Origin of the sequence: uncultured Nevskia sp., assembly GCF_903885465.1 — a bacterium.
Lineage (GTDB): Bacteria > Pseudomonadota > Gammaproteobacteria > Nevskiales > Nevskiaceae > Nevskia.
In genome coordinates, this window is sequence record NZ_CAISIQ010000476.1 from 1 (window position 1) to 42514 (window position 42514).

29 protein-coding genes are annotated in these 42514 nt (G+C 65.1%); 8 read left to right on the forward strand and 21 right to left on the reverse strand.

Translation table 11 applies throughout. The features are described from left to right. From QZY06_RS18455 to QZY06_RS18480, 6 genes are all read right to left on the reverse strand, one after another. Positions 1-2338: response regulator (locus QZY06_RS18455; protein ID WP_295686818.1), on the reverse strand; the 2338-nt coding region annotated here is incomplete at its 3' end. Positions 2339-2429: 91 nt separating this feature from the next. Continuing rightward, the gene (locus QZY06_RS18460; RefSeq protein WP_295686820.1) at positions 2430-3998 is read right to left on the reverse strand and encodes a hypothetical protein; all 1569 of its coding nucleotides are present in this window, start codon (positions 3996-3998) and stop codon (positions 2430-2432) included. 451 nt (positions 3999-4449) lie between these two features. Continuing rightward, entirely contained in the window at positions 4450-4965 is a 516-nt protein-coding gene (locus tag QZY06_RS18465) for a pyridoxamine 5'-phosphate oxidase family protein (RefSeq protein WP_295686823.1), read from the reverse strand. Between the two features lie 43 nt (positions 4966-5008). Beyond that, positions 5009-5947 (reverse strand): YihY/virulence factor BrkB family protein, encoded by a 939-nt coding sequence (locus tag QZY06_RS18470; RefSeq protein WP_295686825.1) that lies wholly within the window; start codon positions 5945-5947, stop codon positions 5009-5011. Further along, positions 5944-7059: a DUF748 domain-containing protein gene (locus QZY06_RS18475; protein ID WP_295686828.1), complete on the reverse strand. Its 1116-nt coding sequence runs from the start codon at positions 7057-7059 to the stop codon at positions 5944-5946. Before QZY06_RS18475 ends, QZY06_RS18470 begins: the two co-directional genes overlap by 4 nt. Continuing rightward, entirely contained in the window at positions 7056-7853 is a 798-nt protein-coding gene (locus QZY06_RS18480) for a Crp/Fnr family transcriptional regulator (RefSeq protein ID WP_295686831.1), read from the reverse strand. The genes QZY06_RS18475 and QZY06_RS18480 overlap by 4 nt, the downstream gene beginning before the upstream one ends. A 263-nt stretch (positions 7854-8116) precedes the next feature. Here QZY06_RS18480 and QZY06_RS18485 point away from each other — a divergent pair, with 263 nt between their 5' ends. Beyond that, positions 8117-10690 carry a CHASE3 domain-containing protein gene (locus tag QZY06_RS18485; RefSeq protein WP_295686836.1) on the forward strand — a complete coding sequence of 858 codons (2574 nt, stop codon included), beginning with the start codon at positions 8117-8119 and terminating at the stop codon, positions 10688-10690. On the opposite strand, the gene QZY06_RS18490 is transcribed toward QZY06_RS18485, so the two are convergent. Together QZY06_RS18490 and QZY06_RS18495 are read right to left on the reverse strand one after the other, a co-directional pair. Continuing rightward, a complete protein-coding gene (locus tag QZY06_RS18490; protein ID WP_295686838.1) occupies positions 10633-10827 on the reverse strand; it encodes a hypothetical protein in 195 nt (64 codons plus the stop codon). The two genes, QZY06_RS18485 and QZY06_RS18490, sit on opposite strands and share 58 nt — an antisense overlap. Positions 10828-10898: 71 nt before the next feature. Then, on the reverse strand, positions 10899-11921 hold the full coding sequence (locus QZY06_RS18495) for a sigma-54-dependent Fis family transcriptional regulator (RefSeq protein ID WP_295686840.1): 1023 nt from the start codon (positions 11919-11921) through the stop codon (positions 10899-10901). A 343-nt stretch (positions 11922-12264) separates the two neighbouring features. Between QZY06_RS18495 and QZY06_RS18500 the strand changes: the two genes are divergently transcribed. The 6 genes from QZY06_RS18500 to QZY06_RS18525 all read left to right on the forward strand — a co-directional run bounded on the left by QZY06_RS18500 (position 12265) and on the right by QZY06_RS18525 (position 19176). Beyond that, complete coding sequence (locus QZY06_RS18500; protein WP_293394851.1) at positions 12265-12579, forward strand: YqjD family protein; 315 nt, start codon at positions 12265-12267, stop codon at positions 12577-12579. A gap of 27 nt (positions 12580-12606) precedes the next feature. Continuing rightward, positions 12607-13038, forward strand: coding sequence for a phage holin family protein (locus QZY06_RS18505; RefSeq protein ID WP_295686844.1), 432 nt, complete (start codon positions 12607-12609; stop codon positions 13036-13038). Then, positions 13035-13535 (forward strand): hypothetical protein, encoded by a 501-nt coding sequence (locus QZY06_RS18510; RefSeq protein WP_295686847.1) that lies wholly within the window; start codon positions 13035-13037, stop codon positions 13533-13535. Before QZY06_RS18505 ends, QZY06_RS18510 begins: the two co-directional genes overlap by 4 nt. Next, positions 13532-13945 (forward strand): hypothetical protein, encoded by a 414-nt coding sequence (locus QZY06_RS18515; protein ID WP_295686849.1) that lies wholly within the window; start codon positions 13532-13534, stop codon positions 13943-13945. Before QZY06_RS18510 ends, QZY06_RS18515 begins: the two co-directional genes overlap by 4 nt. Positions 13946-14056: 111 nt before the next feature. Beyond that, on the forward strand, positions 14057-15460 hold the full coding sequence (locus QZY06_RS18520; RefSeq protein WP_295686851.1) for a sigma-54 dependent transcriptional regulator: 1404 nt from the start codon (positions 14057-14059) through the stop codon (positions 15458-15460). 212 nt (positions 15461-15672) lie between these two features. Then, a complete protein-coding gene (locus QZY06_RS18525; protein WP_295686854.1) occupies positions 15673-19176 on the forward strand; it encodes a PAS domain-containing protein in 3504 nt (1167 codons plus the stop codon). A gap of 133 nt (positions 19177-19309) precedes the next feature. Here the strand turns inward: QZY06_RS18525 and QZY06_RS18530 are convergent, their stop codons facing one another. The 5 genes from QZY06_RS18530 to QZY06_RS18550 all read right to left on the reverse strand — a co-directional run bounded on the left by QZY06_RS18530 (position 19310) and on the right by QZY06_RS18550 (position 24210). Continuing rightward, positions 19310-19927, reverse strand: a complete 618-nt coding sequence (locus QZY06_RS18530) for a DUF4142 domain-containing protein (RefSeq protein WP_295686857.1) — start codon at positions 19925-19927, stop codon at positions 19310-19312. Continuing rightward, on the reverse strand, positions 19924-20436 hold the full coding sequence (locus tag QZY06_RS18535) for a response regulator (protein ID WP_295686858.1): 513 nt from the start codon (positions 20434-20436) through the stop codon (positions 19924-19926). Before QZY06_RS18535 ends, QZY06_RS18530 begins: the two co-directional genes overlap by 4 nt. After that, positions 20433-21920 carry an RNA polymerase factor sigma-54 gene (rpoN, locus tag QZY06_RS18540; protein ID WP_295686861.1) on the reverse strand — a complete coding sequence of 496 codons (1488 nt, stop codon included), beginning with the start codon at positions 21918-21920 and terminating at the stop codon, positions 20433-20435. Before rpoN ends, QZY06_RS18535 begins: the two co-directional genes overlap by 4 nt. A 130-nt stretch (positions 21921-22050) precedes the next feature. Beyond that, positions 22051-22866 (reverse strand): alpha/beta hydrolase fold domain-containing protein, encoded by an 816-nt coding sequence (locus tag QZY06_RS18545; protein ID WP_295686864.1) that lies wholly within the window; start codon positions 22864-22866, stop codon positions 22051-22053. Positions 22867-23022: 156 nt separating this feature from the next. Beyond that, positions 23023-24210, reverse strand: coding sequence for an MFS transporter (locus tag QZY06_RS18550; protein ID WP_295686867.1), 1188 nt, complete (start codon positions 24208-24210; stop codon positions 23023-23025). 109 nt (positions 24211-24319) lie between these two features. Here QZY06_RS18550 and QZY06_RS18555 point away from each other — a divergent pair, with 109 nt between their 5' ends. Further along, on the forward strand, positions 24320-25243 hold the full coding sequence (locus QZY06_RS18555; protein WP_295686869.1) for a LysR substrate-binding domain-containing protein: 924 nt from the start codon (positions 24320-24322) through the stop codon (positions 25241-25243). Between the two features lie 3 nt (positions 25244-25246). Here QZY06_RS18555 and QZY06_RS18560 read toward each other — a convergent pair whose 3' ends face one another. The 8 genes from QZY06_RS18560 to QZY06_RS18595 form a co-directional block, all read right to left on the reverse strand. Next, entirely contained in the window at positions 25247-25990 is a 744-nt protein-coding gene (locus QZY06_RS18560; protein ID WP_295686872.1) for a DUF6714 family protein, read from the reverse strand. A gap of 230 nt (positions 25991-26220) precedes the next feature. Beyond that, on the reverse strand, positions 26221-28860 hold the full coding sequence (gene treY / locus QZY06_RS18565; protein ID WP_295686875.1) for a malto-oligosyltrehalose synthase: 2640 nt from the start codon (positions 28858-28860) through the stop codon (positions 26221-26223). After that, positions 28857-30632, reverse strand: a complete 1776-nt coding sequence (gene treZ / locus QZY06_RS18570) for a malto-oligosyltrehalose trehalohydrolase (RefSeq protein WP_295686877.1) — start codon at positions 30630-30632, stop codon at positions 28857-28859. Before treZ ends, treY begins: the two co-directional genes overlap by 4 nt. A gap of 8 nt (positions 30633-30640) precedes the next feature. Continuing rightward, positions 30641-32782 carry a glycogen debranching protein GlgX gene (glgX, locus tag QZY06_RS18575; RefSeq protein WP_295686879.1) on the reverse strand — a complete coding sequence of 714 codons (2142 nt, stop codon included), beginning with the start codon at positions 32780-32782 and terminating at the stop codon, positions 30641-30643. Next, the gene (gene glgB, locus QZY06_RS18580) at positions 32779-35163 is read right to left on the reverse strand and encodes a 1,4-alpha-glucan branching protein GlgB (protein ID WP_295686882.1); all 2385 of its coding nucleotides are present in this window, start codon (positions 35161-35163) and stop codon (positions 32779-32781) included. Before glgB ends, glgX begins: the two co-directional genes overlap by 4 nt. Next, entirely contained in the window at positions 35150-38503 is a 3354-nt protein-coding gene (gene treS, locus QZY06_RS18585; protein WP_295686884.1) for a maltose alpha-D-glucosyltransferase, read from the reverse strand. Before treS ends, glgB begins: the two co-directional genes overlap by 14 nt. 2 nt (positions 38504-38505) lie before the next feature. Beyond that, positions 38506-41433: an alpha-1,4-glucan--maltose-1-phosphate maltosyltransferase gene (locus QZY06_RS18590; RefSeq protein WP_295686886.1), complete on the reverse strand. Its 2928-nt coding sequence runs from the start codon at positions 41431-41433 to the stop codon at positions 38506-38508. A 160-nt stretch (positions 41434-41593) separates the two neighbouring features. Next, positions 41594-42514: trehalose-6-phosphate synthase (locus tag QZY06_RS18595; RefSeq protein ID WP_295686889.1), on the reverse strand; the 921-nt coding region annotated here is incomplete at its 5' end.

Below are 42514 nucleotides of genomic sequence, written 5' to 3' on the forward strand. Positions count from 1 at the left end.
AGGTGATGGTCCATTGCGGATCGATCGACAGAAAGCCCTCGTTGATCGATTCGAGAATGCTGTCGCGATCGGCCTTGAGCTTGGCTTCCACTCTCAGCGCTTCGCGACGGGTGCTGGCCAGGGTCAGCACGCTGGTCACCCGGGCCACCAGTTCCTGCGCCCGGAACGGCTTGGTCAGGTAGTCGTCGGCGCCGGCGCGCAGGCCTTCAACGCGCGCTTCTTCACCGGCACGCGCCGACAGCAGCAGCAGCGGAATCGAGGCCGTGGCCGGATCGGCCCGCAAGGCTTTCAGCAGCTCGAAGCCATCGAGGCCCGGCATCATCACATCGCTGACTACCAGATCGGGCTTGTCGCGCTGGATCGCCTGCAAGGCGTCGAGGCCGTCGCCGACGGCCAGCACCTCGCAGCTCTCCGAAAGCAGGCGTTTCACGTAGTTGCGCATGTCGGCGTTGTCGTCGGCGAGGACGATGCGCGGCCGGTTGTCCGGGCGCTGAACCTGGGTTGCCGGTTCAGGCTGCTGCTCTTCCAGTTCCAGGCTCCAGCGCTCCGCTTCGGCCGCATAGCTGCGCGCCCGTTTCGAGATCAGATCGGGCTGACGCGGCGCCACCGCGAGATCGGTCTCGGCATTGCGCTGGGCCATCGGGATCGACACCGTGAACTCGGTGCCGGCGCCCAGGGTGCTGGTCACCGCCACGGCACCGCCATGCAGCTTGGCCAGTTCCCAGACTAGCGCCAGGCCGATGCCGGTGCCTTCATGGGTGCGGCCGAGCGAGCCCTTGACTCTGCGAAAGCGCTCGAAGATCTGCGGCAGTTCCAAGGCCGGAATGCCGATGCCGGTATCGCGCACCTTGAGCAGCACGTTCGATCCAGCCGCCACCAGGCTGACCGCGATGGTGCCGCTGAGCGTGAACTTGTAGGCGTTGGACAGCAGATTGAGGATGATCTGCTCCCACATTTCCCGATCGACCCAGACCGGCTCCGGCAGCGCCGGGCAATGCACGGTCAGGCTCAGGCCGGCGCGTTCGGTGGAGGAACGGAACAGGCTGGCGAGTTCGGTGGTGAAGGCTGGCAGATCGGTCGGCTCGAACTGCAGCTCGAGGCGGCCGGCTTCGATGCGCGAAAAATCGAGCAAGGTGTTGACCAGCTTCAGCAAGCGCTGCTGGTTGCGATGGACCAGCGCCAGCTGCTCGCCGGCCAGCGTCTGGCCGGGGCTGTCCAGCGCCGCCTCGGTGGGGCCCAGCATCAAGGTCAGCGGGGTGCGGAATTCGTGGCTGACGTTGGAGAAGAACGCGGTCTTGGCGCTGTCCAGCGCAGCCAGTTCCTCGGCGCGCCGGCGCTCGAAGGCATAGGTGCGGGCCGAAGTCAGCGCGGCCGACAGCTGGCCGATCAGCAGCTTCAGGAAATCGGCATAGGCGCTGCTGAACGGCCGGTCCGGATTCAGGCCGGCGATGAACACGCCGACCGGCCGCGCTTGGCCCGTGTTCTGGCGGTGGCCGGTAATCGGCATCAGCACGGCCTGCGTCGGTGCCCGTTCTCCGGGCGGTACCGGCAGCTTGCCGAATGGCAGCGCTGCAACGATCTGCGGCTCGCCGCTGGTCAGTACGGCGTCCAATGGCCAGTCTTGTTCGGCTTTGCGGGCCAGCCGATCCAGCTGCTCTGGAGGAATGCCGGTGTGGGCGGCGAGCGACATGCTGCCGTCTGTCTCGTCGCGCAGCAGGGTGATCGAGAACGGCAGCGACTTCCGTGCTGCGGCCAGCTGCTGTTCGAGGATCGAGAACAGTTCCGCTTCGGAGTTCACCGCGGTGAACGCCGTTGCCAGATCACGCAGCTGCGCCATGTGCTGCTCGCCGATGATCCGATCGGTGTCTTCGACAACCACGCACATCAGGCCACGGTTGATGCCGTCGTCGCCGGCCAGCGGGCTGTACGAAAACGTGTGATAGGTCTCTTCGCGTTCGCCGCTGCGCTCCAGATACAGGCACAGGGCTTCGTCCCAGGTGGACAGGCCCTGGCCGATCACCGCATCGACTCGCGGTTTCACCTCCGGCCAGATCTCGCTCCAGATTTCCCGGGTGGCGCGGCCCAGCGCCCAGTCATGCTTGACGCCCAGCGTCGGCCGATAGGCATCGTTGTAGAAGAAGGCCAGGTCGTCGCCCCAGCCCACCCACATCGCGAAGCGCGAGCCGAGCATCAGGCGTACCGCGGTCTGCAGGCTCAACGGCCATTTTTCAGGCGTGCCGACGGTCGTCGCGGCCCAGTCATGCCGCGCCATCCGCTCGGCCATCTCGCTGCCCGCGCCGAAGAAAGTCGCGGCCCGCGGCCCTGTGGTTTCAACCATGTGCCTTGTCCTGAAAGCTCTGCCGTACTCAGATCAGCCACGCAAAAGAGGCTGCCGAAGCAGCCTCTTTTTCATCGATGAACGCTGGGCGTCAGTTGTTGTTCATCCGTTCTTCGCGGCGGTCGGCGCGATTCTGCTGACGCTCCGCCGCATTCTTCTGCGCGGTTTCGATCAACTGCTGACCGGCCAGATCCTGGCGCTCGTCGCGACGGTCCTGACGATTCTCCTGACGCTGGGCGGCGTTGTCCTGCGCCTGCTGGCGAAGCTGATCGGCGGAGGCCACTTCCATGCGATCGGCGCGACGCTCCTCGCGATTGTCCTTGCGCTCGGCAGCGTTCTTCTGCGCGGTTTCCTTCAGCTGGTCACCGGCCAGGTTCTGGCGCTCATCACGACGAGCCTGACGGTTTTCCTGGCGCTGCTCGGCATTGGCCTGGGCCTGCTCGCGAAGCTGGTCACTGCTCAGCACCGGCTGGGCGTTGGCGCGGCGTTCTTCACGGTTGGCCTTGCGCTCGGCAGCGTTCTTCTGCGCGGTTTCCGTCAACTGATCGAGGGCCAGACCCTGACGCTCATCCTGACGAGCCTGACGGTTCTGCTGACGCTGCTCGGCATTGGCCTGAGCCTGCTCGCGAAGCTGGTCACTGCTCAGCACCGGCTGGGCATTGGCACGACGCTCTTCACGGTTGGCCTTGCGCTCGGCAGCGTTCTTCTCTGCGGTTTCCTTCAGCTGCTCACCGGCCAGACCCTGACGCTCATCGCGACGAGCCTGACGGTTTTCCTGACGCTGGGCCGCGTTGTCCTTGGCGGTTTCGCTCAACTGCGCGCCATTGGCCGGCGTCTGCGCGGCGCTATCGCTTGAGCGGACCACGGTTTCGCCATTGGCGGGTTTCAGTTCGCTGCGATAGTTGACGTCGAACGCCTTGCCGTCGAACGGCCGGCTGCTGTCGAACTTGCCGGAGTAGTCAGTCTTTCTGGACGTGCTGGTTTCGCGGTCCGACGAAGCCGTGCCGTCGATCTTGGTGCTACGGCTGGCATCGCGGTTGTAATCGACTGCCATCTCGACCTTGCCGAGACGCAGGGCGCGGCCGGGAGCTGCGACCGGTTCGCGCTCGCCGTTCAAGGTGAAGCTGGTTTCGAGCTTGGTATCGCTCTTGGCATCGACCGTTCTGGAGGCGTCGGCATTGTCGAACAGCACCTTGGTGGTCCGGCTCCCATCGGTGTTGCGCTCGAAGGCCGTCGTGTAGGTGCGCGACAGGCTGCCATCGCTATTGGTCGACGTGGCGGAATCGAAGTTGAAGCTGGAGTTGCCGTCGCCCTTGCCGATATCGCTGAGCAGCGACGGACGATCGGCCCGGTTGGCGGCGCGTTCACGGAGCGCTTCGAGGCCCGGCAGGCTGCTGGTATCGGCGCTGGCCAAGGCCATTGCGCCGTCGTTCGAGGACACGGCATCGGCGAAACGATCGGTACGTGCGGCACGAGCATCGGCTCGCGCAGTACGGGCAGCCTGCGCCGAACGCAGCGGCGTCAGCAGCACCGAGCTGCCCAGGTTCGGGAACACGTTCAGTGCGGCAGTCCGGCCCGGGGTCAGCAGCCCCGGGGCGGCGCTGGCCGAACTCGTGGCCACCAGAAAGGCGAGTACGAAAGCTTTCTTCTTCATGTTCATGGTCAGCTCCTGCTTCTTTATTGGAATTAGCGAAATTCAGGGGGAATTCTGAGATTGACTCCGCGGGTTCCTGTCGACTCGACGAGAGACCTGCGAAACGCTTCATGAAGAGCGTCCGTCTGTTTTGTTGCAGATCGGGCCTCTGTTCGACTTGCTCAAAAATCTGAACGAGTCGTGCTCTTCAGTGGCATGCCTGAGGGTGAAGCACCCACCGTTCCCGGACTTGCAAGAAATTCACAAGCAATTGCTGGAAAAGGCTTTTTTCTTTTGGCTCGGGGCGCGAAGGGGAGAAGATCGTCAGCAATCCCGCATCGGTCGGGCGGCGTGCTGCTAAGACGATCGGTAGAAAGTACGCGTCAAACGGGCGTGCTGCCGATGGCTTTCGAGCAGTGCCTATCGGCAGAACGCAAAAGGCCGGGCCGAATTGCTTCGGCCCGGCCCGGTTGCCGCCTCAGCGGCCGCTGTCGGCGTCTGCCAGTTCGCGCAGGCGCAGCTTTTCGTTCTCGCCCGGCTCGTAGGTTTCGCCGAGCATGATCGCCTTGGCGATGCCGAAAGCGTTGACGATGTCGCTGCTCGGCGCGTCCCAGTATTCGGCCTGGATGATGCGGACGTGGATCACGGTCAAGCTCGGATCGTCGATGCCTTCCGGAAACCAGGCCTTGTGCACCGGCTTCCACAGGCGCCGGATCATTTCCAGATCGCGGCTGGCGGTGGCGGTACCGGATACCGACACGAAGCGGTGATGGACCGGGTCGGCGTAGGACAGATTGACGTGCTGATCGTCGGCAATCTCATCGACCTTCGGCGACTTGTTCGAGGTGAAGAACCACAGTTCACCGACGCCTTCCTGGGCATCGATATCCAGCGTCTGCAGCGGCCGGCTGCGGATCAGACCGTCATGGTCGGTGGTCGTGAACATCGCCACCTTCACGTCCTTGATCAGTTCTCTCAGTTTCAGAATGCTCATGTCTGTTGTCTCCGGATGGATGGCCGGTGAAATGGCCGGGCCCTCATGGGGCACGACGATCAACGGCATCTCGTGTGCCCACCACCAGCACGTCGTCGGGAGGTTCATCCCGGAGTGCAGACAAGCGCGTCCACGCGGCCGCGAATTCGGCGCCGAACAGGAACACGGCGGCCGAATAGAACAGCCACATCAGGATCACCGCCAGCGAACCGGCCGCACCGAAGGCATTGGCGGTACCGGCGCGGGCGAGATAAAGCCCGAACAGATGCTTGCCGGCGGTGAACAGCACGGAGGCAACCAGTGCGCCGGCGAACACATCGCGCCAGCGCAGATGCTGCTCCGGCATCAGGCGCAGCAGGATCGCGAAGATGGTGCACAACATCAGCAGCACCGTGGCCTGCTGGGCGACATAGAGCACGCTGTCGACGCCCCACAGCCATTCGATGGCGACGGTCATTCCGGCGTCCAGCACCAGCAGCACCAGCATCAGGAAGCTGATGCCGATGACAATGCCGAACGACATCAAGCGCACCTTCAGCAACTGGCGGGCGCCGACCCACAGCGTTGACGCGGCCGGCGGCGCAATGGCATCGGAGCGACGCCAGATGGTGTTCACGGCGTCGTGCAACTGCGAGAAGGTGGCCGAAGCGCCGATGACGATGGCGATCGTCGAGATCGTCGTCGTCCAGCTGCTGTTGTCGGCTTTCCAGGCGCTGGCGACCATGGTCTGAATGACCTTTGCGCCATCGTCACCGGTAAGTCCTGCAATCTCCTTGAGCAGGCGGCCCTGCACCGCTTCCGGGCCGAAGAAGAAGCCGGCCACGGCGATGACGATCACCAGGGTCGGCGCCAGCGAGAACGAGGCGAAGAAGGCGACGGCGGCGGCCATCGTCACGCAGCTGTCCGATACCCACCGGGCGCCAGCTTCGAGAAAGCTTTGCCAGCAGAGTCTGAGCACGGACAGTTTGAAGATGCCGTTCACGGCTTGTCCGGGTTGGCCTGCCGTTCGAAGCGCGGCTCGAACGCCGAAACGAAGGCGTTCTTGAGCAGATTGATCACCGAGGTGGAGACTTCCACATTCGGCGCATCAAGCCGCCCCGAGAACGGCATCTTGGTGGCCAGCTGATCCTTGGCCTGGTTCTGCAGCACCAGGTTGAGGACGCTGCCGACCGCGTTGACGGCCAGTTCGAAGGGATTGTGCTCGCCCTTCATTTCCTGCTTCCAGTCGACCACCTTGAGATCGGTGAACAGCGGTTTGACATAGCCTTCGACGCCGCCGTCCTTGCCGGTGGCTTCCAGGATCACGTCGAGCTTGCCTTCGGTGGGATCGAACGGCGTGTAGGCCTGCATTGCCGGGCGCATGCGCGCCACCTGCAGGCCGAGCAGCTTCATCTTCAGGGCGAAGTCCGGTTGCAGCGCGAAAGGATCGATCTGCAGATCCAGGGTCAGCTTCGACTGCGCCATCGCCAGCGCTTCGAGTTGCAGATCGGCCACGCGGTCACCCTGTTTCTCGCCGGCATTGGTCAGATTGGTCAATACCGCTTCGACGTCGTCGAGATGGACGTCGACTTTCGGCTTGCTGTAGAGATCGTAGTAGTGAACCTGGCCGGAGATGATTTCCAGCCGATCGATGCGGAACGGCGTCAGCTGATCGAGCAGATCGGCCCAGTTCACGCCCTTGCCGGTCTGCGCCGCCTTGTCGCGGTGGCCGGCGGCGAAGCTGATGGTGGGTTTCAGTGCGCGGATGCGGGCGACGACAGTGCCCTTCATCAAAGCGAACCAGAGCACCTGGATTTCCATCACCGGCGTGGCGAACAGGGGTTCGTCGACGGCGCTGTTGAGCTGCTGGATGTGCACGCCCTGCAGCTCGTAGGACCCGCGCCACAGCGCCACGTGAACATCCTCGACATGGCCCTGATAGTTGCCCAGCGAAGCAAGGCGCTGGTTCAGCCAGCCTTTCATCGCATAGGGCAGCGCCACGCGCGCGGCGATGCCGACGACGATGACGATCGCCAGCCAGTACGACCAGCGCCGTTTCCAGCGCCAATGCCGGACGTGGAACCACCGGCGCTCAGCTGTGCGCGGCGGATTCAAGCGCGCACTTCGAGGCGATCGGCGAGCCGCGTCGCCGCGGTCAGCGGCTGGCCGCTCCAGCGCGCCGGGCTGGCCGGCATTGGCAGCAGACGTTCGCCGGCCTTGCGGATCGCGCCATAGCATTCGCAGCTCAGGCGTTCGAGTGGGCGACGGTCCAGCACCCGGATCTCGCTGCGGCCGCAGTGAATCGCGCCGAGCTTGTGCAGCTTGAGCGTCGCCCGGGTGATGTTCTCGCGGCGCACGCCGAGCCGGGTGGCGATCTGTTCATGGGTGACGGCGAGGATCTGGCCGGGCCGGTGATCGTCGAAGCGCAATAGCCAGCGGCAAAGTTGCTGGTCGATCGAATGGTGGCGATTGCAGACCGCGGTTTGCGCCGTCTGCAGCAGCACGCCGTGCGTGTAGCGCAGCAGCAGCATCAGCAGCGCCGGATGCTGGCCGGCTTCATCGCGCAGCCGCTGGCCGCTCAGCGCGTAGGCGTAGCCAGCGCCCTGGACGATCGCCACGGTAGCGCCGCTGTCGTCGGCCATGAACGCGGCAATGCCGACCAGGCCCTCGCTGCCGATCTGGGAAATTTCCGCCCCTTCTCCGCCTGCGGTCTGGCAGCTCAGAGAGACGATGGCGCCGGCCGGGAAATAGACCTTGGTCGGCGCTTGTCCACCTTCCTGCAGCACCGTGCCCTGCGGCAGATGGACCAGCTTCAGACTAGCGGCCAGCCGCTGCCGGACGTCGGCGGGCAGTGCGGCAAGCAGATGGTTATGCGGGTGGTGGTGGGGGTGCGCCAGGATGTGGGGCATGTCGGTCCTTCCTGCAAATCCCTGAAAGTTTCTGATCGGAAATCTTCGGCCGGCAAGGGTCATCAAAGATAAATCTGCCCGGCAGTAGCGCCGGAATCTGAATCCCTCGGGGTCGATCGCGACCTGTTCAGAGCAAGACAGCAAGTCCCGAGCCCGGGCACCGGGCAGGCGCCGCTGCGGGCCGCCCAGCTAAAATGGCGGAACCGGCGAGATTTCCCCAGCAGCCGCCAACAAGAACCCCCGGTTCGGGCACGCGCAACACGATGAAGGCTTCACTCAAGGCCACACTTTTTCTCGGCGCTGTCGCTGCAGTGATCCTGCTGGTGATCAGCGTCGTGCTGGCGGTTTCCAACGTTCGCCAACTGCATGATCGTTCCTACTGGGTGGCGCATACCCAGGATGTGATCCACGGTTTCGACAATCTGGTGCTGCTCAGCACCACGGCCGAAAGCAGCCAGCGCGGCTATCTGCTGACCGGCGAACCGCGCTATCTGGGGCCGTATATCGCGGCGGTCGGCAGCGTTGGCGAAGTGGCTGACGAGCTGCAGCGTCTGGTTGCCGACAATCCACATCAGCGTGGGCGCTTTGCCGAGCTCCGCCAGCGGATTCAGGCGCGGCTGGACACGCTGGCGGAACTCATCGATGCCCGCAAGGCCGGGCGCTTCGACATCGGCCATGAACTGCAGGTGGTCGATCGCGGCAAGCAGCAGATGGATGCGCTGCGCACCACCGTCGACGAGATGATCGCCGAGGAGCGCGGGCTGCTGACGATGCGCGAGCAGCACTATGAGCACAGCTATCAGAGCGCGCTGATCAGCGGCATTCTTTCGGGTCTGCTGTCGCTGGGCGCGATCGTTTCCTACCTGCTGCTGCTGCGCCGGCACCTGCTGCAGCTCGATGCCGCCAACCAGGTCATCGCCGAGCAGGCGGAACGTCTGCGGACCACGCTGGCCAGCATCGGTGACGCTGTCATCTCCACCGATTGCGATGCCGCGATCACCAACATGAATGCGGTGGCCGAGGAGTTGACCGGCTGGCCGCTGGCCGATGCGCTCGGCCAGCCGCTGGACCAGGTGTTCCGGATCATCAACGAGACCAGCCGCAAGACGGTGGCCAATCCGGCCAGGCGCGCGCTGAGCGAAGGCGTCATCGTCGGCCTGGCCAACCACACCTTGCTGATCGCCCGGGACGGCGTCGAACGGCCGATCGACGACAGCGCCGCGCCGATCCGCTGCAAGGACGGCGAGATCGTCGGCTGCGTGCTGGTATTCCGCGATGTCAGCGAGAAGCGTGACGCCGAGCTGCGGCTGGAGCGCAGCGAACGGCGGCTGCAGTCGGTGATGAACGCCATCCCGCAGAAGATCTTCACCGCCAGGCCGAATGGCGACATCGATTACTTCAACCCGCACTGGTCGGAGTACACCGGCCTGAGCGCGGCCCAGCTGGACGGCTGGTTGTGGACGCAGGCGATTCATCCCGATGATCTGGCCGAGAACGTCAGGGTCTGGCAGCAGGCCATCGACAGCGGCGAGCCGTTCATGTTCGAGCACCGGTTCCGGCGCGCCGACGGCGAATACCGCTGGCATCTCAGCCGCGCCAAGGCGCTCACCGACGACAACGGCGAAGTGCTGCTCTGGGTCGGCGCCAACACCGATATCCACGAGCAGAAGCAGACCGCCAACGAACTGCGCGACATCGCCGCCCAGCTTTCGGAAGCCGATCTGCGCAAGAACAACTTCCTGGCCATGCTGGCCCATGAGCTGCGCAATCCGCTGGCACCGATCGGCAATGCCGTGCGCACCGTGCAGATGTTTTCCGAAGATGCCGCGGTGGTTCAGTCGACCGCATCGCTGATGGAGCGTCAGGTCCGGCAGATCGTCCGCCTGGTCGACGATCTGCTCGATGTCAGCCGGATCAGCCACGGCAAGATCGAGCTGCGCCGCGAGTCCGTGGAACTGGCGCAGATCATCCAGGTGGCGGTGGAGACCTGCCGTCCCGCGCTCGACGCCGCGGGCCATCAACTAAGCGTTGTACTGCCATCAGAATCGGTACTGCTCGATGCCGATCCGGCGCGGCTGGCGCAGTCGTTCGGCAACCTGCTCAACAACGCCTGCAAGTACAGCGAACCGGGTGGCCACATCCAGTTGACGGCGACCTGCGAGGGCAAGGAGGTGGTGGTGTCGGTGAAGGACACCGGCATCGGCATCGCCGCCGACCGGTTGAGCAACATCTTCGAGCTGTTCAACCAGGTCGATCAGTCCCACGAACGTTCCCAGGGCGGCCTCGGCATCGGCCTGACCTTGGTGCAGCAATTGATCGGCCTGCACGGCGGTTCGGTGCGCGCGTTCAGCGAGGGTCCCGGTCAGGGCAGCGAGTTCGTGGTGCGTCTGCCGGTCATCGTCGAGCGCCTTGCGGAAGCACCGGTCGCAGCGGCCAGCGTGGAACCGAAAGCGCCTTTGTCCTGGCGGATCCTGGTCGTCGACGACAATCAGGACTCGGCGGCGTCGCTGACCTTGCTGCTGGAATTGAGCGGCAACGAAACCGCCATGGCGCATGACGGCCTCGAAGCGCTGCGCATCTTCGATACCTTCAAGCCGGAAGTCGTGCTGCTCGATATCGGGCTGCCCAAGCTCAATGGCTACGAAGTGGCTCGCAAAATCCGCTCACTGCCCGGCGGCGACCGGATCACGCTGGTGGCGCTGACCGGCTGGGGCCAGGAAGACGATCGGCGCAAGACCCGCGAAGCCGGCTTCGACAAGCACCTGGTCAAGCCGGCGAACTACGCGGAGTTGACGGCGTACCTGGAAACATTGCGTGCCGAGGCTGCGGATTCCTGAGGCGGAAGCGGCGGCGGCATCGACTTGTCGATGGTCGTCAGGTTCGGCGGGCGTACCGTCAGTACGTCGTCATCACCGACGCCGGCGGTGACGGTGGACTTGATCTGATCCCAGCTGTCGATGCGATTCCATCTCATTGCCGTGCTCCTGTCGGTTTCCTGTATCGGGAGCCAGCAAACCAGCAGCCGGCGTGCCCGAGAGACCCGCTTCAGGAACCGCTTGCGGAATCCGGTCCGGTCGCTTCGATGCGATAAGCCTCGAGCCGGTTGTACAGCGTCTTCAGGCTGACCCCGAGGGTCTGCGCCGTCTGCCGCTTGTCGCCGGCAAAATGTTCCAGCGTCGCCAGAATCATTTCGCGCTCGGCGTCGGCCAGCGGCGTGCCGATGCTGATCTGCAGATGGCCGTCACGCCGGGTCGGCTTGCGCGGCGCTGCACTGGCCGGGATGGTCGGCAGTTCCAGCACTTCGTCGGCCAGGATGAAGGCGCGGCTGACGGTGTTCTTAAGCTCGCGGACATTGCCCGACCACGACTGCATCTGCAGTTGCCGCAGGTACGGACGCGAGAAGGTTTTCTTGCTGCCTTCCTTGGCATTGAGCCCATCGAGAAAATGCTGGGCCAGCACCGGCACGTCGCCGTCGCGTTCGCGCAGGCTCGGCACCCGGATTGGAAACACGGCGAGGCGATACATCAGATCCTCGCGGAAGCGGCCTTCGCGGACTGAGGCCTCCATGTCCCGATTGGTGGCGGCAACCACGCGCACGTCGGCGCTGATCGTCTCCGAACCGCCGACCCGCTGGAAGCGCCGCGATTCGAGCACGCGCAGCAGCTTGACCTGCATCTCCAGCGGCATCTCGGTGACTTCGTCGAGGAAGATGGTGCCGCCGTTGGCACGCTCGAAATAGCCGGCGCGCTGGCGATCGGCGCCGGTGAAGCTGCCCTTCTCGTGGCCAAGCAATTCGGCCTCGATCAGGCTCGCCGCAATGGCGCCGCAATTGACCGCCACGAACGGCCCCTTGGCCCGCACGCTGAGCGTATGCAGGGCCTGGGCGACGGCCTCCTTGCCGGTGCCGCTCTCGCCGATGATCAGTACCGTTGCCTGAGTCGGCGCCACGCGGCGGATCTGATCGCGAAGCCGGACCATCACCGGCGCCTGGCCGATCAGGCCGGCGAGCGCGGGATCACTGGCTGAAGAGACGTCTGATGCGGGCGGGCTGGGAGACGCGTTGTTCAAGGTCGGAGCAGGTGATCAGTGGAAGGCGAGCCGCTGGCCTGAAATTACCGGCGGTTTGTAAAGGTTACTCGAAGCGATCGGCCGCCATGAACCCCTTGCAGCATCGCCCTGAACCTGCCCCAACCGTGCCCCCGAACGGAGAGCGGCGATGTTCAGCGCCACAGGCCTTGGCGATCCCCACAGCACCTTCTGTTGATGCCTCGACGGACCGGGGCAGGCACGCAACCTGCCCCACTTCAGGGCAGCGGCGTCGTGTGACGCCGACAACAAGCTGGTCGTGACGCCGCACAGCGTCAGCAGCGCGCCGGGGTTTCATTCCGGTCATTCCACCAAGGAGAACACCATGGACGATTACAAGCAGCAGAACGGTAACCTGGCTTCGAGCGCACGTGATCTGGCGAGCAACGCCGAAGAACTGATGCGGCAGACCGCAGCGGTTTCCAACGACAGCATCGCCGTCCTCCGCGAAAAGCTGCAGGAAAGCCTGAAGGTCGCTCGTACCCAGATCGCCAACGCTCAGGACTACGCCGTCGAGCGCGGCAAGCAGGCCGTCACCGCCACCGATACCTACGTGCACGAAAAGCCCTGGCAGGCAATCGCCGTCGCCGCGCTGTTCGGCGCGCTGATCGGCTTCATCAGCAGTGGTTCGCGCCGCTGATCCGCGTCGCCAAGGAGAGCCACACTCGTGACCCCGTCGCAAGGTAGCGTTGCCGATAAACCCCTGTCGGATCCCCCGCTGTCCGATACTTTGCGGCGGCTGGTCGCGCAGTCGATGAACGTGCTGCAAGGACGTTTCGAGCTGTTCAAACTGGAAATCCACGAGGAGCGAGTAAGGCTGGGGCAGTTGCTCGGCCGCGGCCTGCTCGCCGCCTTGTCGATCTTCCTGGCCGTGCAGCTGATCGCCATGCTGATCGTGGCCCTCACCTGGGATACGCAGTGGCGGATTCCGGTGGTCGTCGGTCTGGCCGTGACCTGCATCGTCATCGCCTTGCGGGCGGTGGCGTCCTACCGCGCCGTTGCCTCGTCGACGCTGTTCGAGGACAGCGTCAACGCGCTGGCTGAGGACAAGCAGGAAATCCGCGACATCAAGCAGGACATCAAAGAGGCAAAACGATGAGCGATCGCGACGCGGATCATGCCGCTCAGCGTCAGAGGGTTCTGGCGCGCATCGAACATGACCGTCAACAACTGGCGGGCACCATCGACGAACTGCGCCGGCCGCTGCACACGCTTCACCAGTTGCAGAAGAACACCCGTGCAATCGTCCCGGCGCTGTTTGCCGCAGGCGCGGCGTTCCTGATCCTCAGGGCGGTGCGTGGCAGCAACAGGAACCGGCGCATCGACAAGGCGCTAGCCGGGGTGCAACGGAGCCACTATCCGGTGGTTCAGGCCAAGCGCAGTACCAGCTGGTTCGCCTGGGTGCTGAAGTTCGTCAGCGCCTATCGAATCGCCATGGCGGTCAGCGAAACCGTTCGTTCGGTCAGCCATGCCGCGGGCTCGGGGCCGCAAAGGTCCATCGGAGCCATTGGGTCATCGGCTGGAACAACGGGTTACAGATCGGCCGGCTCAGAAGCCAGCCGATCGCATCCCACTCTCGAGAGGAATCCAACATGAATTTCAATACCAGCACGCTGAACGCGGCCGCATCGACGGCCGCTTCGAAAGCCGAGCACTTCGTCGACGCCGCCAAGCCGCGCCTGCGCGATGTCGCCAGCTCGGCCCTGGACACCATCAAGCCGGTGATCGCTTTCGCGCTGCCATTGGCGCGCCGGGTGAACTGGCAACTGGTCGCCTTCGGTCTGGCAGCCGGTGCCGCGGGTTACCTGATCCGTGCCGGCGTCGGCTCGGCGGCCGAGCGCAAGGCGAAGATCGCTGGCGCCAAGCCGCATGAACTGAATCGCTGGGAGAACGAAGGCGGCATGATCGCCACCTCGACGCCGGTCGCGTCGACGGCCTGGTTGCCGGAGCGCTCAGAGAATGCCGATGCGCCCGCCACCAGCGACAAGCCGGCCCTGCAAAGCTGAGCCTGGCCGGGAACAGTTGAGGGCGGCTGACGGCTTCGATTAAGGTGATACGGTGCGCGAAAGCATCGGAGTGGCAGAGTGAATCAAACGTTGCAGCAGGAGAAAAGCTGAATGGCGCATGCTCTGATCGTCGATGACGACGAGAACACGCGCGAGTCGATGGCCGCGCTGGTCGAAGCCGAAGGTTTCACCACGGCCTGCGCGGCGGACTTGCGGGCGGCGCACATCCAGCTGACCCGGCAGCAGCCGGACATCGTGCTGATCGATCTGCACCTGCCCGATGGCGATGGTCTCGATCTGATCGATGCCATCGAGAATCGCTCGGAAACCGAGATCATCCTGATCACCGGCAATGCCAGCGTCGATACCGCGATCGCCGCCTTGCGCGCCGGTGCGGCCGATTACCTGGTCAAGCCGGTCAACATCGCTCGCCTGCGTTCGATCCTGCAGCGGGTGCCGAAGGCGTCGGATCTGAAGTCGCAGATCGGCGCGCTGCGCAGCGAACTGCGGCGGGTCGGCTACTTCGGCCACATGCTCGGCAAGTCGCCGATCATGAGCGTGCTTTACGACCAGATCAGCCGAGTGGCGCCGACCGCGGCCACCGTGTTGCTGATCGGCGAAAGCGGCACCGGCAAGGAGCTGGCGGCCCAGACGCTGCACGAGATGAGCCGGCGACCGAAGCAGCCGTTCATGGCGGTGAATTGCGGCGCGATCTCGCCGAACCTGATCGAAAGCGAAATGTTCGGTCACGAGAAGGGCAGCTTCACCGGTGCCGATCGTCAGCATCGCGGCTACTTCGAACGTGCCGACGGCGGTACCTTGTTCCTCGATGAAATCACCGAGATGCCGATCGAGCTGCAGGTGAAACTGCTGCGCGTGCTGGAAACCGGCAAGTTCATGCGCATCGGCACCGACAAGGAAGTGGAGACCGATGTCCGCGTCATCGCGGCGACCAATCGCGATCCGGAAGCAGCGGTGGCTGCCGGCAAGCTCAGAGCCGATCTCTATCACCGGCTCAACGTGTTCCCGATCCAGATGCCGCCGTTGCGCGAGCGGGTCGGCGATGTCGAGCTGCTGGCGCAGCGCTTTCTCGACGAACTCAATCAGGCGCATGACACGCACAAGACCTTCCCGCCGGAAGGCCTGAACAAACTCGCGGCGCATCGCTGGCCGGGCAATGTCCGCGAGCTGCGCAACTTCGTGCAGCGCGCCTACATCATGGGCGAAGAGGTGATCGACATCGGCAGTGCGCTGTCGCTGGTCGCCGCGCCTACCGAAACGGCTGCCCCGGCACCGGAGACGGTGATCGAGATTCCGGTGGGCATGTCGCTGGCCGCCGCCGAGAAGCAGCTGATTCTCGCCGCGTTCGCTATGTACGGTGGGGTCAAGAAGTACACCGCGGAACAGCTCGGCATCAGCCTGAAGACGCTCTACAACCGGCTCGAGGAATACGGCTTGCAAGGCGCCGGAGTGGAAGCGGGCGAAATCACCGCGCGAGCGGCGTCCTCCGACTAGGCGCAAGCTGGTTGGGCACGCCGCTTGCCCACGGCGTGGTCCTGAACGAACGTCTGATGGCGATGATGCCGGGCCAAGGCGGGTAGGGGCAGCCTGAACATGCACTTTCAACACCGGACAAGGTCGGCTAGGCCGATTCGATCGACGATCGGATCGGGGCAGACCGGCGGGCAATGGAAAATTCTTCTCCCGTGCTGAAAAAAAGTACAAGCGTGGCTGATGCCGCGGCCGCTCGCCGGCAGCGGCTCAGCGCCGCCATGGGCATTGGTTACTGCGAGGGCGATCCGCGCAGCGGCGTTTTCCTGTTCGACGAAACTGCCGCCCGGCTGCTCGATCTTGCTGCGGGTGTGCCGCTGCCGATCAGCGAATGTCTGAGCCGCATCCATCCGCGTGATCTGCTGGCGATCGAAAAGATTGCCGCCGAGCTGATGGCCTCCGGCGACAGCGCCGAAGCCGATTTCCGCTATGGCCGGAGTGGTCAGGCGCGCAGTCTGAACGCCACCGCCTGTGTCGAGCGCGATGCCGCGGGCCAGGTCGTGCACATGACCATCGGCCTGCGTGACATCACGGCGGCTCGCCGCACGCGTTCGGAACTGCGCGACGTCAAGCAGCGCTTCAGCGTGCTGATCGAGAACGTCGACGACGTGTTCTGGATCGTCGACTGGCAGCCGCGGCGGCAGATCTATGTCAGCCCGAGCTACAGCCGCTGCTGGGGTTTCGACGAAGCCGCGCTGCTGGCCGGCAAGTCGCGCTGGGTGGACAAGATCCATCGCGCCGATCGTGCTGCGGCTGCCGCTGCGTTCGAAGCGCTGGGCGAGGCCGAGGAAGGCGACGATCATTTCGCGATCGAGTACCGGATCGTCCTCGACAACGGCGAACAACGCTGGATCCGCGATCGAGCGATTGCCGTGCGAGCCAGCGATGGCTCGATCGAAAGAGTGGTCGGCATCGCAGAAGACATCACCGACCGGCGCACCGTGGTGCGCGAGCTCAACGAGCGTGAACAGAACCTGCACCAGGCGATGGAAGCCGCGCAGCTGCACGTCTGGACCCTGCACTCGCCGACGCGGCGGTTGAAGATTTCCGATGCGCTGTGTGCCATGTTCGGCCTGAACTCCGAAGCCTGTCGCCGGCTCGGCCCCTGGCGGCGGCGACTGCATCCGAAGGACCGGGTGCGGGTCGAAGCAGCACTACGCAAGCTGATGGCCGATGGCGTTCCGCTGCGCGAGGAATTCCGCGTGCAGCGGGTCGACGGCAGCATCACCTGGCTCGATGCCCGCGCCATCCTGATTGCCGATGAAGACGGCCAGGGCGCGGAAGTGCATGGCGTGGCGGCCGACATCACCGAACGCAAGCAGCTGGAGCAGATGCAGGCCGCCAGCGGCAGACGTCTGCAGCTGGCGCTCGACGCGGCGCATCTGTTCGCCTGGACCTACGAGCCGGCCACCGGCAGGGTCGACGGCGACGACGGCATCTATCCCTTGTTCTTCGGCGAGGAAAAAAAAGCGGTCTACACCACCGAGGATTGGCGCGCCGCCATTCATCCGGAAGACTGGTCGCGGGTCGCGGACGCATTCGCGGAGACGCTGGCCGGCGGCGCCGAGTTCGATGCCGAGTACCGGGTCATCCGGCGCGATAAAAGCGTCCGCTGGGTTCGCTCGCAGCTGGTGCTGGTGCGGAACGAAGAGGGCTCCTCGTTCGGCTACGGCGTGCTCGGCGACATCACCGAACGGCGTCGCGTCGAACAGCAGCTGCGGCACAGCGAGCGCGAGCTGCGCACCATCACCGCCGCGGTGCCGATCGGCATTGCCCGCATTGGCAGCGATCTGCGCTACCAGTTCATGAATCAGGCGTTCGCGGCGCTGATGCGTTCGACGACGCCGGACCTGTTCGTCGGCCGCAGCATCGCCGAGGTCGCCGGCGAAGAGGCCCTGGCCGCCATCCGGCCGTACATCGACCAGGTGTTGTCCGGACAGACGGCGGACTACCAGACCCGCGTGCAGCTGCCGATCGGCGAGCGCTACATCCACGCCAACTACACGCCGGAGTGGAACGAAGCCGGCGAGGTCACCGGCTTCATCGCGGTGATCATGGACATCACCGACAGAACGCTGGCCGAGGGCAAGCTCTACGAACGCGAACGCGAGTTCGAGACGCTGGCCGAGAACGCGCCGGACCTGATCGCCCGCGTCGATCGCGACCTCGCCTATCTGTACATCAACCGGGTTGCGGAATCGGCGTTCGGGATCAATCGCGAGGCCTATGTCGGGCTTACGGCGGAGGATCTGAGCTTCCCGGCGCAGTACGTCAGCGCCACCAGCGAGATCATCACCGCCGCTTTCGCCCTGGGCGTGGAGCAATCGACCAGCTTCAGCCTGCCGCATGGCCGCGAGCGCAGCTACTTCAGCGCCCGCGCGGTGCCGGAACTCGATCGCGCCGGCATGCTCGAATCGGTGCTGCTGATCGTCTACGACATCAGCGAACGGATGCGCGGCCAGGCCGAGCGTGAAACCGTGCTGGCGCGTGAACACGAGGCGCGCAAGCAGGCCGAGGCGTCCGCGCGCGGCCGCGACGAATTCCTGGCCATCGTCTCGCACGAGATGCGCTCGCCGCTGAACGGCATCCAGAACTGGGCGCATGTGCTGGAAAGCGTGCCGGGCAACAGCAACAAGCTGATGCTGCGAGCGATCGCCGGCATCAAGATCGGTGTCGAACAGCAGGTGCGCCTGATCGACGATCTGCTCGACGCCACCCGGATCATCACCGGCAAGCTGAGCCTGCTGCTGACGCCGGTGAAGCTGGTGCCGGTGATCGCCGCGTCGATCGCCAGCGTGCGTGACAAGGCGCTGGCCAAGCACATCGAGCTGCACACCGAGATCGAACTCGGTGACGAAGCCATCGAAGGCGATGCCGACCGCCTGCAGCAGATCGTCTGGAACCTGTTGTCCAATGCCATCAAGTTCACGCCTTCAGGCGGCAACGTCTGGCTGTCGGCCAGTCGCGAGAACGATATCGCGGTGATCCGGATCCGCGACGATGGCCGTGGCATCGATGGCGATTTCCTGCCGCAGCTGTTCGAGCGTTTCCGGCGCGACGAAACCGGCAACAGCCGCGGCCAGGGTGGCCTCGGCCTGGGCCTGATGCTGGTCCGCAACCTCTGCGAACTGCATCGCGGCAGTGTCGTTGCCACCAGCCCCGGCCCGGGGCTCGGCGCGGTGTTCACGGTGCGCCTGCCGCTGCGCAAGTCCGGCACCGCGGCAGTGTCGGCGATCGTGCCGTTCCCGCTCGATCAGGCGGGAACGCTGCCGAGCTTGAGCGGCCTGCGGCTGCTGCTGGTCGATGACCATGTCGAATCGCGTGATCCGCTGGCCGTGCTGCTGTCGCAGACCGGTGCCGCGGTCGACGTGCTGTCGTCCGGCGAGGAGGCCGTGCGGCTGATCCGGCAGGGTTTTGCCGACGAGCCGCCGGATCTGCTGATCTGCGACATCGCCATGCCCGGCCAGGACGGCTATGAAACGGTGAGATTGATCCGCGAGTTCGAGCAGAGCCGCGGCCAGCCGACGATGCCGGCGATCGCCCTGACCGCCTTCGCCCAGAACGAAGACCGTGCGCGGGCACTCGAGGCCGGCTTCCAGACCCATATCGCCAAGCCGGTGGTGGTCAAGGAACTGATTGCGACGATCGCCTCGCTGGCGCCGGTGCGCGGCAACTCCTAGTCGCCGTCGGGTAATCAGCGTCAGGTCTTGTCATGAGGAATAATCGGCCAGTCGCGTGGGGGCTTGCTGGCCAGGCAAGCCGGGCGCGGCGGAAAGGGGAGTTCTCGGCCGTGCCCCGCAGAATTCGGACTGCTCAGTAGCTCTTCTTGATCGTTTCGATGCCTGCCAGGTGCGACTCGATCAAGGGCAGTTCCTGACGTGCGAAATCGGCGATCGCGGCGTCGCGGAAGCCGGTCGCCTTCTTGAACGCGCCGACATCGCGCTTGTGGTCGATGTGGATCGAGCTGATGAAGCGTTTGTCGAAATCGTCGTGCTCGGCGTCGATCAGGTCATTGAGACCGTCGCGCTTGTCGTCGCTGATCACGGCCGGCACCGTCACCTGAGCTTCCAGTGCCAGCAATTCAAGGCGGGTCAGCAGTCGGGTCTGGTCGCGCATCATCAGCCGGCCGTAGTCGCGGATCGCCGCCGTGCTGCCGCGCCGGGCGGCCAGCTCGCCTTCCTCGTAGTCCATCAGCCGGGCATCGACCATCTCGACCAGAAACTTCGCCGCCGGCTCGCTGACGGCCGTCGATTTCGCCTCGTTGACCTGCCTGGCTGTGGCGACGCTATCGGGTTCTTCCGGCGGTTTGCTGCTGGCGCAGGCGGATATCGCGGCGGCAACCAGCACGCTCATCAGCACGCGCTGGAAGCGCAGCTTAGGAGGCTGCGATCCAGCGCTCTGCTGCAGCCTCGCCGCGCGCGGCGCTGTCATCTCCTGTCCGCCGAGGTCTTCAACAGATTGCTGACCACGCTCAGCAGTTCGTCGATCCGGTAAGGCTTGCGCAGGAAGGCATCGTAGCCAGTGAAATTCTGCCGGACCATGTCTTCGCTCGTGCCGCTGTTCATCACGATCGGGATGTTCTGGGTGGCTTGGTTGGCCCGCAGCCGGCGCCCCATTTCGGCGCCGTTCATCAGCGGCATCATGAAATCGAGAATCACCAGTTCCGGCATCACCTCATCCATGCGCTCGAGACCGTCCACACCATTGGCGGCGGTGTACACCCGGTAGCCGTTCTCGCTGAGGATGGCTTCGAGCGGCTCGCTGTTGAAGGGGTCGTCATCGACGATCAGCACAGTGCCGACAAATTTGTCGCAGCTCGGCTCGAGCATGTTGTTCTCGCCGGTTTGCGAGCCCGGATACGAGCGCGATTGAGCGCCGGAGTGGGAATACGGCCGCGTGTTCTCGGCCGAGTGTTCGTGATGGGTCTGTTGCTGGCTCATGGCTGGCACCGGAGTTCGACCGGCGGCAGCTTCAGCTGATTCCGGTATTTGGTAACGGTACGGCGGGCGACGCAGATGCCGTTTTCGGTCAGCATCTTCGCCAGGCTGACGTCGGACAACGGCGCCTCGCGATTTTCGCCCTCGATCATTTCCTTGATCGCTGCCCGCACCGCCGTGGCCGAGCAGCTGCCGCCGGTGTCGGTGCTGAGCTTGCGCGAGAAGAAATGCTTGAATTCGAAGGTGCCGCGCGGCGTCGCCATGTACTTCTTGCTGGTGGCGCGCGACAGGGTGGATTCGTGCAGACCCAGTTCGTCGGCGATCTCGCGCAGCAGCAGCGGCTTCAGAGCGATCTCGCCGTACTCGAAGAAGGCGCGCTGGCGCGCGACGATCGCTTCGGCCACCTGCTTGATGGTGACGTAGCGCTGCTCGATGTTGCGCAGCAGCCAGCGCGCTTCCTGCAGCTGCTGCTGCATCGCCGGGTACTTGCCATCGCGCGACATGCGCAGCAGGTCGATGCAGCCGCTGTTCAGGCGGGCTTTCGGCATCACGGCCGGATTGATGACGGCGTTGAGCTTGCCCTTCTGGCGAACGACGATGACATCCGGCACCACGTAGTCGACACGGGCGGCGGCGAAGTTCGAGCCCGGATGTGGTTCCAGGGTGCGGATCAGCGCATGGGCTTCGTGGATCGCCGGCTCGCTGCAATCAAGCCGCCGCTGCAGTTCGCGGTGATCGCGCTTGGCCAGCAGTTCCAGATGGCCGGTCAGCTTCATCGCCAGGCTGCGGCCCGGCGTGCCGACCGCAGTGGCGCGCAGCTGCAGCATCAGACACTCGGGCAGATCGCGGGCGCCGACGCCGGCAGGATCGAACTGCTGGACGATGCGGATGCCTTCGGCGATTTCGTCTTCGCTGAGCGGTTGCTCCAGTTCCAGGGCCAGCGCGGTATCGGCGACGTCGTCGCGCAGATAGCCGTTGTCGTCGAGGGTTTCGATGACCAGCACCGCGGCCAGGCGCTGACGCTCGTCGAGCTGGATGCCGCAGACCTGAGCGTGCAGATGCTCGCGCAAGGTGGTTTCGGCGGACACCCAGTTGCAGGGATCGGCTTCCGGATCGCCGCTGACGCCGCGCGACAGGGTTTCGAAGCCGGGGGCCGGCAGTTCGTTCCAGTCTGCCGCCTGCAGGGACGACACTTCGACGCCATCCACCGTGTAGCGGTCGCTCTCGGCTTCGAACTGGGCGATGTCCGGGCCGGACTCGCCGTCCTGGCGCAGCGCGGCAATCTCGCTCGCCTGTTCGGCGGCCGCGACTTCGGCGCTCTGCTCGACGCTGTCGCCTTCTTCGAGAAACGGATTGCTGGCCAGTTCCTGCTGGAATTCTTCCTGGAATTCGAGTGCCGACATCTGCAGCAGACGCATCGCCTGCTGCAGCTGCGGCGAGGCGGACATCTGCTGTCTGGCGGCAATGGAGACCGAGGATTGGGTCATTGCAACGACTCCGGCGTGAGGGCGGCGTAAGGACTGTTGACGTTCAATGGGCACAGTCCATGCCATTCGTGAAAATCTTTCTAAAACAAATACTTGAGATAATTTTTCGACTTTTTGGCTTACGCCACTTCTACATGGCCCTGTAATTTTTATCCGTGCTTCTTGCCGATCGCCCGGCGGTTGCCGGCCAGGCGATGTCCCAGAGATGCGGGCCTGCCCAGGACGGCACGGTGGTCGCTACCGGCTGCACGGAGACCTTGGCGGTCGGCGCATTGACCAGCACCAGGTAGTAGGGCGCGGGCACATTGGCCTGCTGCGCGCGGGCGGCAACGGCCATCGCCGCCGGGCCGGCCAGGCCTTCGCCCATCACCACGACCCGGCTCGGATCGCCGCCCAGGCTGTCAGCATTGGCCAGCGCCCATTGATAGGCCCCATAGGCCTCGCCATCGTCGCCACGGCGGAAGTCGACGTCGCTCACGCCAGCCGGGCGAGCGCCCGAGTCAGTCCGCAGACTGACCGACACCACGACGGCATCGGCCGATTTCGCCAGCGCCCGTGCAGCACCGGCATTTGCGGTATCGCTGTTCGCGGTGCCGGCTTCGCGGTAGTAGACGACTACCGAGTAAGGCCCTGGCCCGGCCGGCCAGTACAGCTTCACCGTCGACGCCGGCTCGGCATCGGCGCTCGCGGCACTGACCCGGACATCGTTGTCCGCCAGACCGCCGACGGCATCGTCGACGCGTTTCGTGGCGCGTTCCTGGTAGGTCATTTCGGCAAGGCCGTAGCGACGGCCGCCGTCAACGAGCGTGGTATCGGCGGTGGCCTTGTCGCCAATAGCCCGCAGCTGCTGCGCCTGGTCATGGAGGCGCTCGCCAGCGGCCGTCGACAGCCAGATAGCGGCCAGCAAGGTTCCGGCGAGAATGGACGAGGACGTTTTCGCGAACATGACCAGGCTCCTGAAGTAGCGTCGAACGGCGGCGCCGATCGGTTTCGGCGCTGACCTACAGCAGGGCGCGTGCCCGGTGCTGTCGTTCGTTCAGTGCTGCTTCAAGTCGTCCTGGTCAGCGATCTCTGCAAAGGGGTTTTGCAAGTGGCTCCGGGCTCAGGCGGCCGGAGCCGCCGGCAGGCCGGATGCATCCTCAGGCTTGCTGCGCGGCGGCCGCAGCAGCAGCACGAACGCCAGGCCGAACGCCGCCATCACGGCGCCGGCCAGCGCGACTGCCGGGTAACCCAGATCGGCGCTGATCACTGCGCCACCGACCACGGCACCGACGGCATTGCCGAGGTTGAAGGCGCCGATGTTCATCGCCGATGCCAGATTCGGCGCGTCGCCGGCGGCCGCCATTACCCGCATCTGCAGCGGCGGTACCACGGCGAAGCTGGTGATGCCCCAGAGGAAGATCAGCACCGCGGCCGGCAGCGGCCAATGCATGCCGACCGAGAACAGCACCAGCAGCAGCACCATGCTGGCCAGGGTGACGATCAAGGTGCCGTCCACCGAACGATCGGCGTAGCGCCCGCCCAGCCAGTTGCCGGCGGTCAGGCCGAGCCCGTAGATCACCAGCATCCAGGCGACGAAGCTGGTCGAGGCGTGCGCTTCCGTCAGCAGGATCGGGGCGATGTAGGTGAACACGGTGAACATCGCGCTCGAGGCGATCACGGTCAGCGCCAGGGCTTTCAGCACCGGTGCCCGTCCCAGCACGCGCAGTTCGGCACGCATGTCGGCGCCGGCATCGCCGGGAATGTTCGGCAGCGCCAGCCGCAGCGACACCACGGCCAGCATGCCCAGCCCGCCGATGGCCCAGAACACCGTGCGCCAGCCGAACTGTTCCGCCGCCCATGCCGCCAGGGGTACGCCGCCGACGGTCGCGATGGTTAAGCCCATGAACATTGCGGCAACGGCGCTGGCGCGCTTGTCCTGTGGCACCAGGCCTGCCGCGACGACCGCGCCCACGCCGAAGAACGCGCCGTGGCAGAACGAGGTCAGCACCCGCGCGAACATCAGGGTCGTATAGCCCTCGGACAGGGCCGCGAGCAGGTTGCCGGCGGTGAAGAGGCCCATCAGCGCGATCAGCAGCGTGCGCCGCGGCACGCGGCCGGTGGTCAGGGTCATCAGTGGCGCGCAGAGCAGCACGCCGAAGGCATAGGCGCTGACCAGCAGGCCGGCCGTCGGGATCGAGACGCCCAGATCGCTGGCGATCACCGGCAGCATGCCCATCGGCGCGAATTCGGTGACGCCGATGCCGAAAGCACCGATGGCCAGCGCCAGGATCGCGGTGTTGAACTTCATGATCTTTCCCATAATGAACGTGGCGCAAAGATAGACACTTTCATTCCCTTTCAGTAGATAGAAAACGGGACCAGTACCTTTGCTTTGAAATCACAGATGAGCCAGAACGATGATTGATCGGGCCAGCGAGATGGAAGCCTTCGATGCCGTCGTCCGCGCCGGCAGTCTGTCGGGCGCGGGACGCGTACTCGGGCTCACGCCCTCGGCGCTGAGCCGGATCATTTCCCGCATCGAAGTACGGCTGGGCGTGCGCCTGCTGATCCGCACTACCCGGACGCTGACCCTGACACCGGAAGGCAACGCCTACCACCAGGCCGCGCGCCGCATCCTGGCCGACCTCGCTGAATCCGAAGACGCGATCGCCTGGCAGGCCGCACCGCGCGGCCGGCTGCGGGTCAGCGTCGGGCCGGCGTATGGCCGGCTGACCATCGTGCCGCTGCTGGCCGGATTCGTCGCGCGGTATCCGGAGATCCTGGTCGACATCAGCGTCACCGACGCGCTGGCCGATGTGCTGGCCGGGCAAGCCGACGTCGCGATCCGCTTCGGCCCGCTGGCCGACAGCCCGCTGACGGCGCGGCGGATGGGCTCCAATGGCCGCACCATCGTGGCCTCGCCGGCCTATCTGGCGCGTGCCGGAACCCCGGCCGTGCCTGAAGACCTGTTCGGCCACAACTGCCTCAACTTCAATTTCCGGCGCGCCGATCCGGGATGGCCATTCCGCACCGACGGCCGCGATTACGTGCTGAACGTCGGCGGCAACATCGAGGCGAACAACGGCGAGACGATCTCGCAACTGGCCCAGCAAGGCGTCGGGATCACGCGTCTGGGCAGTTTCCATGTCGAAGCCGATATCGCCGCCGGCAAACTGGTCTCGCTGCTCGAGGACCACAATCCTGGCGATACCGAGGAGATTCACGCCTTGTTCGTCGGCGGCACCCGGACGCCAAGGCGGGTCCGGGTGTTCATCGATTTCCTGATCGAGCAGTTGTCGCCATCCGATGGCCCATTTGCGACGGGCCATCGAACGACTTGAGGCCTATGCCCGATCGTTGACCGGCGCGCGCAGCACCGCCATCAGGGCGCCGAGCGTCTTGGTCTTGCCGGCAGTGCGGCTGCGTGCCGGCGTTGCATCGGTCTGCACGCGTCCGGCGGAGGCTGCGCCGACCTTGATCGTCGGCTGCACGCGTTCCTGCAGACGCCAGTAGCGGCGCAGCGCCTTCTCGGCATCGAGGCCGCGCAGCGGTTCCTGATGCGGGTTTTCGCTGACGAATTCGAGGAAGGCGCAAACCGCGGCCGTCTGCGGCGCATCGAGCGACTGGAAGCGATCGAGCAGCTTCCGCGACCAGACGCGGTCGTCGGCGGCATAGGTCAGGTTGAACAGCACCGCACCCGGCAGACCAGTTTCCCAGACGGGCTGGGAAAGTTTTTCAAGCGCGGCAAGCAGAAATGCCGGCAGATGGAAGCGCCAGTTGGCGACGCTTAGCACCGGCAGCAGTCCCGCATGGCCTTCGAGTTCATCGGCAGCGTAGGCGGACCAGTGCCGCGGAGCGCCCGGATCATTGACGCTGGAAGTCACTTCTGCATCGGCGTCCTGCGCACGCTGCAGCGCGTCCAGGCTGGGTTCGCCAGCAGCCGCGACATCGGCAAATGCGGCCTTGATCCGGGCGCGCAGGGCCTCTGCGGCCGGCGTCGGCACGGATCGCGTGGCCGCCAAATGGCTCAGCTCGATCGGATCGCCCAGCGCGTTTTCAAACTGCTCGCCAAACTGTTGGTCGTACATCAGCGTTGCTCCTGCTGGGGGCAAAGCTGCATGGCAACGTCGCGATTCAGGGTCTGGTTCATGGCGCATCCTCCTGGCTTGAAGCCTTGAGCAAGCACATGGCGTGCCCGGTGCTGGCAGGCACGCCGCGTTGGATACGAACCGGCTGAGCAGGAATTACCGGGAAACCTGGGCGCTGCCGGTAAGCGCGGCACCGCCCGTCTTTCCAGCCTCGCCCTTATGGCCCGGCTTCAGACTCGATAGCGCAGCAGCGCCACGGGCAGATGCTGAAGCACATCGGACAGCGTGACCCGCTTGCCATCGGCTGCCACGGCGGCACCGCCCAGGGCATCGTAGAGCGCCGATGGCGCATCGGCCGGCAGCAGCACCGCGCTGTCTTGCCAGTGACCGAAGGCGACTCTCGGCAAGGCCATGGCCTTGTCCGCTCGTGCGCCCAGCCGAGTGACGATGGCGATCACCACGTCGTTGCCGGCACGGCGGGCAAACGCGAAAGCGCTGTTGGCCTGCGGGCCGATGATGGCCAGACGCTCGTAGCTGCCAGTCTCGAAAACCTCGGGCAGTGCCTTGCGCAGCGCCAGTGCGGCCGCGACCAGCGCCTGCTTCAGATGGCCGTCCTGCCAGTGCTCGATCATTGCGGCGGGTGGGGCCGGAGCATCAAGGGCCTGCCGACGCGCCGGGTAATCGACCGGCCGGCGGTTGTCCGGATCGACCAGGCTCAAGTCCCAGAACTCGGTGCCCTGGTAGAGATCGGGCACGCCCGGCACGGTCAGCCGCAGCAGGGTTTGCGACAGGCCGTTCAACGCTGCGTACGGCGCGATCCGGGCTACCAGCTCGGCCAGGATCCCGACGGTCGCGGGATTGCTCAACAGGGCATCGAGAAAGGCACGATTGTTCTGCTCGAAGGCTTCATCCGGATGCGCCCAGCTGGTCAGCAGCTTGGCTTCGCGCAGCGCCTTCAGCTGCCAGCCGGCCACTCGTTCGCCGAAGGCGGCGATGGCTTCGCGGTCGTCCAGATCGAGATCCAGCGGCCAGGAGCCGACCAGGGTCTGATAGAGCATCAACTCATCGGCCGGCGTCGGCGTGTCGCTGTCCTTCCGCAGGCTGCTCGATGCCTCGTGCAAACGCTGCACGGTGGCCGCCCACAGCCGCGGCAGCTCGCTGAGCACGGCCAGGCGCATGCGGGTGTCTTCGCCACGCTTGTGATCATGGGTGGCGGTGGCGACCATCGAACGCGGCACGCGCAGCGCGCGATCGAGATTCAGCGCGTGGAATTCCTTCGGCGTCATCGCGAATTGGCCGGGCCAGCTGCCGACTTCGTTGCGCGACAGCAAGCGCCCGTAGCGATAGAACACTGTGTCTTCGACCGATTTCGCATCGAGCGCCGGTAGCAGTTTCTGCATGCGTTGCAGCGCGCGATGAGCGCGCTGCGTGGCTTCGTCAGCCTCGGCCGGCAGCTGGTCCTGGGCGGTGTCGAGCCAGCGCACCAGCAAGGTCAGCGCACGGCCATCGTCGTGGATGCCCTGCGCTTCGATTGCCTGCAGGGTGACCAGGATCACCTTGCGGTCGTGCATGTCGGCATCGTCTTCGCCGACATAACTGCGATAGGTCGGGAAGTGCGCGAGGAATTCGATCAGCGCCACGCGCATGTTGATCGTATCGATGCGCCACTCGGGCGTGGCGACGGCGGCGTAGTCCATCAACAGCGCGGTCAATGCATCGACATCGCCAGCGAAGCTCGATTCCGCCAGCTCCTTGCGGGCGCGATAGGCGTAGTGCGAAGCATCGTCATGCTCGCCGGTGAAGCTTTCCCAGAGTTCGGTCAGCGGCGCTTCGCCGGCCGGATCGTGGAGCAGCCCGGAGACGGCATCCATGAACTTGTAGCCGGTGGCGCCATCGGTCTGCCAGTCGCCTCTGAGCACTTCGCCGTGACCGAGGATCTTCTCGACCACCAGCCACGGCGTTTCCAGCGCGAACTCCTGCGGCCGCTCGGCGTGCAGCAGATCGAGCCGCTGGCGCAGGCGCGCGAGGTAGGCTGCCGGATCGGCCAGACCATCGATGTGATCGACACGGAAACCGTCGACCAGGCCTTCCTGATACAGCCTCAGCGGCAGCGCATGCGTGGCTTCGAACACTTCGTCGCGGTCGGCACGGATCGCCGCCAGGCTGGTGACATCGAAGAAGCGCCGCCAGTTGATGCGCGCGCCGGCTTCATGCCAGTCGACCAGAACATAGTGCTGGCCGTGCAGCAGCTGACGGAGCCGCTCGATGCCTTCGGCGCTGTTGTTGTAGCGGGCCAGCGCTTCGGCGATCGAGTGCGGTTCGGTGATTCCGGCGTAGTCGAACGGCGAGATCGGAAAGCGATGTGGACCGTAGTCGACATGGAAGCTGCCGCGCGCTTCGTTGAAGCCGAGCTTGAGATCGCCATCGGCCAGCGCGGCATCGAGGGGTTTGCCGAGAAACGGCGCCAGCAGCTTGCCGTGCAGCGCTTCATCCGGCGGCGACCAGTCGATGTCGAAGAACTTCGCGTAGCGGCTGGCCGGCCCGGATTCGAGCACGTCCAGCCACCAGGGATTGTCGGCCTCACCAACCGCCATGTGATTGGGCACGATGTCGACGACCAGGCCCATGCCGTGTTCGCGCAAGCGCGCGACCATCCGGCGCAGCCCGTCTTCGCCGCCGAGTTCGGGATTCACCGCGCCGAAGTCGACCACGTCGTAGCCGTGCGCCGAACCCGCGCGCGCGGTATAGATCGGCGACGCGTAGTAATGGCTGATGCCGAGCTTCGCGTAGTAGTCGACGCAGGCGGTGGCGTCGTCGAAGGTGAAGTCCTTGTTGAACTGCAGGCGGACCGTCGAGCGCAGGACGTTCATGCCGGCACGCTGAACAGCAAGGTGCTGGAGCCGATCAATACGCCCTTCGCGGCATCGCTTTCCGCTTCGTCACTGCTCGCATAAAGCAGTTTCGCGGACGGTGCGATCTCGAACTCCACCGGCGCTTCATCAAGATTCGCGTAAAGCCGCAGCCAGGTTTCGCCGCTCAGCCAGGCAGTGCTGACGGCAGCGCGGCCGAGCACGGCGGACTCGCGCTGAGTGATGCCGGCGAGGCCGGGCATCACATGCTCGCGGCGCAGGGCCAGCAGGCTGCTGTAGAACGCGCGCCACAGCGGAGACTCGGCCGTTGGCTGCGGCACCGAGGCCGCGAAGGTCGTGGGCTCGTTCGGGTCCGGCAAGTTCGGGCTGTCGGCGGTATCGGCAAAAGCCTCGAACTTCGAGAACTCTTCCATTCGGCCGACTCTCACCTGTTCGGCCAGCTCCGGGTGGTGATCGGTGAAGAACAGGAACGGTTCGCGAGCACCGTCTTCCTCGCCCATGAACAGCAGCGGAATCTGCGGCGACAGCAACACCAATGCGGCGGCAGCGCGGAAGGCATCGGCGCGGCACAGGGTCAGCAGACGTTCGCCGAACGCGCGATTGCCGATGTGATCGTGGTTCTGCAGGAACAGCACGAAGGCCGTCGAGCGCAGTGCCTTGCTCGGCTCGCCACGCGCCCGGCCGCAATGCTCGGAATGCTCGCCCTGATAGACGAAGCCTTCAGCCAGGCAGCGCGCCAGCTTGTCAGCCGGCGTCACCGCGTAATCGGCGTAATAGCCTTCGTGCTCGCCGGTCAGCAGCACGTGCAGGCAGTGATGACCGTCGTCGTTCCACTGCGCGTCGAAGCTCGGTGTGTTGCTCTCGAGCAGGCTGGCGCAGTTGTCTTCGTTCTCGACGATCAGATGGATGTGTCTGTCCGGCGCAACGCTGCCGCGCACGGCGCGAGCGAACTCGAACAGGTAATCGGGATCGTCGATCGCGTGCACGGCGTCGAGGCGCAGGCCGTCGAAGCGGTAGTCGTTGAGCCAGTGCTGGGCGTTCTCGATAAAGAAATCACGCACTTGCCGACGACGGAAATCGATCGCCGCGCCCCAGCCGGTGTTGCGGTCGTCGCGGAAGAAATCGCTGGCGAAGAGATGCAGGAAATTGCCGTCTGGACCGAAGTGGTTGTAGACGACATCGAGCAGCACCATCAGGCCGAGGCCGTGGGCGGTGTCGATCAATTCCTTCAGCTCGTCCGGCGTGCCATAGGCGACCGCGGGTGCGAACGGCAGCACGCCGTCGTAGCCCCAGTTGCGGACACCCGGAAACTGCGCGATCGGCATCAACTCGATCGCGGTGACGCCGAGCGCAGCCAGCTCGGGCAGATTCGCGGTGACGCCCTTGAAGCCGCCGCAGACACCGACGTGCAGCTCGTAGATCACCGCTTCCGACCATGGCCGGCCCTGCCAGTCGGGATGACGCCATTGGTAAGCATCGTGGTCGACGACGATGCTCCAGCCGTGGGCATCGTCCTGCTGCTGGCGTGATGCCGGATCCGGAACATCGATGCCATTGGCGGTGCCGTCGGCGAGCCGGAACTTGTAACGCGCACCGGTGGTGCAGGACGTCTGCACTTCGTACCAGCCGGCGCGCACCGGATTCATCGGCAGCGGTTCCTGGCCTTCCAGCAGCAGCGAAACCGCCGCGCAGTTCGGCGCCCAGAGCCGGAAGAAGACCATGCCGGTGGCGGCATTGAGCTGCGCGCCGAACGGGAAGCGAGCTTGCGTCATCGGCCCATTCACGCTGCTTCGGCCTCTGCGGCAGCCTCGCCTGCCGGACCACTCTCCCCATCACCGGTCTGGGCGCTGAGCAAGGACACACTGTGAGCGCGCACCAGCAGCGCGTCTTCGGTGATCGCCCGGACCTCGGTCGTCGCTTCGGCGCTGTCGATCAGCAGATGCCAGCCGAGAGCCGGCGGCGGCAGCTTGAAGCTTTCGTCCTGGTTGCTGGAGTTGCAGAGCAGCAGCACCAGCATGGTGTTGTCCGGGCCGACCTTGGCGCGGCGCAGCGCCAGGGTGCGGCCCTCGGCATCGTCCCATTCGTCCGGCATCAGCGGATCGCCAGCGGTGTTGAACCACTCGATGTCGCGAACGCCGGCGTCGGGAATTTCCTCGCCGGTGGGGAAGTCGAGGCTGTGCAGGATCGGCATGCCCTTGCGCAGTTCGAGCAGGCGCGAGGTGAAGGCGTACAGCGAGCTGCCGGCCGGCGTATCGAGCAGCGACCAGTCCAGCCAGCTCAGCTCGTTGTCCTGGCAGAACGCGTTGTTGTTGCCGTTCTGGGTGCGGCCGAACTCGTCACCGCCGAGCAGCATCGGCGTGCCCTGCGAAAACACCAGGGTGGTCAGCTGCGAGCGCTTGACCCGCTCGCGCGTCTCGTTGATGCCTTCGTCATCGCTCGGGCCTTCGGCACCCCAGTTGTTGCTCCAGTTCGAATCCGAACCATCGCGATTGTTCTCGGCGTTGGCGTCGTTGTGCTTGCCGTTGTAGGTGACGACATCGTGCAAGGTGAAGCCGTCATGTGCGGCGATGAAGTTGACCGAGGCCCAGGGCTTGCGGCGGCGATGGTTGAAGGTCGCCGAGGAGCCGAGCAGGCGATCCGCCAGTTCCGGGCGCTGATGGGAATCGCCGCGCCAGTACTTGCGCACGCTATCGCGGTACTTGTCGTTCCACTCGGCGAAGCCCGGCGGATGCTGACCGAGCTGATAGCCGCCGGGGCCGATGTCCCAGGGCTCGGCGATCAGCTTCACTTCGCTCAAGGTCGGGTCCTGGCGGATCGCATCGAAGAAGCCGCCATTCGGATCGAAGCCGGTCGGCTCGCGGCCGAGCGTGGAGCAGAGATCGAAGCGGAAGCCGTCGATCTGGTAGGCAGTGGCCCACCAGCGCAGCGAATCCATGACCATCTGCAGCACCCGCGGATGCGGCAGGTTCATGGTGTTGCCACAGCCGCTGTCGCTGACGTAATAGCGTTCTTGACCGGGAATCAGCCGGTAGTAGCTGGCGTTGTCGAGGCCGCGGAACGACATCGTGGCGCCGCGCTCGTTGCCTTCGCAGCTGTGGTTGTAGACCACGTCGAGAATCACTTCGAGGCCGGCCGCGTGCAGCGCCTTCACGGCATCGCGCATCTCGTTCGGATCACCGGACGACAGATACGCGGGATGTGGCGCGAAGAAGCCGAGCGTGTTGTAGCCCCAGTAATTGCTCAGGCCCTTTTCTTCGAGGAACGGCTCGTCGAGGAAGAAGTGGATCGGCAGCAGTTCCACGGCGGTGACGCCCAGCTGCTTGAGGTGATCGATGAAGCGCGGATCGGCCAGTGCGGCGAAGGTGCCGCGCTGCTCGTCGGCAATGCCGTCGCGACGCATCGAAATGCCGCGCACATGCGCTTCGTAGATCACCGTTTCCGACCACGGCACGTCCGGCTTCTTCACGCCCTGCCAATCGTAGTGGTCGTTGGTGACCAGGCACTTCGGCATCAGTGCTGCGCTGTCGGCATCGTTGAAGCTGAGATCGGCACGCGCGGCATTGAGGCGATAACCATAAAGCTCCGGGCCATGCTTCACGTCACCGACGAGCTGTTTGGCGTAAGGATCGACCAGCAGCTTGTTGACGTTGAAACGGTGGCCGGCCTTCGGCTCGTAGCGGCCTTCGGCGCGATAGCCGTAGCGCAGGCCCGGCTGGGCATCTGGAAGGTACCCGCACCAGACCTCGTCGATGCAATCGGGCATCGGCAAGCGGGCGGTTTCAGTGCCGGCTTCGTCGAACAGACACAGCAGCATGCGATCGGCATTGGCGGAAAACACCGCGAAGTTGACGCCATGCTGATCTGGCGTGGCACCGAGTGGATACGGCCGGCCACGTTGCAAAGGATTTGCGCTGCTGCTCATACAAGAATCTCGAAGGAGGGTTGCAGGATCAGCACTGCCAGCGGCGGCAAGCTCAGATTCAACGAGGCTGGCTGGCCGTGAGCCGCGATGGCATCGGCGACCACGCCGCCACCATTGCCCTGATTGCTGCCGCCGTAGATCTGGCCATCGCTGTTCAGGCACTCGCGCCAGTGGCCGAGCTGCGGTACGCCGACGCGATAAGCGTGCCGGGTCACCGGCGTGAAGTTGGCGACCACCAGCACTGGCGCATCGCCGACTCGGCCGCGACGCAGGAACGCGAAGACGCTGTTGGCGCGGTCATCGCCGATGATCCATTCGAAGCCGAGGCCTTCGCAGTCGAAGGTATGCAGCGCCGGCAGTTCGCGATAGAGATGATTCAGATCGCGCACCAGGCTTTGCACGCCGTGGTGGCCGGGATCATCGAGCTGTGCCCAGTCCAGAGCCGCGTCGTGATTCCATTCGCGCGGCTGGGCGATCTCGCAGCCCATGAACAGCAGCTTCTTGCCGGGATGCGTCCACATGAACGCGAAGTAGGCGCGCAGGTTGGCCAGCTTCTGCGCGGCATCGCCGGGCATCTTGTCGAGCAGCGAGCCTTTGCCGTGCACCACTTCATCGTGAGAGATCGGCAGCACGAAGCGTTCGGAGAACGCGTAGACCAGACCGAAGGTCAGCCGGTCATGGCTGTAGCTGCGGTAGATCGGATCGGTGCGAATGTAGTCCAGCGTGTCGTGCATCCAGCCCATGTTCCATTTGTGGCTGAAGCCCAGGCCGTTCTCGCTCGCCGGCCGGGTGACGTTCGGCCAGGCAGTGGATTCTTCGGCGATCATCAGTACGTCCGGATGTCGCTCGCTGACCACGGTGTTGAGTGTCTTCAGGAACTCGATGGCTTCGTAGTTCTCGCGGCCGCCGTGAACGTTCGGCACCCATTCGCCCTGCTTTCTGGAGTAGTCGCGATAAAGCATCGAAGCGACGGCATCGACCCGCAGGCCGTCGACATGGAAACGCTCCAGCCATTCCAAGGCGCTGGCGATCAGGAAGCCGCGCACTTCGCGGCGGCCCATGTTGTAGATCAGCGTGTTCCAGTCCTGATGCCAACCTTCGAAGGGATTGGCGTGCTCGTACAGCGCCGTGCCGTCGAAGCGCGCGAGGCCGTGGGCATCGGTCGGGAAATGCGCCGGCACCCAGTCGAGAATCACGCCGATGCCGGCGGCATGGGCGCTGTCGACGAAGCGGCGGAAATCATCTGGCGAACCGTAACGCGCGCTCGGCGCATACAGGCTCAGCGGCTGATAGCCCCAGGAGCCGCCGAAGGGGTACTCCATGATCGGCATCAGCTCGACATGGGTGAAGCCCATCGCCTGCACATACGGGATGAGTTTCTCTGCGAGTGCTGCCCAGTCGAGCGTCTGCTCGGCGTCATCGCGACCGTCGCGGCGCAGCCAGGACCCGGCGTGCACCTCGTAGATCGACAGCGGCGCATCCGGCCCGTGGTAGTGGCCACGCTCGGCCAGCCAGTCCTGATCGCGCCATTCGAAAGTGCTGACCGGCGCTACCCGGGACGCAGTAGCCGGCGGTGCTTCGGTGGCATGGGCAAGCGGATCGGCTTTCCAGGGCAGTGGGCCTTCGCTGCCGACGACGTGGTACTTGTACGCAGCACCTTCAGCAACCCGCGGGACAAACAGCTCCCAGACGCCGGAAGCCCTGCGCAACCGCAGCGGATGGCGTCGCGCATCCCAGCTGTTGAAATCGCCGACCACCGATACCGCCACCGCGTTCGGAGCCCAGACCGCGAAGCGCGCGCCGGGCACGTCATCGATCAGCACCGGCTGGGCGCCGAACTGCTGGCCCAACTCCCAATGCCGGCCTTCGTTGAACAGATAGAGATCGACTTCGCCGAGCAGCAGCGGGTAGGTGTACGGGTCTTCGGTGATCTGCTCGATGCCTTCGCCTTCACCCGGCCAGAGGATCCGCAGGCGATAAGGCTGCGCCGGGCTCAGGATGCCTTCGAACAAGCCGGAGTCGTCGGTACGCGATAGTTCGCCGAGCGCGCTATCGCTGTCGCGGCTGAGCAGATGCACGGCGCGAGCGCCGGGCATGAACACGCGCACTCTTTGGCCGCGCTCGGCAGCATGGGCGCCGAGGATCGAGAACGGATCGCTGTGGCGGGCTTCGGCCAGTGCGCGAATCGCGTCCTGATCGAGGCTGGGCTTGGCCACCAGTTGAACACTGGCCTGCACAACTGTCGTCTCGGCAGAATCAGCCTCAGGCGCCGCTTTCACGGCTTTCGAACGGCTGGCGCGCGCTGCCGACTTCTTGGCTGCTTCCTTGCCCGCGACTGGCTTGTCGACAGTGTCTTCCGATGACGATTCAGACCTCGGCATGGACGGCCTCCTGGGTGGCAGGAATGGCAGGGGAGCGGACCAGTGCCAGCAGGCCTTCGATCGGCAGGCCGATCCAGGCCGGGCGCGATTCGGCTTCGTACTGCACCTCGTAGGCGGCCTTGCCGAGCAGGAACAGATCGATCAGCGGCTGGAAGCTCTGCTCGTCGTACCAGCTGCGCTCGGCACCGGCTGCCACCTCGCGGTAAGCGTTGAGGAAGGCGGCCTGCGCCTGGGTGTGGAACTCGTGGGTCAGCTTCTGGCGCAGCTGCGAGCGTTCGCGCGGCATCGCGGCGCCGGCTTCCGGCTGGGCGGTGGCCGACGACAGTGCCGCGTAATGCAGCGAGCGCAGCAGACCGGCGACATCGCGCAGCGGGCTGGATTTGGCACGCCGTGCGGCCAGCGAGCGGCCGGGTTCGCCTTCGAAGTCGATCAGGCAGACATCGCCGGCCACGACCAGGATCTGGCCCAGATGGAAATCGCCGTGGATGCGCGTGGTCAGCATCGCGCCTGCCAGGTGCTCGAAGCTGTCGAGCCTTGCGTACAGGGCTTCGCGAGCGGCCAGCAGTTCGCCGGCGGCGGCCTGGGTTTCGGCATCCGGCCACTCGCGACGGCTGCCGAGCAGGGCCAGCGCCTGATCCAGTTCCTTGCGCACGTCGGCAACCCAGCCGGCGATGTCGGCCTTGGTGGCCGGCGCGGGCGCGAACGCCGGGTCGTCGCTGTCGGTGGCCAGCGCCACATGCATTTCGGCGAGGCGGCGGCCGATCGCCGCGGCGGTCAGCGCGTAGCCGGCAAAGGCATCGCGGATGTTGTCCTCGGAGACTTCGGTGAGGGTCAGCGGTTCGAAGCTGCGCTGCAGCCAGGACAGGGTCCAGGCCCAAGCATCGCCTTCGTTGTGCACATAGCGTTCGACGATCGCCATGGTCCGCTGCACGCCGTCCGCTTCATGCTTGACGATTTCGCCGAGCAGTTCCGGGATTGCCTTGAAGCCCTGCGTTGTCAGATGACGCGACATCTCGGTCTGCGGGTTCAGACCCGGCCGGATGCGGCGAACGATCTTGATGACCGCGGTCTCTTCGATCAGCACCGAGCTGTTCGACTGCTCGGCGGCGATCCAGCGCACCGCGGGTGGTGATGACAGGGTGATTGCATCCAGCCCCGGCTCGCCGATGAAGCGCACTTCGCCGCCTTCGCGGGACAGCACGGTCTGCGAGCTGCGCAGCGCTTCGAGCAGCGCTACCGGCAGCAGTTCGAGCGAGAAGGCATCGGTCATCAAACCGACCTTGCGGCCGAAGCGGACTCGCGCCAGCGCCAGCTGCTGCGGCAGCGCGCGGGCCACTTCGTTATCCCAGACCAGGGCCAGCGGAAGCAGGTAGCGCGCCTCGGCGGCGGGATCGCCGACCTCGATTTCGGCCAGCACCACGTTGCGATCACCACTGGTCAGCAAGGTGGTGTCGGCCATCCGCACGGTGCCGATCGCCATGTCCTTCGATGCGAACCAGCGCCGGCGCGGCAGGTAGTCCGGCAGGATTTCCTGGGTCAGCACCGTGCGGTGCTGGGGATCGCGCAGTTCCTCGATGCCGCGGCGAACCACCATCGTGGTCAGCTCCGGCATCTGTTCCGGCGCCGGCTTGTACCAGCTCGGCATGTTGGCGGCGACAGACAACTGCAGCCAGTAGAAACCATAAGGCGGCAGGGTCAGCAGATAGGTCAGCTGGCCGATCGGCGGGAACACCGAGTTGCCGCCCATCTCCACCGGCACGCGGCCGGAGAATTCGGACAGATCCAGCTCCACCGCCTGCGGCGCACGTGAAAGATTGGCGACGCAAAGCAGCGTCTCGCCTTCCCACTCGCGCAGATAGGCAAGCACCTTGCGGTTCGAGGGATGCAGGAAGCGGATCGTGCCGCGGCCGAAGGCCTTGTGCTGCTTGCGGGTGGCGAGCATGCGGCGCATCCAGTTCAGCAGGGAATGCGGATCGCGGCTCTGTGATTCGACATTGACCGATTCGAAACCGTACAGCGTGCCCATGATCGACGGCAGCACCAGCTGTTCCGGATCGGCACGCGAGAAACCGCCGTTGCGATCCGGCGACCACTGCATCGGCGTGCGCACACCATCGCGGTCGCCGAGATGGATGTTGTCGCCCATGCCGATCTCGTCGCCGTAATAGATCACCGGTGTGCCGGGCATGGTCAGCAGCAGCGAGTTGAGCAGTTCGATGCGGCGGCGATCACGCTCCAGCAGCGGCGCCAGACGGCGACGGATGCCGAGGTTCAGGCGGGCACGCTTGTCGCTGGCATAGGTCTGCCAGAGATAGTCGCGCTCGGCGTCGGTGACCATTTCCAGGGTCAGCTCGTCATGGTTGCGCAGGAAGATCGCCCACTGGCAGTTGTCGGGAATCGCCGGCGTCTGCCGCATGATGTCGGTGATCGGGAAGCGGTCTTCCTGGGCGATCGCCATGTACATGCGCGGCATCAGCGGGAAGTGGAAGGCCATGTGGCATTCGTCGCCCTGACCGAAGTATTCCTGCACGTCTTCCGGCCACTGATTGGCCTCGGCGAGCAGCAGGCGGTTGCTGTACTTCTCGTCGAGCGCGGCGCGGATCGCCTTCAGCACGGCATGCGTTTCCGGCAGGTTTTCGCAGGAGGTGCCTTCGCGCTCGATCAGATAGGGCACTGCATCGAGGCGCAGGCCGTCGACACCGAGATCGAGCCAGTAGCGCATCACCGCGAAGATTTCCTTCAGCACCGCCGGATTGTTGAAGTTGAGATCCGGCTGATGGGCATAGAAGCGATGCCAGTAGAACGCTTCGGCGACCGGGTCCCAGGTCCAGTTCGAGGGCTCGGTATCGCAGAAGATCACGCGGGTGCCGAGATACTTTTCCTTGGTATCGGACCACACGTACCAGTCGCGGTACTTGGAATCCTTCGGCGCATTGCGGGCGCGCTGGAACCAGGGATGCTGGTCCGAAGTGTGGTTGATGACCAGCTCGGTGATCACCCGCAGGCCGCGGTCGTGGGCGGCCTGGATGAAGCGCTTGGCATCCTTCAGGTTGCCGTAATCGGGATGCACGCCGCGGTAGTCGGCGATGTCGTAGCCATCGTCCAGGCGCGGGCTGGGATAGAAAGGCAGCAGCCAGATGGTGTCCACACCCAACTCGACGATGTAGTCGAGCTTCGCTTCAAGCCCCGCGAAATCGCCGACGCCGTCGTTGTTGGCATCGAAGTAGGACTTGATGTGCAGCTGGTAGATGACCGCGTCCTTGTACCAGAGCGGATCATTGCTGAGCGCCTGGTGGACTTCGGGCTGATGCTGCAGCGGAGGTGCGTTGCCAAGTGCCATGTTCAGGCTCCCTGTTGATGGGTGTGGACCGGCCGCACGCGCCAGATGGCGTACGGTTTGGCCGGATCGAGCCGCAGGGTCTGGCTTTTGCCACGCCAGACGAAGCGAGAACCATCGAGCAGATCGTGAGCTTCAAGCTCCGCGTCATCGGGGAGCTTCCAGCGCCACAGCGGCACTTCGAAACTCGCCGTCTGCGGGTGATGCGGATCGAGATTGATGGCGATCAACAAGACGTTGTCGCGGTCTTCGGTCGCCTTCTCGAAATAGAGAATCTGGTCGTTCAGCGCGGTGTGGAATTCCAGGCCGCGTTGCGAGTGCAGCGCCGGGTTTTCGCGACGAATGCGATTCAGCGCCGTGATTTCCTGAGTGATGTGGCCGGGCCGCAGCCAGTCCCAGGCCTTCAGCTGGTACTTCTCGGAATCGAGGTATTCCTCCTTGCCCGGAATCGCTCGCGCTTCGCAGAGCTCGAAGCCTGAGTACACGCCCCAGAGGCCGGACAAGGTGGCCGCCAGTGCGGCGCGGATCAGATGGCCGGCGCGGCCGGAGTTCTGCAGGAACACCGGGTTGATGTCCGGCGTGTTGACGAAGAAGTGCGGCCGGAAGCAGTCACGCAGCGGCGGCGTGTTCAGCTCGGTCAGATATTCAGTCAGCTCGGCCTTGGTGTTGCGCCAGGTGAAGTAGGTGTAGGACTGCGAAAAACCGACCTTCGCCAGTTCCAGCATCGGCCCCGGCCGGGTGAAGGCTTCAGCGAGGAAGATCACTTCCGGATGCTGGCCACGCACCTCGGCGATCAGCCATTCCCAGAACGGCAGCGGCTTGGTGTGCGGATTGTCGACGCGGAAAATGTTGACGCCTTCGCCGACCCAGAACAGCACCACGTCGCGCAGCGCATGCCAGAGCCCTGGCTTGGCACCCGGCGCGTAGAAGTCGACGTTGACGATGTCCTCGTACTTCTTCGGCGGGTTCTCCGCGTATTTGATGCTGCCGTCGGCACGCCAGGCGAACCATTCCGGATGGTCCTTCAGCCACGGATGATCGGGCGAGCACTGGATCGCGAAATCCAGCGCCAGCTCGAGACCATGCGCGGCCGCTGCATCGCGCATGCGGCGGAAGTCTTCCAAGGTGCCGAGCTGTGGATGGATCGCATCATGGCCACCGTCCGGCGAACCGATCGCGTACGGGCTGCCCGGATCATCCGGCGCTGGTGTCAGCGTGTTGTTGCGGCCCTTGCGATTGGTCGTGCCGATCGGGTGGATCGGCGGCATATAGAGCACGTCGAAACCCATGTCGCGAATGCGCGGCAGTGCGGCGATCACATCATCGAAATTGCCGTGCCGACTGGTGTCGCCGCTCATCGAGCGCGGGAAGATTTCATACCAGGCGCCGAACGCCGCAGCGCTGCGCTCGGCATCGATCTCGGCACCCGGTTCCAGGCGCGTGGCGAACGGCTGATCATCGGCGGCCGCCATCGCGGTCGCGGTATCGAGGTCGAGCAGCAGATCGATGCGATCGCGCTCGTTGGCCGTTGCCAGGCGTTCGATCAGCTTGCGCAGCGGCTCGGCGAGCGGTTTCCTGGTGCGCTCCGCAGCGGCTTCGATCAGATGCCGGCCTTCGTCGATCTCGACGGTGACGCGCTGGCCAGCGCCATGCTTCTTGCGCAGCTCGCTGCGGAAGCTGGACCAGGCATCGCGCCAGGCTTCGACGGTGAATTCGTGACGGCCCAGCGCCGGCAAGGTGAAGCGGCCGCGGAAGCGATCGTTGCCGAGCGGCTGCATCACCGAACGGTTCCATTTCGTGGCGCCCACCGGGCGCCAGAGCAGATTCACGGCGAGCTGGTCATGGCCATCGGTGAAGACATCGGCTTCGACGACGACGCTGTCACCGACCACGCGCTTGGCCGGGTAGCGGCCGCTGTCGATGCTCGGTTCCAGATTGGCGATGATGATGCGTCGAGCTGCCAGCGCCGCGTCGACATTGACCTTGGTCTGCGCACGCTTGGCCAGCAGGCTGGCCTTGGCCGCCTTCTCGATCTTCGGCTCGGCCGGCGTCTGCAGCGCTTCGGTGAGCCGCGAGGTGGGCCGCAGATGACCTTCGGCATCGAGCGCGGCGTGGCCGAAATCCATCGGCAGCATCACGCCATGAGCCGCACCGGCAGCCAGCGCGCGCACCTGACAGCAGGCGCATTCGAGCATCTCCTCGCTGCCCTGCGCGGCCTGGTCGAACGGACCGTCGAGCAGCGCCAGCATGGTGACCGCCGGATCGTTGAATCGCAGCCCGGCGCGCAGCAGCGATGCCGGGCGCCAGTCGATGAACTGCGCGCGCTCGGCCAGATCGCCGATCAGCGCTTGCTGCAGCGACTGCAGGCGAGCCGGTGCGGCCAGCCGGAAGCCGGCGATGCCGGTGTCCAGCCAGGTGCTCAACTGTGCACGCCAGTAACGGGTGACGGCCGGCAACTGCGCCGGGGCGGCACTCAACTCCAGTGACGTGACCGGCGGCGCGGCGCGGCGTGGATCGAGCGCAGCGGCGTCAACGCGCGGCGGCACGCGGAACCAGTCGGCATGCTCGACGGCCACCGGGCTGCCGGCTGCGGCGCGATCGAGCGGCACATCGAGATACAGCGCCAGCCCATGCTGCTGCGCTTCCTGCACCAGCAGCGCCAGCATCTTGGTAGCCGATTCGGCGTTGCCCTGCGCCGGCAGCAGCTGATCGGCGACGAACGGCGAAGACAGCAGCACGGCATCGCAACCGAGTGCGGCGCAGCGGTCGAAGAGCGCCGGCCATTCGCGTGTCGGGCCCGCCTTGAGGACGTCGAGGAAATACACCGAAGCCGGCGCAAGCGACGCGCCGCGAGGCGAGCGCTGGGTCCGCGTCTTTGCGGGCAGCGTCCCGACATCTGCGGCTGCGGTCGATTTCGGCTTGGCTTGGAGCATGTTTTCCCTGGATCGACGTGAAGGTGTGCTCAGGTAACAACAAGTGCCGTGCCCGGCCTGCCGCTAGCTTGCAAAAAGTGTTTCCACGGGCGCTGATAAAAATTACAAGACGAAAGCGCGTGTCGGCGCAGCTCTTGCCGATGAGGGCCAGAAGTGCCCGTCAGCGGGCCGCAGCGGCCTCTGAAAGCGCGGTGACGAAGCGCTGGCGCCAATGCGCGAGGTCTTCGTCGTACAGGCCCTGGAGCAGCGTCTGATGGCGCGCGCGGCGCTCGGCCAACGGCATCTGCAAGGCGCGATTGATGTTTTCGGCGACGCTGACCGGATCGTAGGGATTGACGATCAGCGCGGCCGACATCTGCTGCGCAGCACCGGCGAAGCGCGACAGGATCAGCACGCCGGGATCTTGCGGATCCTGTGCCGCGACGTATTCCTTGGCGACCAGGTTCATGCCGTCGCGCAGCGGTGTGACCAGGCCGATGGCGCTGGCGCGGAACAGGCCGGCCAGGGCGCGTCGCGACACTGTGCGATTCATGTAACGGATCGGCGTCCAGTCGACTTCGGCGTGGCGGCTGTTGATCCGCCCCGCCGCCTGTTCGAGCTGCTCGCGAATATTGACGTACTCCGGCACTTCGCCCCGCGAGGTCGGCGCGATCTGCAGCAGCTCGACCCGGCCGTGCGCTTCCGGGTAGTTGTCGAGGAAATGCTCGAACGCGATGAAGCGGTCCGGCAGGCCCTTGGTGTAGTCGAGCCGATCGACGCCGATGATCTGGGCGCGGCCACGCAAGGCGGCGCGCACGCGTTCGGTCTGACGGCGGCCGTCTTCGGTATTGGTGAAGCTGGCGTACTCGGCGGTATCGATGCCGATCGGGAAATCCATGACCCGGACGTTGCGGCCGAACGCGTGCAGAACATCGCCGACCAGCGAGGAGCCTTCGACTTCGTTGAGCACGTAATCGATGAAACGGCCGCTGTCAGCCTCGGTCTGGAAGCCTACCAGATCGTAGGAGAACAGCGCGCGCACCAGCGAATGGTGGTGCGGCAGCGTCGCCAGCACTTCGCGTGACGGAAAGGGGATGTGCAG

Bases quoted from the DNA above. Each gene is read 5' to 3' on its own strand.
- QZY06_RS18515 (WP_295686849.1), top strand. From the start codon at position 13,532: ATGAATTTCAATACCAGCACGCTGAACGCGGCCGCATCGACGGCCGCT.
- QZY06_RS18510 (WP_295686847.1), top strand. From the start codon at position 13,035: ATGAGCGATCGCGACGCGGATCATGCCGCTCAGCGTCAGAGGGTTCTG.
- treZ (WP_295686877.1), bottom strand. From the start codon at position 30,632: ATGACGCAAGCTCGCTTCCCGTTCGGCGCGCAGCTCAATGCCGCCACC.
- QZY06_RS18535 (WP_295686858.1), bottom strand. From the start codon at position 20,436: ATGAGCCAGCAACAGACCCATCACGAACACTCGGCCGAGAACACGCGG.
- QZY06_RS18590 (WP_295686886.1), bottom strand. From the start codon at position 41,433: ATGCTCCAAGCCAAGCCGAAATCGACCGCAGCCGCAGATGTCGGGACG.
- QZY06_RS18555 (WP_295686869.1), top strand. From the start codon at position 24,320: ATGATTGATCGGGCCAGCGAGATGGAAGCCTTCGATGCCGTCGTCCGC.
- glgB (WP_295686882.1), bottom strand. From the start codon at position 35,163: ATGCCGAGGTCTGAATCGTCATCGGAAGACACTGTCGACAAGCCAGTC.
- QZY06_RS18550 (WP_295686867.1), bottom strand. From the start codon at position 24,210: ATGAAGTTCAACACCGCGATCCTGGCGCTGGCCATCGGTGCTTTCGGC.
- treS (WP_295686884.1), bottom strand. From the start codon at position 38,503: ATGGCACTTGGCAACGCACCTCCGCTGCAGCATCAGCCCGAAGTCCAC.
- QZY06_RS18500 (WP_293394851.1), top strand. From the start codon at position 12,265: ATGGACGATTACAAGCAGCAGAACGGTAACCTGGCTTCGAGCGCACGT.
- QZY06_RS18490 (WP_295686838.1), bottom strand. From the start codon at position 10,827: ATGAGATGGAATCGCATCGACAGCTGGGATCAGATCAAGTCCACCGTC.
- treY (WP_295686875.1), bottom strand. From the start codon at position 28,860: ATGAACGTCCTGCGCTCGACGGTCCGCCTGCAGTTCAACAAGGACTTC.
- QZY06_RS18520 (WP_295686851.1), top strand. From the start codon at position 14,057: ATGGCGCATGCTCTGATCGTCGATGACGACGAGAACACGCGCGAGTCG.
- QZY06_RS18480 (WP_295686831.1), bottom strand. From the start codon at position 7,853: ATGCCCCACATCCTGGCGCACCCCCACCACCACCCGCATAACCATCTG.
- QZY06_RS18485 (WP_295686836.1), top strand. From the start codon at position 8,117: ATGAAGGCTTCACTCAAGGCCACACTTTTTCTCGGCGCTGTCGCTGCA.
- QZY06_RS18465 (WP_295686823.1), bottom strand. From the start codon at position 4,965: ATGAGCATTCTGAAACTGAGAGAACTGATCAAGGACGTGAAGGTGGCG.
- QZY06_RS18560 (WP_295686872.1), bottom strand. From the start codon at position 25,990: ATGTACGACCAACAGTTTGGCGAGCAGTTTGAAAACGCGCTGGGCGAT.
- rpoN (WP_295686861.1), bottom strand. From the start codon at position 21,920: ATGACCCAATCCTCGGTCTCCATTGCCGCCAGACAGCAGATGTCCGCC.
- QZY06_RS18530 (WP_295686857.1), bottom strand. From the start codon at position 19,927: ATGACAGCGCCGCGCGCGGCGAGGCTGCAGCAGAGCGCTGGATCGCAG.
- QZY06_RS18545 (WP_295686864.1), bottom strand. From the start codon at position 22,866: ATGTTCGCGAAAACGTCCTCGTCCATTCTCGCCGGAACCTTGCTGGCC.
- glgX (WP_295686879.1), bottom strand. From the start codon at position 32,782: ATGAGCAGCAGCGCAAATCCTTTGCAACGTGGCCGGCCGTATCCACTC.
- QZY06_RS18460 (WP_295686820.1), bottom strand. From the start codon at position 3,998: ATGAACATGAAGAAGAAAGCTTTCGTACTCGCCTTTCTGGTGGCCACG.